The sequence below is a fragment of the Enterobacter cloacae complex sp. P38RS genome (assembly GCF_014930775.1).
GTDB classification, from domain to species: Bacteria; Pseudomonadota; Gammaproteobacteria; order Enterobacterales; family Enterobacteriaceae; genus Enterobacter; species Enterobacter bugandensis.
Genome location: NZ_JADBRS010000024.1, coordinates 1 through 49,324, shown reverse-complemented (window position 1 = coordinate 49,324; position 49,324 = coordinate 1). Strand labels below are relative to the sequence as shown.

The 49,324-nt window shown below is 56.4% G+C and carries 46 protein-coding genes, 4 tRNA genes and 1 other RNA gene; 23 read left to right on the top strand and 28 right to left on the bottom strand.

Annotation, left to right across the window (positions count from 1 at the left end; genetic code table 11):
• Positions 1–92: 92 nt before the first annotated feature.
• The 3 genes from IM303_RS21525 to IM303_RS21515 all read right to left on the bottom strand — a co-directional run bounded on the left by IM303_RS21525 (position 93) and on the right by IM303_RS21515 (position 2,689).
• Positions 93–2,282, bottom strand: coding sequence for an EAL domain-containing protein (locus tag IM303_RS21525; protein ID WP_045631031.1), 2,190 nt, complete (start codon positions 2,280–2,282; stop codon positions 93–95).
• Between the two features lie 214 nt (positions 2,283–2,496).
• A tRNA-Ala gene (locus IM303_RS21520) sits at positions 2,497–2,572 on the bottom strand.
• A gap of 41 nt (positions 2,573–2,613) precedes the next feature.
• Positions 2,614–2,689 (bottom strand) — tRNA-Ala (locus tag IM303_RS21515).
• Positions 2,690–2,906: 217 nt separating this feature from the next.
• Between IM303_RS21515 and IM303_RS21510 the strand changes: the two genes are divergently transcribed.
• Both IM303_RS21510 and IM303_RS21505 read left to right on the top strand, forming a co-directional pair.
• Positions 2,907–3,269 carry a YfeC-like transcriptional regulator gene (locus tag IM303_RS21510; RefSeq protein ID WP_047368054.1) on the top strand — a complete coding sequence of 121 codons (363 nt, stop codon included), beginning with the start codon at positions 2,907–2,909 and terminating at the stop codon, positions 3,267–3,269.
• A 1-nt stretch (position 3,270) separates the two neighbouring features.
• Positions 3,271–3,654 carry a YfeC-like transcriptional regulator gene (locus tag IM303_RS21505; RefSeq protein ID WP_032644902.1) on the top strand — a complete coding sequence of 128 codons (384 nt, stop codon included), beginning with the start codon at positions 3,271–3,273 and terminating at the stop codon, positions 3,652–3,654.
• A 52-nt stretch (positions 3,655–3,706) separates the two neighbouring features.
• On the opposite strand, the gene gltX is transcribed toward IM303_RS21505, so the two are convergent.
• Positions 3,707–5,122, bottom strand: a complete 1,416-nt coding sequence (gene gltX / locus IM303_RS21500; protein WP_045631029.1) for a glutamate--tRNA ligase — start codon at positions 5,120–5,122, stop codon at positions 3,707–3,709.
• A gap of 258 nt (positions 5,123–5,380) precedes the next feature.
• Here gltX and IM303_RS21495 point away from each other — a divergent pair.
• The 4 genes from IM303_RS21495 (at position 5,381) to IM303_RS21480 (ending at position 6,155) form a co-directional block, all read left to right on the top strand.
• Positions 5,381–5,456: transfer RNA gene (locus tag IM303_RS21495), tRNA-Val, on the top strand.
• A gap of 4 nt (positions 5,457–5,460) precedes the next feature.
• A tRNA-Lys gene (locus tag IM303_RS21490) sits at positions 5,461–5,536 on the top strand.
• A gap of 26 nt (positions 5,537–5,562) precedes the next feature.
• A non-coding RNA gene (locus IM303_RS21485) (RtT sRNA) lies at positions 5,563–5,691 on the top strand.
• A 125-nt stretch (positions 5,692–5,816) separates the two neighbouring features.
• The gene (locus tag IM303_RS21480) at positions 5,817–6,155 is read left to right on the top strand and encodes a FlxA-like family protein (RefSeq protein WP_045631028.1); all 339 of its coding nucleotides are present in this window, start codon (positions 5,817–5,819) and stop codon (positions 6,153–6,155) included.
• Here IM303_RS21480 and IM303_RS21475 read toward each other — a convergent pair.
• A complete protein-coding gene (locus tag IM303_RS21475; RefSeq protein WP_193360239.1) occupies positions 6,152–7,087 on the bottom strand; it encodes a LysR family transcriptional regulator in 936 nt (311 codons plus the stop codon). The genes IM303_RS21480 and IM303_RS21475 overlap by 4 nt on opposite strands.
• An 89-nt stretch (positions 7,088–7,176) precedes the next feature.
• On the opposite strand from IM303_RS21475, the gene IM303_RS21470 reads away from it, so the two are divergent.
• Positions 7,177–8,172 (top strand): bile acid:sodium symporter family protein, encoded by a 996-nt coding sequence (locus IM303_RS21470; RefSeq protein WP_041908807.1) that lies wholly within the window; start codon positions 7,177–7,179, stop codon positions 8,170–8,172.
• On the opposite strand, the gene IM303_RS21465 is transcribed toward IM303_RS21470, so the two are convergent.
• The 3 genes from IM303_RS21465 to zipA all read right to left on the bottom strand — a co-directional run bounded on the left by IM303_RS21465 (position 8,169) and on the right by zipA (position 11,448).
• The gene (locus IM303_RS21465) at positions 8,169–8,384 is read right to left on the bottom strand and encodes a DUF3820 family protein (RefSeq protein WP_003861328.1); all 216 of its coding nucleotides are present in this window, start codon (positions 8,382–8,384) and stop codon (positions 8,169–8,171) included. The two genes, IM303_RS21470 and IM303_RS21465, sit on opposite strands and share 4 nt — an antisense overlap.
• Before the next feature lies 1 nt (position 8,385).
• The gene (gene ligA, locus IM303_RS21460) at positions 8,386–10,401 is read right to left on the bottom strand and encodes an NAD-dependent DNA ligase LigA (protein ID WP_028013993.1); all 2,016 of its coding nucleotides are present in this window, start codon (positions 10,399–10,401) and stop codon (positions 8,386–8,388) included.
• A 69-nt stretch (positions 10,402–10,470) separates the two neighbouring features.
• The gene (zipA, locus tag IM303_RS21455) at positions 10,471–11,448 is read right to left on the bottom strand and encodes a cell division protein ZipA (RefSeq protein WP_193360238.1); all 978 of its coding nucleotides are present in this window, start codon (positions 11,446–11,448) and stop codon (positions 10,471–10,473) included.
• A 230-nt stretch (positions 11,449–11,678) separates the two neighbouring features.
• On the opposite strand from zipA, the gene cysZ reads away from it, so the two are divergent.
• The 5 genes from cysZ (at position 11,679) to crr (ending at position 16,472) form a co-directional block, all read left to right on the top strand.
• The gene (gene cysZ / locus IM303_RS21450) at positions 11,679–12,440 is read left to right on the top strand and encodes a sulfate transporter CysZ (protein ID WP_028013995.1); all 762 of its coding nucleotides are present in this window, start codon (positions 11,679–11,681) and stop codon (positions 12,438–12,440) included.
• 163 nt (positions 12,441–12,603) lie between these two features.
• A complete protein-coding gene (gene cysK / locus IM303_RS21445; protein ID WP_028013996.1) occupies positions 12,604–13,575 on the top strand; it encodes a cysteine synthase A in 972 nt (323 codons plus the stop codon).
• Between the two features lie 317 nt (positions 13,576–13,892).
• Positions 13,893–14,150 (top strand): phosphocarrier protein Hpr, encoded by a 258-nt coding sequence (gene ptsH / locus IM303_RS21440; RefSeq protein ID WP_000487600.1) that lies wholly within the window; start codon positions 13,893–13,895, stop codon positions 14,148–14,150.
• Positions 14,151–14,194: 44 nt separating this feature from the next.
• Positions 14,195–15,922 (top strand): phosphoenolpyruvate-protein phosphotransferase PtsI, encoded by a 1,728-nt coding sequence (ptsI, locus tag IM303_RS21435; protein WP_008501604.1) that lies wholly within the window; start codon positions 14,195–14,197, stop codon positions 15,920–15,922.
• A gap of 40 nt (positions 15,923–15,962) precedes the next feature.
• Positions 15,963–16,472, top strand: a complete 510-nt coding sequence (gene crr, locus IM303_RS21430) for a PTS glucose transporter subunit IIA (RefSeq protein WP_003861316.1) — start codon at positions 15,963–15,965, stop codon at positions 16,470–16,472.
• A gap of 44 nt (positions 16,473–16,516) precedes the next feature.
• Here crr and pdxK read toward each other — a convergent pair whose 3' ends face one another.
• The 10 genes from pdxK to IM303_RS21380 all read right to left on the bottom strand — a co-directional run bounded on the left by pdxK (position 16,517) and on the right by IM303_RS21380 (position 24,810).
• A complete protein-coding gene (gene pdxK, locus IM303_RS21425) occupies positions 16,517–17,353 on the bottom strand; it encodes a pyridoxine/pyridoxal/pyridoxamine kinase (RefSeq protein ID WP_028013997.1) in 837 nt (278 codons plus the stop codon).
• A 5-nt stretch (positions 17,354–17,358) separates the two neighbouring features.
• Complete coding sequence (gene cysM, locus IM303_RS21420) at positions 17,359–18,270, bottom strand: cysteine synthase CysM (RefSeq protein ID WP_041908803.1); 912 nt, start codon at positions 18,268–18,270, stop codon at positions 17,359–17,361.
• Positions 18,271–18,337: 67 nt separating this feature from the next.
• The gene (cysA, locus tag IM303_RS21415; RefSeq protein ID WP_008501607.1) at positions 18,338–19,432 is read right to left on the bottom strand and encodes a sulfate/thiosulfate ABC transporter ATP-binding protein CysA; all 1,095 of its coding nucleotides are present in this window, start codon (positions 19,430–19,432) and stop codon (positions 18,338–18,340) included.
• On the bottom strand, positions 19,422–20,297 hold the full coding sequence (gene cysW, locus IM303_RS21410; RefSeq protein WP_028014000.1) for a sulfate/thiosulfate ABC transporter permease CysW: 876 nt from the start codon (positions 20,295–20,297) through the stop codon (positions 19,422–19,424). Before cysW ends, cysA begins: the two co-directional genes overlap by 11 nt.
• On the bottom strand, positions 20,297–21,130 hold the full coding sequence (gene cysT / locus IM303_RS21405; protein WP_004123378.1) for a sulfate/thiosulfate ABC transporter permease CysT: 834 nt from the start codon (positions 21,128–21,130) through the stop codon (positions 20,297–20,299). Before cysT ends, cysW begins: the two co-directional genes overlap by 1 nt.
• Positions 21,130–22,143 carry a sulfate ABC transporter substrate-binding protein gene (locus IM303_RS21400; protein WP_047368059.1) on the bottom strand — a complete coding sequence of 338 codons (1,014 nt, stop codon included), beginning with the start codon at positions 22,141–22,143 and terminating at the stop codon, positions 21,130–21,132. The genes cysT and IM303_RS21400 overlap by 1 nt, the downstream gene beginning before the upstream one ends.
• 174 nt (positions 22,144–22,317) lie before the next feature.
• Complete coding sequence (locus IM303_RS21395) at positions 22,318–23,217, bottom strand: Dyp-type peroxidase (RefSeq protein WP_047368060.1); 900 nt, start codon at positions 23,215–23,217, stop codon at positions 22,318–22,320.
• A gap of 92 nt (positions 23,218–23,309) precedes the next feature.
• Complete coding sequence (locus tag IM303_RS21390; protein ID WP_048957147.1) at positions 23,310–23,885, bottom strand: RpoE-regulated lipoprotein; 576 nt, start codon at positions 23,883–23,885, stop codon at positions 23,310–23,312.
• A 63-nt stretch (positions 23,886–23,948) separates the two neighbouring features.
• Positions 23,949–24,398, bottom strand: a complete 450-nt coding sequence (locus IM303_RS21385) for a DUF2919 domain-containing protein (RefSeq protein WP_048999962.1) — start codon at positions 24,396–24,398, stop codon at positions 23,949–23,951.
• Positions 24,385–24,810, bottom strand: a complete 426-nt coding sequence (locus tag IM303_RS21380; protein ID WP_003861292.1) for a GNAT family acetyltransferase — start codon at positions 24,808–24,810, stop codon at positions 24,385–24,387. The genes IM303_RS21385 and IM303_RS21380 overlap by 14 nt, the downstream gene beginning before the upstream one ends.
• 212 nt (positions 24,811–25,022) lie before the next feature.
• Here IM303_RS21380 and amiA point away from each other — a divergent pair, with 212 nt between their 5' ends.
• Together amiA and hemF are read left to right on the top strand one after the other, a co-directional pair.
• A complete protein-coding gene (gene amiA / locus IM303_RS21375; RefSeq protein ID WP_028014006.1) occupies positions 25,023–25,898 on the top strand; it encodes an N-acetylmuramoyl-L-alanine amidase AmiA in 876 nt (291 codons plus the stop codon).
• Complete coding sequence (gene hemF, locus IM303_RS21370; RefSeq protein WP_045261157.1) at positions 25,898–26,797, top strand: oxygen-dependent coproporphyrinogen oxidase; 900 nt, start codon at positions 25,898–25,900, stop codon at positions 26,795–26,797. The genes amiA and hemF overlap by 1 nt, the downstream gene beginning before the upstream one ends.
• 64 nt (positions 26,798–26,861) lie before the next feature.
• On the opposite strand, the gene maeB is transcribed toward hemF, so the two are convergent.
• Positions 26,862–29,141, bottom strand: coding sequence for an NADP-dependent oxaloacetate-decarboxylating malate dehydrogenase (maeB, locus tag IM303_RS21365; protein WP_028014008.1), 2,280 nt, complete (start codon positions 29,139–29,141; stop codon positions 26,862–26,864).
• A 246-nt stretch (positions 29,142–29,387) separates the two neighbouring features.
• On the opposite strand from maeB, the gene tal reads away from it, so the two are divergent.
• The gene (gene tal / locus IM303_RS21360; protein WP_028014009.1) at positions 29,388–30,338 is read left to right on the top strand and encodes a transaldolase; all 951 of its coding nucleotides are present in this window, start codon (positions 29,388–29,390) and stop codon (positions 30,336–30,338) included.
• Positions 30,339–30,357: 19 nt separating this feature from the next.
• A complete protein-coding gene (gene tkt, locus IM303_RS21355) occupies positions 30,358–32,346 on the top strand; it encodes a transketolase (protein WP_048999960.1) in 1,989 nt (662 codons plus the stop codon).
• Positions 32,347–32,369: 23 nt separating this feature from the next.
• Here the strand turns inward: tkt and IM303_RS21350 are convergent, their stop codons facing one another.
• Positions 32,370–33,413, bottom strand: a complete 1,044-nt coding sequence (locus IM303_RS21350) for a DUF1176 domain-containing protein (protein ID WP_048999959.1) — start codon at positions 33,411–33,413, stop codon at positions 32,370–32,372.
• Between the two features lie 109 nt (positions 33,414–33,522).
• A complete protein-coding gene (gene nudK / locus IM303_RS21345; RefSeq protein WP_048999957.1) occupies positions 33,523–34,113 on the bottom strand; it encodes a GDP-mannose pyrophosphatase NudK in 591 nt (196 codons plus the stop codon).
• Positions 34,114–34,349: 236 nt separating this feature from the next.
• On the opposite strand from nudK, the gene narQ reads away from it, so the two are divergent.
• Together narQ and acrD are read left to right on the top strand one after the other, a co-directional pair.
• Complete coding sequence (narQ, locus tag IM303_RS21340) at positions 34,350–36,044, top strand: nitrate/nitrite two-component system sensor histidine kinase NarQ (protein ID WP_028014013.1); 1,695 nt, start codon at positions 34,350–34,352, stop codon at positions 36,042–36,044.
• A 142-nt stretch (positions 36,045–36,186) separates the two neighbouring features.
• Positions 36,187–39,300, top strand: coding sequence for a multidrug efflux RND transporter permease AcrD (gene acrD, locus IM303_RS21335; RefSeq protein ID WP_193360237.1), 3,114 nt, complete (start codon positions 36,187–36,189; stop codon positions 39,298–39,300).
• A 108-nt stretch (positions 39,301–39,408) separates the two neighbouring features.
• Here the strand turns inward: acrD and ypfM are convergent, their stop codons facing one another.
• Positions 39,409–39,468 (bottom strand): protein YpfM, encoded by a 60-nt coding sequence (ypfM, locus tag IM303_RS21330; RefSeq protein WP_015572204.1) that lies wholly within the window; start codon positions 39,466–39,468, stop codon positions 39,409–39,411.
• A gap of 387 nt (positions 39,469–39,855) precedes the next feature.
• On the opposite strand from ypfM, the gene IM303_RS21325 reads away from it, so the two are divergent.
• Genes IM303_RS21325 through IM303_RS21315 form a run of 3 tightly spaced genes read left to right on the top strand, consistent with a single transcriptional unit; the run spans position 39,856 to position 41,565 of the window.
• Positions 39,856–40,212 (top strand): ArsC family reductase, encoded by a 357-nt coding sequence (locus IM303_RS21325; protein ID WP_028014015.1) that lies wholly within the window; start codon positions 39,856–39,858, stop codon positions 40,210–40,212.
• Positions 40,213–40,215: 3 nt separating this feature from the next.
• Positions 40,216–41,343 carry a succinyl-diaminopimelate desuccinylase gene (gene dapE, locus IM303_RS21320; protein ID WP_028014016.1) on the top strand — a complete coding sequence of 376 codons (1,128 nt, stop codon included), beginning with the start codon at positions 40,216–40,218 and terminating at the stop codon, positions 41,341–41,343.
• A 24-nt stretch (positions 41,344–41,367) separates the two neighbouring features.
• Positions 41,368–41,565, top strand: coding sequence for a YpfN family protein (locus tag IM303_RS21315; protein WP_013098222.1), 198 nt, complete (start codon positions 41,368–41,370; stop codon positions 41,563–41,565).
• Positions 41,566–41,603: 38 nt separating this feature from the next.
• On the opposite strand, the gene ypfH is transcribed toward IM303_RS21315, so the two are convergent.
• From ypfH to dapA, 6 genes are all read right to left on the bottom strand, one after another.
• Entirely contained in the window at positions 41,604–42,299 is a 696-nt protein-coding gene (ypfH, locus tag IM303_RS21310; protein WP_028014017.1) for an esterase, read from the bottom strand.
• 73 nt (positions 42,300–42,372) lie between these two features.
• Positions 42,373–44,319 (bottom strand): tRNA(Met) cytidine acetyltransferase TmcA, encoded by a 1,947-nt coding sequence (locus IM303_RS21305; protein ID WP_048999952.1) that lies wholly within the window; start codon positions 44,317–44,319, stop codon positions 42,373–42,375.
• On the bottom strand, positions 44,319–45,185 hold the full coding sequence (locus IM303_RS21300; RefSeq protein WP_193360236.1) for a neutral zinc metallopeptidase: 867 nt from the start codon (positions 45,183–45,185) through the stop codon (positions 44,319–44,321). The genes IM303_RS21305 and IM303_RS21300 overlap by 1 nt, the downstream gene beginning before the upstream one ends.
• A gap of 120 nt (positions 45,186–45,305) precedes the next feature.
• Positions 45,306–46,019: a phosphoribosylaminoimidazolesuccinocarboxamide synthase gene (purC, locus tag IM303_RS21295; protein WP_023332985.1), complete on the bottom strand. Its 714-nt coding sequence runs from the start codon at positions 46,017–46,019 to the stop codon at positions 45,306–45,308.
• Positions 46,020–46,128: 109 nt separating this feature from the next.
• Positions 46,129–47,163: an outer membrane protein assembly factor BamC gene (gene bamC / locus IM303_RS21290; RefSeq protein WP_028014020.1), complete on the bottom strand. Its 1,035-nt coding sequence runs from the start codon at positions 47,161–47,163 to the stop codon at positions 46,129–46,131.
• Positions 47,164–47,179: 16 nt separating this feature from the next.
• Positions 47,180–48,058, bottom strand: coding sequence for a 4-hydroxy-tetrahydrodipicolinate synthase (gene dapA / locus IM303_RS21285; RefSeq protein WP_193360235.1), 879 nt, complete (start codon positions 48,056–48,058; stop codon positions 47,180–47,182).
• Positions 48,059–48,203: 145 nt separating this feature from the next.
• On the opposite strand from dapA, the gene IM303_RS21280 reads away from it, so the two are divergent.
• Positions 48,204–48,773, top strand: coding sequence for a glycine cleavage system transcriptional repressor (locus tag IM303_RS21280; protein WP_028014022.1), 570 nt, complete (start codon positions 48,204–48,206; stop codon positions 48,771–48,773).
• Positions 48,773–49,243 carry a thioredoxin-dependent thiol peroxidase gene (bcp, locus tag IM303_RS21275; protein WP_014171119.1) on the top strand — a complete coding sequence of 157 codons (471 nt, stop codon included), beginning with the start codon at positions 48,773–48,775 and terminating at the stop codon, positions 49,241–49,243. Before IM303_RS21280 ends, bcp begins: the two co-directional genes overlap by 1 nt.
• Positions 49,244–49,324 lie beyond the last annotated feature (81 nt).

The window sequence follows — 49,324 nt, the reverse complement described above, 5'->3', positions numbered from 1 at the left end:
AAACGGGTGAGCATTTCCGGATTCTTACACAGCCACTGGATCGGTCAACCGATCCTTAACTGATCGGCATTAGAGACTTGCTCCCGGTTTTTTTATGCCCGCAATTCTTCCAGCGGTTTGGGTTTGCCTATCAGGTAGCCCTGGAGATAGTCCACGCCGAAGCGTAACAGCATCTCCCGCTGCGCTGGCGTCTCAACATATTCGGCCACCACGCACAGTGATTTCGTCTTCGCCAGATTACATATCGACTGGACGATCATTGCGTCCATATCATCAGTACAAATATCTTTCACGAAGCAGCCGTCAATTTTAATGATGTCTGCCTGCAGGCGTCTCAGACGCTCGTAGTTGGCGTAGCCGGTACCAAAATCATCGATGGCAATCCTGAAACCGTAATCCCGCAGCTGCTGAATATTGTGGATGCTGCAGCCGGAATTGGAGAAGGCCTGCTCTTCGGTGATCTCAATCACGACAGCCTGAGGCGCAACGCCGTACCGTTCAAAGAGCGCACAAATCTCAGTCGCCACCTCATTTTGCATCAGCGTAAGCGGCATCAGATTGACAGAGAAACGGGCGCCAGCCTGCGTCGCTGGGTGATCGCGCAGCCACAGCAGTAATTTTTCCATGACGCACATATCAAACCGGTGGCTGAGGTTGAATTGGGCAATCAGCGGAATAAAGCGGTCAGGGGTGATGATCTCGCCCTCGCTCTCCATACGCGCCAGAATTTCGTAGTACCCGCTACCGTCCGCCTTCTGGATCGGCTGCGCATACAAATGGAACTGCCCCGCCTCCAGGGCGTGCTTAATCCGCGCCAGCATCAGGACACGCTCCGTTGTTTGTCCTGATGCAGCTTCCAGGCTATTCGTCAGCGCAAGAACGTTGTGCGCTCCGCAGGATTGCTCGGCCAGCCAGCTCAGTTGCCCCAGCGTGTGGTGCAGTTTCTCACCGTTTTCGACCATTCCCCAGGACGCGCCAAATTCGATATCCAGCCCGGTATTGTTCCAGAAAATCTTACGGCTGTTCAGCCGATCAACCATATGCTGGAGGCGCTCGGCCGTTCCCTGCCCAAGCAATACCAGCACCAGCTCGCTTCCCGGCAGCTGGAAAAGCGTCTCATCTTTTTGCAACAGCGGCTGGAGAGAGGACGTGATCATTCGTTTGCAGTGCACCCGCATGAGAATGCCGTAATGGCGGCTTAAAAACTCCAGATTATCCATTCTCAGGCAACACACTTTGGCATCCGGGTGGTCGAGGAGAAAATCTTCCAGCGCACGAATGTTGGGTAATCCGGTCAGCGGATCGGTGAGCGCTCTGTCCTGCCAGCCCTGCTTCAACCATTCGCTTCGCTGATAGATACGCGACATATAAAGCAGGCAGATAGCAAAAGAGATCAGTACCGACAGGATAAAGGAGAGCGAATGGCCCGACTCCACTCCGTTTAGAAAGTTGTAGTTGTAGGTCAACAGCAGAAGCGCAGAGGTGGCCCACAGCAGAGAGATAAGCGCGTAGCTCAGACGGCTAATCGCTAACGTAAAGAGAATGAAAATAATCGGCATCAAATAGCCCGCAATAACAGGCGACTCAAAAGGCGCACATAAAATTGCGATGATGGCGATTAACAGCATCAGCCAGACGAATATATATAATGATTTCTTGTGTAAAAACACGGGCTTCACACTTCGCCGCCAGAACTTGATGGCATAACGAGGATTAATAATCATTCTTAAAGGATAATAGAACATCATGGTAAAAATCATCGCCGCGCATATCAGGCTTTGAATATCAACAACGTTATAAATTACCGTTCCTTCGCCGAAGAAAGTTGAGATTGTGACCGGAAAATCAAAGAAATAGCCAGCGAGATACATCGACATTTTAATGCCTATCGGCACCATAAAGCCGAGCCAAAATATGCGTAACCCAATGTGCCTGTTGGGCATACAGTAGCGCCAGCGCCGGCCCAGCAGAAGGCGCAGAACACCGCAGGCAGCGAATACGGAGAAAGTCTGACAGAACAGTAATACTGAATATTGTAGCGGTGCTAAATTAACGTTAAATATATTAGCAACCATAAAACTTATCAGAATAGGCAGAATACCGCGGCGCCCCAATAACAGCATAATCGCCAGCATAACGCTTAACGGGAGCCACGCTAAATAAACGTCGTGTTCATTAACAATTGCACGCGGGGAGAGATAACGGGAAACGGGAACCGCAATCAGACAGATCGCCAGAGCAATTATAAATATCTTTACATTATTATACGATTTTCTATTCATTAAGCTGGGGAGATTATTATCCATTCATATCATTGACCGCATGGATAATAGGTTTATTAATTACGCGAATCAAGTTGAAGTCTATTTATAGACTGATTTATTGATTTCGGTTGAGGTGGGATATGGAAAAAAACCATTTTGGCAACAAAATACGTTTAGGGGTGTTACAAAAACATAAAAAAAACCCTCGTCTTTTGACGAGGGTTTAAAATTTTGGTGGAGCTAAGCGGGATCGAACCGCTGACCTCTTGCATGCCATGCAAGCGCTCTCCCAGCTGAGCTATAGCCCCACATGTTACTTTACTAACCGCACTCTGTTGGGTTCAGAGTTTGGTGGAGCTAAGCGGGATCGAACCGCTGACCTCCTGCATGCCATGCAGGCGCTCTCCCAGCTGAGCTATAGCCCCATCGTAAAGCTGTCATGTTGACGGGCGGCATAATATGAATTCCGCCGCGGAGTGTCAACGGCAAAATCAATAGCCGCGGTTCAATCGCCGAAAAATCATGCAAATGAATCACTTTGCGAGCCTGCTCGCAGTCATGAGTTAAGCCTGTCACGTTTTCACGTAAAACGGTGCTATAAAATGAGCCGTTAATTAACCCCACGAATATTCAGGAAATTGCATGATCAAGGAACGAATGACGCCGGAAGAGTTAGCCCTGCTCACTGGCTATAGCCGACAGACCATCAATAAATGGGTACGCAAAGAGGGTTGGATAACGTCGCCTAAGCCCGGTGTCCAGGGGGGTAAAGCGCGTCTGGTGCATGTGAACGAAAAGGTGCGTGACTTTATCCGCAGCGCACGCCGGGCAACGGAAACATCCGCTGTGCCTGACGGCATCAGCACTGACGGTTCACTTCATACCCTACTCCTGACGCTGGCCAATGAAATGACGCCGGAAGAGCAGAAGCAGTTGACATCGCTGCTATTGCGGGAAGGGATTACCGGTTTGTTGCAACGTTTAGGGATTCGCGACCAGAATTAATATGAAAAGACTACGTAGCAAAATGACCACGGAAGAGCTGGCGGAGAATTTGGGTGTTGCCAGACAAACGGTAAATCGCTGGATACGGCAGCAGGGGTGGAAAACCGAAGGACTCAATGGCGTAAAAGGCGGTCGGGCGCGGCTCATTCACGTTGATGCACGCGTGAAGGAACATATTATGAGCCTCCCGGCTATCCGTAACCGCCAGGCGGTTTATCATCTGGCTGAGGTGGCCTCATCCTACAATGAACAGCCTTCACGTCTGCGTCCGGGCATTATCGAAACGCTGGAGAGTATGACTGAGCTTGAACAGCAGCGTCTGGATACCTTACTGAAGCGCGAAGGCATACGCGGTTTTCTTGCTCGTCTGGGTATTGCCGAATAAAAGGCAAAAAAAACGGCAGGATACCCTGCCGTTTTTCTTATAGATGGCTTAATTACTGCTGATTTTCACGTTCTGCAATAAAATCCAGCGCCTTGTTGATGCGCGCCACGCTGCGTGACTTGCCGATGGCATGGACAGTCACATCCAGAGCCGGAGACTGACCCGCGCCGGTCACCGCAACGCGCAGCGGCATACCGACTTTGCCCATGCCCACTTCCAGTTCGTCTGCGGTCGCCTGAATGGCGTGATGCACATTTTCAGCGGTCCACTCGGTGAGCGCAGCAAGCTTGTCACGCACCACTTCCAGCGGCTGACGCGCAACCGGGCGGAGGTGCTTCTTCGCGGCGTCAGCGTCGAACTCATCAAACTCTTCATAGAAGTAGCGGCAGCTTTCGGCAATTTCTTTCAGCGTTTTGCAGCGCTCGCCGAGCAGTTTTACCAGGTCCGCCAGCTCAGGGCCAGTGCGGGTATCAATGTTTGCCTGCTCAATGTGCCACTGCAGGTAAGTCGCCACATATTCCGGCGGCATGGTATTGATGTAGTGATGGTTGAGCCACAGCAGCTTGTCGGTGTTGAATGCGCTGGCAGATTTGCTCACAGAGCTCAGAGAGAACAGTTCGATCATCTCTTCGCGGCTGAAGATCTCCTGGTCGCCGTGAGCCCAGCCCAGACGCACCAGATAGTTCAGCAGCGCTTCCGGCAGATAGCCGTCGTCGCGATACTGCATGACGCTGACCGCACCGTGACGTTTAGACAGCTTTTTACCGTCGTCGCCGTTGATCATGGAGACGTGCGCATAGACCGGAACAGGTGCATTCAGCGCTTTCAGGATGTTGATCTGGCGTGGGGTATTGTTGATATGGTCTTCACCACGGATAACGTGGGTAATTTCCATATCCCAGTCATCAACCACGACGCAGAAGTTATAGGTTGGGGAACCGTCGGTACGGCGTATGATCAGATCGTCCAGCTCCTGGTTGCTGAATTCGATCGGGCCACGGATCTGGTCGTCGAAAATCACCGAGCCATCCTGCGGGTTAGCAAAACGCACCACGCATGGCTCATCAGCGGCATGCTCGCTGTGGTCGTGGCGGCAGCGGCCGTCATAACGCGGTTTTTCACCGTTCGCCATCTGCTCTTCACGCAGCGCATCCAGACGCTCTTTGGAGCAGTAGCACTTATACGCCGTGCCCGCGACCAGCATCTCATCAATAACAGCGTTATAGCGGTCAAAACGTTTGGTCTGGAAATACGGGCCTTCGTCCCACTGCAGGTTCAGCCAGTTCATACCATCCATAATGGCTTCAATTGCTTCCGGCGTGGAGCGCTCAAGATCGGTATCTTCTATACGCAGCACGAACTCACCTTGGTTGTGGCGTGCAAAAAGCCAGGAATAGAGAGCAGTACGAGCACCACCGACGTGCAGATAGCCTGTCGGGCTCGGCGCGAAGCGAGTTTTGATTTTCATGAAATGGCCTTACGTTATAAAGATGCCGGCAATCGGCAAATCCCGGGGAAAAAACGATGGGCAATATTCTATCACTGTGGGGGGATTCCTCAATGTCGATCCCTTTATCGTGGCGGAGTTTGCTGTTTTTGTTTAGAAATCATGCGCCACCGCCCGTTTTGCGATCGTTTTGTTTAATTTTACGACGAACGAATAAAAACTTTAGAAAATGCGTTGACTCATTTTCAACTCTCCCTATAATGCGACTCCACACAGCGGGGGTGATTAGCTCAGTTGGTAGAGCATCTCCTTTACACGGAGGGGGTCGGCGGTTCGAGCCCGTCATCGCCCACCATTTCGGGTCGTTAGCTCAGTTGGTAGAGCAGTTGACTTTTAATCAATTGGTCGCAGGTTCGAATCCTGCACGACCCACCAATGTAAAAAAGCGCCCTAAAGGCGCTTTTTTGCTATCTGCGATCTGGATGATTCGAACCTGCAGCAGGTTCGAGCCGAACGCAGTGAGGCACCGGAGCCGTTTACGGCGACGGCCCGAAGGGCGAGCGAAGCGAGTCATCCTGCACGACCCACCAATGTAAAAAAGCGCCCTAAAGGCGCTTTTTTGCTATCTGCGATATAAAAATGTGAACCTGCCGCATTTTCCTCAAGCTAATCCCGTCGGTGCCGATACCTCTGTTTTATAACGCGAGGAAAAAGTATGACGACCATTCAGGCTTCAACCCAACAGATTCAAACCAGCGGCGCGAGTGGCTCTTCGAGCAGTAACGATATCTCTGCGCAAATCACCCGCATTCTCGACAAGATCAAAAAGCTGACCCAGCAGTTAAAAGAGCTGGCAAACAGCCCCGGCAGCGCAGATGAGAAGAAGAAGCAGCAGGAACTGATTCAGACCCAGATCAAAGTGCTGCAGGCACAGCTCGCCGCACTGCAGCGCCAGCAGGCCGAAGAAGCTCAGAAGAAGCAGGATCAAAAACTGGGCAAAGTAGAAGGCGTGAATAGCCCGTCAGACACTAATCAGATTGATATCTACATCTAATCGTCTGATGCGTTAAACAGTGGATCGCGTATGCGGGCCTCGGTTAATCGTTGTGCCTGGATACGCACCACTTCCCAGATGGCCTGCGCCGCACCCGAGAGCGAACGATTTTTTCGCCGCACCAGCATCAGCTTTCGTTCGACAACGGGCGTCAGCCGCTTCACCGCCAGCTGGCTTCCCTGCGGCAGGGGAAGCGCCAGAGCGGGCAACACGCTGATGCCAATTCCGGCTTCCACCATCGGAAACAGCGTGGCCGGATGACCAATCTCCTGCACGATCGTTGCCTTAACGCCCTGATTCACCAGCGCGGAATCAATCAGCGGGCGGCTGCCTGAGGCATAATCCTGTAAAACCAGGTTCGCCCCCTGCAGGGACTGCCAGCTGACCTCGAGCAACGTTGCCAGCGGGTCGTCGTCACGGCAGAGCAGCAAAAAAGGCTCAGAAAGAACGCTTTCGCATTCCAGATCGCTCACCTGGCCAGGATCGATCACAATACCAAAATCCACATCCCCCTGGCGGATGCTCTCCAGCACCCACTGCTGCGGTCTGTCATGCAGGACAAAATCAATATCAGGATAGCGATGGTTACCCTCAGCAATACATTGCGGGATAAGGTGCGCGGATATCGTCTGGCTGGCCGCAACCCGCACGGTGCCCGACAGCTGCTGCCCCAGCCTCCCCACGTCTCTGAGCGTGCTGTTCAGCTCATCAAGCAGCCGTTCAAGACGCAGGGCCAGCTGCTGCCCGGCTTCGGTCAGGACCACTTCGCGCGTGGTGCGGTCAAGCAATCTAACGCCGGTCTGGTTTTCCAGCTCCTTCACGCTGTGGCTGACCGCCGACTGGCTCAGGCCGATCATTTCACCTGCCCGGCTAAAGCTGCGGGCATGGGCGACGGTGACGAAAATGCGAAGCTGGCGTAGGGAATAATTCATCTGTTTAATTCATGAATGGATGCAATAAATCAATTTTATTTCTCAAATGGAAAAAAGCACAATAGCGACATCTGTTTTCAGGAGTCATTATGAAACTATTTCGTATTCTTGATCCGTTTACGCTCACCCTGGTGGCCACCGTTTTACTGGCCTCGTTCTTCCCTGCTCGCGGCGGTTTCGTCCCTTTTTTTGAGGGGCTGACGACGGCCGCCATCGCGCTGCTGTTCTTTATGCACGGCGCAAAGCTCTCCCGCGAAGCGATTATCGCTGGCGGTAGCCACTGGCGACTGCACCTCTGGGTGATGTGCAGCACGTTTATTCTGTTCCCGATCCTCGGGGTGCTGTTTGCCTGGTGGGCACCGGTTAACGTCGATCCGGCGCTCTACACCGGTTTCCTGTATCTCTGTATTCTCCCGGCCACCGTGCAGTCTGCCATTGCCTTTACCTCTCTTGCCGGAGGGAACGTTGCAGCCGCGGTCTGCTCCGCATCGGCATCCAGCCTGTTAGGGATTTTCGTCTCCCCGCTGCTGGTGGGCCTGCTGATGAACATGCACGGCGCGGAAGGTAACCTTGAGCAGGTCGGCAAAATCTGCCTGCAGCTGCTGCTGCCGTTTGTCCTGGGCCATCTCTCGCGTCCGTGGACCGGGGCGTTCGTGGCGAAGCATAAGAAATGGATCTCCAAAACCGACCAGTCGTCGATTCTGCTGGTGGTCTATTCCGCCTTCAGCGAAGCGGTCGTGAACGGGATCTGGCATAAGGTGGGCGCAGGCTCGCTGCTGTTTATCGTGGTGGTCAGCCTCGTTCTGCTGGCAATTGTCATTGCGGTGAACGTTTTTGTGGCGCGCAAATGCGGCTTCAGCAAAGCCGATGAGATCACCATCGTCTTCTGCGGCTCCAAAAAGAGCCTGGCGAACGGCATCCCGATGGCGAACATTCTGTTCCCCACCTCGGTGATCGGGATGATGGTGCTGCCGCTGATGATTTTCCATCAGATCCAGCTGATGGTCTGCGCGGTGCTGGCGCGTCGCTACAAGCGCCAGACGGAAAAGCTGGCGCAGGAAGAGACCCGCGCCGCGAAGGCTTAAGGACGCTTCAGGGGCTGCACCAGCTGGGTCAGCCCCTCGGTTTTGATCAGTAACGTGATAGCCATCAGCTCGCCCAGGCGCCCGGCGGGGAATTCGTCCTTGCGGGCGAACCACAGCAGGTACTCCTCCGGCAAATCGATCAGCCTGCGGCCCTTATATTTACCGAACGGCATTTCCGTATTGGCGATCTCAACGAGCTGCTCTTTCTCCACGTTACTCTCCTAACAGGCGCATCATTTCCGCTTCGTCGATAACCTCAATGCCGAGCTCCTGGGCTTTCGCCAGCTTCGAACCCGCAGCTTCGCCGGCAATCACCAGGTCGGTTTTCTTCGACACGCTGCCCGCCACTTTGGCCCCCAGCGCCACCAGACGCGCTTTTGCATCGTCACGTGAAAGCTGGCTAAGGCTACCGGTTAGCACCACGGTTTTACCGGCAAATGGGCTATCAATTTCTTCGGCGTTGACTACCACCGGCGCAGGCCATTTAATGCCCTCTTCCAGCAGCTTGCCGATGACCTCGCGGTTGCTCTCTTCGGCAAAGAAGTTAAAGACGTGCGTGGCGACGACGATGCCGACGTCCGGCACTTTCTGCAGCTCGTCGATGCTTGCCTTTTCCAGCGCCTCCAGCGTACCAAAGTACGCGGCTAAACCTGCCGCCGTCGCTTCGCCGACTTCACGAATGCCCAGCGCGTACAGGAAGCGGGCGAAGGTCGTCTCTTTCGCTGCTTCAAGCGCGTTAACCACGTTCTGGGCTGACTTCGGCCCCATGCGATCCAGACCGGTCAATTTGCCCGCCGTGAGCCTGAACAGATCTGCTGGCGTATGGACATACTCTTTCTCAACCAGCTGATCGATAATCTTGTCGCCCATGCCGTCAACGTCCATTGCGCGACGGGAAACAAAGTGCTTAAGCGACTCTTTACGCTGCGCGCCGCAGATCAGGCCGCCCGTACAGCGGGCCACCGCTTCGCCTTCCACACGCTCTACGTCAGAGCCGCATACCGGGCAGTGGGTCGGGAAAACGACCTCGCGCGTATCATCAGGACGTTCTGACTCAACAACGTTCACCACCTGCGGGATAACATCGCCCGCGCGGCGAATCACCACTTTGTCACCGATGCGCAGGCCGAGGCGTTCGATTTCATCGGCGTTGTGCAGCGTAGCGTTACTCACCAGCACGCCTGCGACCTGCACCGGCTCCAGTCGAGCGACCGGGGTAATAGCGCCCGTACGGCCCACCTGAAACTCCACGTCCCGGACAAAGGTCATCTGCTCCTGGGCAGGGAATTTAAACGCCACCGCCCAGCGCGGTGCACGCGCCACAAAGCCCAGCTGCTCCTGCAGCGCCAGCGAATTGACCTTGATGACAACGCCATCGATATCAAAGCCGAGCGTCGGACGGTCCTCTTCCACTTTGTGGTAGAACGCCAGCACCGCTTCAGGCGAGTCGCAGAGCTGAACGCGGTTGCTCACCGGCAGGCCCCAGGCTTTAAACTGCAGCAGACGCCCGAGGTGCGTATCCGGTAACTCACCACCTTCCAGAATACCGACGCCGTAGCAGAAGAAAGTAAGCGGTCGCTTCGCGGTGATGCGCGGGTCAAGCTGGCGCAGAGAGCCTGCCGCCGCGTTACGTGGGTTAGCAAACACTTTCCCGCCGGTGCGACGCGCCTCTTCGTTAATTTTCTCGAATCCCGCCTGCGGCAGGAACACCTCGCCGCGCACTTCCAGACGCGCGGGAATGTTGTCTCCCTGCAGCTTCAGCGGGATCGCGCGGATGGTTCGCACGTTAGTGGTGATGTCTTCACCCGTCGTACCGTCGCCACGCGTGGCGGCACGCACCAGCACGCCGTTTTCATAGAGAAGGCTGACCGCCAGGCCGTCGAGCTTCAGCTCGCAGCACCAGGTGAGGGAATCGCTGCTTTTCAGACGGTCCTGCACGCGCTTGTTAAACGCGAGGAAGCTCTCTTCATCAAAGACGTTGTCCAGCGACAGCATCGGCACTTCGTGACGCACCTGGCTGAAAGCCCCCAGCGGCTCGGCGCCGACGCGCTGGGTCGGAGAATCTGGCGTGATCAGTTCCGGGTGCTGCGCCTCCAGCTCGCGCAGCTCGCGCATCAGCCGGTCATACTCCGCATCCGGCACTTCCGGTGCGTCCATAACATGATAGAGATATTCATGATGGCGAAGCGTGGTTCGCAGTTCAGTGAGTTGTTGTTCGATTGAGTCCATATCGCACCATCAATGAGAAAAAACCCCCGACAGGCGGGGGTTGAGGAGGAGTTGAAGTAAACGCGACAATTACGCGTTGGCTTCCTTAACTTCGCGGATGCGGTCCTGATACTCGCGCAGCTTCTGCGGGGTCATCATTCGACGCTGATCGTCGAGCACCACACCACCCACTTCATCAGCGATGTGCTGAGCGGACTGCAGCATCAGCTTGAAGTTTTGCAGCTCGTCGCCGTAGGACGGCACCTGCATAAAGATAGTGACACCCGGCGTCACGAAATCACCGGTCATTTCCGGGTCAAAGGTGCCTGGGTTGACCATATTGGCCAGGCTAAACAGCGCCGGACCACTACCGTCAGGGCTCAGGTGGCGATGGAAAATATTCATATCGCCAAACTTGAAGCCTGCCTGTTGAATACTGTTGAGCAACACGTCACCGTTGAGATGGCTGCCGTGATGCGCGGCCACGTTCATGATGATCACCGCTTCCTTACGCTGCGGCTTTTCAACAACCGGTTCAGGCTCGGCGACCGGCTCTGGCTCAACGTGCGGAGCCGGAGCGGGCTGCGGCGCAGGCTGTACATGAACAGGCTGCTGCGGCTGCTGAGCAGGTTGCTGTTGCACGGGCTGCTGCACAGGTTGCTGTTGAACCGGCTGTGGCGCAGCGGGCTGCTGCTGTTGTACAGGCGGTTGCGGCGGCTGACGTACAGGTTCTTCCACTGGCTGCGGCGCTGGCTGGCGCGGCTGGGCAGAGGCATACGGCGGTTGATACTGGTGCTGCGGAGCGCGGGGGGCTTCATGCTCCCCATGAGCCGCGCCGGGCGCAGTATTGACCCGATGAACACGAACTTCACCCACGCCGTCGTCGTCGCTACCGGTGATGTCATCTTCAGTGTCATCATCATCACGACTGGACTTCATGCGCTTCAGTGGGCGATCGCGAAACATCGAGGAACGCTCTTTACGGCTGGTCCAGAAACCATGTACCAGTAAAGCGATTATGGCGATCGCGCCAACAATGATTAATATCAGACGCAAATCCTGCATCATTATATTCTCTGTTGTTCTAACACCTTGCCACCACGGCAAACATTTACTCACTAAGAGTATTTGCCGTTTACGTCAAGTGCAAGTGTGTGCAGAGCATTCGCAGCATAAAGATGAAGTAAATCGTGCTTTTTGCTGGTTTTTCGAACATTTCCGAACTAGTCATTGGTCCGCAAGTGGATAATATAGGCGGGCAATTCCACTGGTTGTGAAAAAAGGAGTACAGCCTGGTTATGGTTTCAACATCGTCTTCTCCCCCGCGCAGCGGCGTCTGGTATTTTTCTCAGGGCTGGAAGCTGGTCTCACTGCCAGGTATCCGTCGCTTCGTCATTCTGCCGCTGCTGATCAACATTATTCTGATGGGCGGCGCGTTCTGGTGGCTGTTCACAAAGCTCGAAAGCTGGATCCCGTCGCTGATGAGCTACGTGCCGGACTGGCTGCAGTGGCTTAACTACCTGCTCTGGCCGGTGGCGGTCATCTCCGTGCTGCTGGTATTCGGCTATTTATTCTCAACGATCGCGAACTGGATAGCCGCGCCGTTTAACGGCCTGCTGGCGGAACAGTTGGAGGCGCGGCTTACCGGCGCGACGCCACCGGACACGGGCGTGCTGGGGATCGTGAAAGATATCCCGCGCATTATGAAGCGCGAGTGGCAGAAGTTTGCCTGGTACCTCCCCCGCGCGGTTGTACTGCTTGCCCTCTACTTTGTCCCCGGCATTGGCCAGACGGTTGCCCCGGTGCTGTGGTTTCTGTTCAGCGCCTGGATGCTGGCCATCCAGTACTGCGACTATCCATTCGATAACCACAAGGTGCCGTTTAAAGCGATGCGCACCGCTCTGCGCACCCGGAAGGTCGCCAATATGCAGTTCGGCGCGCTGACCAGCCTTTTCACCATGATTCCCTTCCTTAACTTGTTCATCATGCCGGTTGCGGTTTGCGGCGCGACGGCGATGTGGGTGGACTGTTATCGTGCTAAGCACGCGTTATGGAAATAATGCAAAAATGTGTAAAGCAGGGGTGGCTTATGCCGCCCCTTATTCCATACTGATCCCCATTATTTCCTTGCAGTATATAGATATGCGAATTCCTTACTTCCCCCTACCTGCTTAGCAGGTATGCTGGGTCGGTATCCCAATTTCATACAGTTAAGGACAGGCCATGAGTAAGATTTATGAAGACAACTCGCTGACTATCGGTCATACGCCCCTGGTTCGACTGAACCGTATCGGTAATGGACGCATTCTGGCGAAGGTCGAATCACGCAACCCGAGCTTCAGCGTAAAATGCCGCATCGGTGCAAACATGATTTGGGATGCTGAAAAACGCGGCGTGCTGAAGCCAGGCGTTGAGCTGGTGGAACCGACCAGCGGTAACACCGGTATCGCTCTGGCCTATGTTGCTGCCGCACGCGGCTACAAGCTGACCCTGACCATGCCGGAAACCATGAGCATCGAACGTCGCAAACTGCTCAAAGCGCTGGGGGCGAACCTGGTCCTGACCGAAGGCGCGAAGGGCATGAAAGGTGCCATTCAGAAAGCGGAAGAGATCGTGGCCAGCGATCCGGCGAAATATCTTCTGCTGCAGCAGTTCAGCAACCCGGCTAACCCTGAAATTCACGAGAAGACCACCGGTCCGGAAATCTGGGAAGATACTGACGGCCAGGTTGACGTATTTATCTCCGGCGTCGGCACCGGCGGCACACTGACCGGCGTGTCTCGCTATATTAAAGGCACAAAAGGTAAAAAAGAGCTGATTACCGTTGCCGTTGAACCTACCGACTCCCCGGTTATCGCTCAGGCGCTGGCGGGTGAAGAGCTTAAGCCTGGCCCGCATAAAATTCAGGGCATCGGCGCGGGCTTCATTCCGGGTAACCTGGATCTGAAGCTGATCGATAAAGTCGTTGCCATCACGAACGAAGAAGCCATCTCTACCGCACGTCGTCTGATGGATGAAGAAGGCATTCTGGCGGGTATCTCTTCCGGTGCGGCCGTTGCGGCAGCGCTCAAACTTCAGGAAGATGAAGCCTTTACCAATAAGAATATTGTGGTTATCCTTCCTTCCTCGGGTGAGCGTTACCTGAGCACCGCACTGTTTGCCGATCTGTTCACGGAAAAAGAGCTGCAACAGTAGTGCCAGTATGTTAATAACGCGTAAAAAAGCACCTTTTCGGGTGCTTTTTTGTGACCTGCTTCAGACTTTTGCCCCTCCTGGCATTGCTTCACCCCGATGTGTCTGGTATTTAAACCAGCAATTATTTTGAAGCGTGAAATTAATCAGTGAACGAAATACCCTTGCTGAATCGATTTTATGATTTGGTTCAAGTCTTCCTTTCGCTGCATAATGTTTAATGACGATTGAAACGTCAGCGCTAACAATACAGGCTAAAGTTAAGCCGCCAGGCTAGACTTTAGTTCCACAACACTAAACCTATAAGTTGGGGAAATACAATGTTCCAGCAAGAAGTTACCATTACCGCTCCGAACGGTCTGCACACCCGCCCTGCTGCTCAGTTTGTTAAAGAAGCGAAAGGCTTCACTTCTGAAATCACTGTAACTTCCAACGGCAAAAGCGCTAGCGCAAAAAGCCTGTTCAAACTGCAGACTCTGGGCCTGACTCAGGGCACCGTTGTTACCATCTCTGCTGAAGGTGAAGACGAGCAGAAAGCAGTTGAGCATCTGGTTAAACTGATGGCTGAGCTCGAGTAAGTTTCCGGGTTCTTTTAAATATCAGTCACAAGTAAGGTAGGGTTATGATTTCAGGCATTTTAGCATCCCCGGGTATCGCTTTCGGCAAAGCACTGCTGCTGAAAGAAGACGAGATCGTCATCGACCGGAAAAAAATTTCTGCCGACAAGGTTGATCAGGAAGTTGAACGTTTTCTGAGCGGTCGTGCCAAGGCATCTGCGCAACTGGAAGCGATCAAAACTAAAGCTGGCGAAACTTTCGGTGAAGAAAAAGAAGCCATCTTCGAAGGGCATATCATGCTGCTCGAAGATGAGGAGCTGGAGCAGGAAATCATAGCCCTGATTAAAGATAAAGGCATGACGGCCGACGCGGCTGCGCATGAAGTTATCGAAGGTCAGGCAACTGCCCTGGAAGAGCTGGATGATGAATACCTGAAAGAGCGTGCGGCTGACGTACGTGACATCGGTAAGCGCCTGCTGCGCAACATCCTGGGCCTGGCCATTATCGACCTGAGCGCGATTCAGGATGAAGTGATCCTGGTTGCCGCTGACCTCACCCCGTCTGAAACCGCACAGCTGAACCTGAAAAAGGTCCTTGGTTTCATCACCGACGCGGGTGGCCGTACCTCCCACACCTCAATCATGGCGCGTTCTCTGGAACTGCCTGCCATCGTGGGCACCGGTAGCGTCACCTCTCAGGTGAAAAACGGCGACTATCTGATTCTGGATGCCGTAAACAATCTGGTTTACGTCAACCCAACTAACGAAGAGATCGAAAAACTGCGCGCGGTTCAGGAGCAGGTTGCGACTGAAAAAGCGGAACTCGCTAAGCTGAAAGACCTGCCAGCCATCACCCTGGACGGCCATCAGGTAGAAGTGTGCGCAAACATCGGTACCGTACGCGACGTTGATGGCGCTGAGCGCAACGGTGCGGAAGGTGTTGGTCTCTATCGTACAGAATTCCTGTTCATGGACCGCGACGCGCTGCCAACGGAAGAAGAGCAGTTTGCTGCGTATAAAGCCGTCGCAGAAGCGTGTGGCTCACAGGCGGTTATCGTCCGTACCATGGACATCGGTGGCGACAAAGAGCTGCCGTACATGAACTTCCCGAAAGAAGAGAACCCGTTCCTGGGCTGGCGTGCCGTGCGTATCGCGATGGATCGTAAAGAGATCCTGCGTGACCAGGTTCGCGCTATCCTGCGTGCCTCCGCTTTCGGTAAGCTGCGCATCATGTTCCCGATGATCATCTCTGTTGAAGAAGTGCGTGCACTGAAGAAAGAGATCGAAATCTACAAACAGGAACTGCGCGACGAAGGTAAAGCATTTGACGAGTCAATTGAGATCGGCGTGATGGTGGAAACACCAGCAGCGGCGACCATTGCGCGTCATTTAGCCAAAGAAGTTGATTTCTTTAGTATCGGTACCAATGATTTAACGCAGTACACCCTGGCAGTTGACCGTGGTAATGATATGATTTCACATCTCTACCAGCCAATGTCACCGTCCGTACTGAACTTGATCAAGCAAGTTATTGATGCTTCTCATGCAGAAGGTAAATGGACTGGCATGTGTGGTGAGCTTGCAGGCGACGAACGTGCTACACTTCTGTTGCTGGGTATGGGTCTGGACGAATTCTCTATGAGCGCCATTTCCATCCCGCGCATTAAGAAGATTATCCGTAACACGAACTTCGAAGATGCGAAGGTGTTAGCAGAGCAGGCTCTTGCTCAACCGACAACGGACGAGTTAATGACGCTGGTTAACAAGTTCATTGAAGAAAAAACAATCTGCTAATCCACGAGATGCGGCCCAAATTACTGCTTAGGAGAAGATCATGGGTTTGTTCGATAAACTGAAATCTCTGGTTTCTGATGATAAGAAAGACTCCGGAACTATTGAGATTGTTGCTCCGCTCTCCGGCGAGATCGTCAACATCGAAGACGTGCCGGATGTAGTGTTTGCTGAGAAAATCGTTGGTGATGGCATTGCTATCAAACCAACTGGCAACAAAATGGTTGCTCCAGTTGATGGCACCATCGGTAAAATTTTTGAAACCAACCATGCGTTCTCTATCGAATCTGATAGCGGTATCGAACTGTTCGTTCACTTCGGTATCGACACCGTTGAACTGAAAGGCGAAGGCTTCAAGCGTATCGCGGAAGAAGGCCAGCGTGTTAAAGTTGGCGACCCGGTGATTGAATTCGATCTGCCACTGCTGGAAGAAAAAGCCAAGTCTACCCTGACGCCGGTTGTTATCTCCAACATGGACGAAATCAAAGAACTGATCAAACTGTCTGGCAGCGTCACCGTGGGCGAAACCCCGGTTATCCGCATCAAGAAGTAATTCTTGCCGCACAGAAAAATGGCGCCTTCGGGCGCCATTTTTGTTTATGCAGGGAGGATAAGCTCGTCGTAGCCTTTCGACTGGGTATAAAGCATCACGTCAGTCACCCGATCGCCGGCCATGCGAATGGCGTCGGCAACGGTTTTCCCCTCAACAATTCCGCTCACCAGTTCTGAACAGAACAGATCCCCCGTCCCTTTCAGATCGGTTTCTACGCGCGGATGCGCGCTGACGGTCACGCCCTCACGCGTCACCAGCACCACGTGGATGTTTTGCGGGTCATCGGCCACCGGCGCGCTGGTGATCGCCACCCATTTCAGAGTGTCAGAAAGCAACCCCTGCGCGGCGGCAATAGCGCTTTCCGGCGTCCGGCACGGCTTACCGCTTAACACTTCCAGTTCATAGACGTTTGGCGTAATCCCCTGCGCCAGCGGCAGCAGGTGTTCCCGGTACGCTTCCGGGATATCCGGCTTCACGTACATTCCGCTGTCGATATCGCCGATAACCGGGTCGACCAGCACCAGCAGGTCAGGATGCTGCGCTTTGACCGCCCTCAGCCACTGCGCCAGCAGCGCGATCTGGCTGGCGCTGCCCATATAGCCGGTAGTGACCGCTTTAAGCTCGCGCAGGATCTCGCGCTCTTCCAGCGCCTTCAGGTAGCCGCTGAACCACTCGTCGGGGATCACCCCGCCGTAGAAGGTGTCGTAGTGCGGCGTGTTGCTAAACAGCACCGTCGGCACGGCGGTCACGTTCAGCCTGTGGGTTCGAATGTTCGGCACAGCAATGCTGTTCCCCACGCTGCCGTAAACCACCTGCGACTGCACCGCGACAATGTCGGTTTGCTGCGCCCGGGTGTTATCCCGGAATAGAATCATCTCCATGACGCTTAAATCCCCGCCCCCTGCGAATAACTCTCTTCACCAAAGACGCCGGTAGACAAATAGCGATCGCCGCGATCGCAGATAATCGCCACCACGACCGCACCGGGATTTGCCTGCGCCACGCGCAACGCCCCCGCTACCGCGCCCCCCGAGCTGACCCCGCAGAAGATGCCTTCACGCACGGCCAGTTCACGCATGGTATTCTCCGCCTCGCGCTGATGAATATCCAGCACCCGATCCACCAGCTGCGCATTAAAGATGCCTGGCATATACTCCGCGGGCCAGCGGCGAATGCCCGGAATACTGCTCCCCTCTTCCGGCTGCAGACCAACAATGGTGACCGGTTTCTCCTGCTCGCGCAAAAAACGCGACACGCCGGTAATGGTGCCGGTGGTGCCCATGCTGGAGACAAAATGGGTGATGCGCCCGCCGGTTTGCTGCCAGATTTCCGGCCCGGTGGTGGTGTAGTGCGCGTACGGGTTGTCTGGGTTATTGAACTGATCGAGCAGTTTACCTTCGCCGCGCTGGGCCATTGCTAACGCTAAGTCTCGCGCTCCTTCCATCCCCTGCTCTTTGGTTACCAGAATCAGCTCGGCCCCGTAGGCGCGCATCGCGGCGCGGCGCTCCTGGCTCATGTTGTCCGGCATCAGCAGCTTCATGCGGTAGCCTTTCAGCGCCGCAATCATTGCCAGCGCGATACCGGTGTTGCCGCTGGTGGCTTCAATCAGCACATCGCCTGGCTTAATTTCACCGCGTTTCTCAGCCTGGACAATCATCGACAGCGCCGCGCGGTCTTTCACCGACCCTGCCGGGTTGTTGCCTTCGAGTTTGACCCAGATTTCGCTGCCGTTGGCACATCCCATGCGCTGAAGCTTGACCAGAGGGGTGTTGCCGATGGTGTGTTCGAGTGTATTCACGATTTTTACTCAATAAAAAGCCCGGTAAGCATCACGCCACCGGGCGAAAAACATACTCAATAACCTATCAGGCTGACTCCGCCAGAGCAATATCCTCGCGCGTCTCAATCCGCTCCTTACCGTGATAGATGCGCGCATGCTGCAGCCCGACAAACAGGCGCTCACCCCGGTGCGGCGGAACGTCGTCGCGCATGACCACGGTCAGCGGCTCGGTATACCAGCCCAGCGGCTGTACCACCAATTGGGTGTAGTGTCCTTTAGGGCTAGCTTCCAGGACCTGCACCGGCAGCGGGGAATCCAGGCTGGTGCGGCGGCTGACGTCCACTTCCCACGGGCGCAGGAACAGATCGACCGGCCCCTGATGCGCCGAGGTGTAGCCCAGCGGCCAGCGGTGCGCGCCCACGTGGAACTGACCGCCGCGAATGGTGCCCTGCAGTCGGTTCACCTCGCCCATAAACTCCAGCACGAAGCGGGTCGCCGGCTCGCGCCAGAGCTGTTCCGGCTCGTCAACCTGCTCGATGTTGCCCTGGCTCATGACCACCACGCGGTCCGCGACTTCCATCGCCTCTTCCTGATCGTGGGTCACGAAGACGCTGGTGAATTTCAGCTCTTCATGCAGCTGGCGCAGCCAGCGACGCAGCTCTTTGCGCACCTGCGCATCCAGTGCGCCGAAGGGTTCATCCAGCAGCAGTATTTGCGGCTCAACGGCCAGCGCGCGCGCCAGCGCCACGCGCTGCTTCTGCCCGCCGGAAAGCTGCGCCGGGAAACGGTCCGCCAGATGCGCCAACTGCACCATCTCCAGCAGTTTGGTTACTTTCGCCTTAATGGTTGCTGCATCCGGGCGTTCACGACGCGGCAGCACCGTCAGGCCAAAGGCGATATTGTCGAAAACGGTCATGTGGCGGAACAGCGCGTAATGCTGGAAGACAAAACCCACTTTACGATCGCGGGCGTGCAGGCGGCTCACGTCGGTGCCGTGGAAGCGGATGTGCCCGCTGGTCTGATGCTCAAGCCCGGCGATGATCCGCAGCAGCGTCGTCTTGCCCGAGCCAGACGGCCCCAGCAGCGCCACCATTTGTCCGGAAGGGATATCCAGCGAGATATCATTCAGCACCTGGGTGCGACCAAAAGACTTCTTAATATTGGCAATCTCAATGCTCATGATTTCCCTCCTGATGCTGACGTTTTTCCTGATTCTCTAAACGCCACTGCACCACACTCTTCAAAAACAGGGTCAAAATGGCCATCAGCGTCAGCAACGCTGCGGCAGTAAAGGAACCGACGGTGTTGTAGTCCTGTTCCAGTAATTCAATCTGTAGCGGCAGTGACAGCGTTTCACCGCGAATCGAGCCGGAAACCACCGACACCGCACCAAACTCACCGATGGCGCGGGCGTTGGTCAGCACCACGCCGTAAAGCAGCGCCCAGCGGATGTTCGGCAGCGTCACGCGGCGGAACATCTGCCAGCCGGATGCGCCAAGCAGCACCGCCGCTTCGTCTTCGTTGCTCCCCTGGCTTAACATCACCGGCACCAGCTCACGTACCACAAATGGGCAGGTCACGAAGATCGTCACCAGCACCATGCCCGGCCAGGCGAACATGATCTGCAGGTTATGTTCATCCAGCCAGCCGCCCAGCGGGCCGTTGGAGCCGTAAAAGAGCAGGTAAACCAGACCGGCAACAACAGGCGACACGGCAAACGGAATATCCAGCAGGGTCAGCAGCAGCTGACGTCCCGGGAAGTTAAAGCGCGTCACCAGCCAGGCCAGCAGCGTACCGAAGACCAGGTTCACCGGCACGGTGATCAGCGCAATCAGCACCGTCAGCCAGATGGCGTGCAGCATGTCCGGGTTCGCCAGGTTCTCCAGCGCGGGCATCAGCCCCTTGCTGAACGCCTGGACGAAGATATAAATCGTCGGCACGACGAGAATGAGGGCGGACACCAGCACGCCCACGCCAATCAGAAACCATTTACCCCAGTTGATGCGGGGCGCATCGTATCGCTTCAATTGCGTAACTTCCGCCATCAGTGACCTACCACACGTCGACCAAAGCGACTTTGCAGAGTGTTTATCGAATACAGCAGCAGCAGCGAGGCCGCCAGGATCACCGAGGCAATCGCGCTCGCCGCCGGATAATCAAACTCCTGCAGGCGGATGAAAATCATCAGCGAGGTGACTTCCGTTTTCCAGGCGATGTTCCCGGCGATAAAAATCACCGCGCCAAACTCACCCAGGCTGCGGGTAAAGGACAGCGCGACGCCCGCCATCAGCGCCGGAGAGAGCTCCGGCAGAACCACTTTGCGGAAGCTCTGCCAGCGCGTGGCGCCCAGCGTTTCCGCCGCTTCTTCGTATTCCGGACCCAGCTCTTCCAGTACCGGCTGCACGGTACGCACCACAAACGGGATACTGGTAAAGGCCATCGCCACCGCGATCCCGAGCCAGGTATAGGTCACCTTGATGTCAAATTTCGCCAGCCACTCGCCGTACAGCCCGTTCACGGAGAAGAGCGACGCGAGGGTTAAGCCCGCAACCGCCGTCGGCAGCGCAAACGGCAGATCCATCAGGGCATCAAGCAGCGTACGGCCCGGGAAGCGATAGCGGGTTAAGATCCACGCCATCAGCAGGCCAAACACGCCGTTAAAAATGGAGGCAACAAACGCCGACAGCAGCGTCACCTTATAGGCCGCCACCACCTGCGGGTTGGTGACTACGTCCCAGTACTGCGCCCAGCTCATCTGAGCAAGCTGCATCACCAGCGCGCTGAGCGGCAACAGCAGGATCAGGCAGACGAACAGCAGGCTGGTCCCGAGGCTTAAGGTAAAGCCCGGCAGCACGCGTTTAGTCGAGACTGCAAACATTACTTACGCCCCGCCGCCAGCAGTTTGTCTAACTCACCGCCGCTGGCAAAGTGCGTTTTCATCACCTCAGGCCAGGAGCCGAAATGATCTTCCACGCGGAACAGCGCGGTCTGCGGGAATTTATCTTTCAGCTTGTTCATCACGTCCGGATTGTTCACGCGGTAGTAGTAGTCGGTGATGATGGCCTGCGCCTGCGGGCTGTACAGGTAGTTGAGATAGGCTTTTGCCGCTTTCTCGGTGCCGTTCGCCTGCACGTTTTTATCCACCCACGCCACCGGGAACTCGGCCAGGATGTTGGTTTTCGGAATAACCACCTCGAAGCCCTGCGCTTCGTACTGCTTGCGAATGTTGTTCACTTCGGATTCAAAGCTGATCAGCACGTCGCCCAGACCACGCTCGGCGAAGGTCGTGGTCGCCCCGCGGCCGCCGGTATCAAACACTTCGACGTTTTTCAGGAACTGGGTCATGAACTGCTCGGTCTTCGCTTTATCCTTACCGTCAGCCTTGTCTGCCGCGCCCCACGCGGCTAAATAGGTGTAGCGCGCGTTACCTGAAGTTTTTGGGTTCGGGAAAATCAGCTTCACGTCGGAACGCACCAGGTCGCTCCAGTCGTGGATGTTCTTCGGGTTGCCCTTACGCACCAGGAAGCCCATGGTGGAGTAGAACGGCGAGCTATTGTTTGGCAAGCGGCTCTGCCAGTCAGCCGGGAGCAGTTTGCCCTTGTCGTGCAGGATCTGCACGTCAGTCACCTGGTTGTAGGTCACGACATCTGCTTTCAGCCCCTGCAAAATCGCCAGCGCCTGCTTGGATGAACCGGCGTGGGACTGCTTGATGGTCAGCTTATCGCCATTGTTTTCTTTCGCCCACTGCTGCTCGAACGGTGGGTTAAGGGCGGCAAACAGCTCGCGGGAGACATCATACGAGCTGTTCAGCAGCTCGGTCGCCTGCGCCTGGGCCACCAGCAGTAAACCTGCCAGCGCCAGAGTTCCTTTTTTCAGTACAGTAACGGCCATTGCGCACCCTTATAAATGTGATGACTATCTTATAGTCATAATATTTATAACGGGGATGAAAGGAGTAACGGTTTTATATACCGTTTGGTGATTTACAAGCAGAAAAGAGAATAAGGGTCGGGGAAAATTGCCGGGTGGCGCTAACGCTTACCCGGCCTACGTATGGGGAGCGTTTTACAGCGCCAGCAGGCGCTCAACGGACGGCGCAAAATAGTAGCCGCCGGTTACCGGGCGGGTGAAGCGCAGCATGGCGTCACGCTTGCCGTCAGTGTCACCGAACATGCTCAGCAGCTGCTGCTCAATATTGTGCAGCCGCGCGCAGTAGGCGCAGAAGTAGAGGCCGTGCGTGCCGCTTGCCGTGCCGTACGGCAGGCTCTGACGAACAATTTTGAGCCCCTTGCCGTCTTCCTTAAGGTCAACGCGGGACAGGTGCGAGGTCACCGGGCGCGCATCGCCGTCGATCTCTTCGTTGGCTTCTTTGGTGCGGCCAATCATCATCTCCTGGTCGTGCACGCTCATGCGGTTAAGCTGCTTGAGGTTGTGCTCCCAGCGCTGAACGAACACGTAGCTGCCGCCCGCGTCCACGCCGTCTTTGATGACCGCCACGTCGCGACGAACCTCTTCACCCGCCGGGTTTTCGGTGCCGTCAACGAAGCCGCTCAGATCGCGCTCTTCCACCCAGCGGAAGCCGTGAACCTCTTCCTGCACGTCGATGCTGTCGCCAAACGCTTCAACCGCCGCCTGAGCAACGGAGAAGTTCACGTCGTGGCGCAGAGAGAGGATGTGGATCAGCACGTCGTATTGGGTGGCTGGCGCCAGGCCTTTGCCATAAGGGATAAAATCCTTCAGTTCTTCCGCGCCTTCGCCGCCGCTCAGCTGACGCCAGACGTTATTGCCGAAAGCGACAACGGCACCCAGATGGGCGTCCGGGAATTTGGCCTGGAAGGTGGCCAGTTTATCAACGAAAACTTTGCTGGCCGCGCGCAGGGCATCCACGTCCCCTTTAACATTGGCTTCAATCCAAATCGCCGCGCGGCAATGTTCTGGCAAAATGCCACTCTGAACCTGAGACATCGCTCCTCCTGAAATAAAGATGCCACGTCAGCGTGGCATTGATGGCGGCTATTATACCCGGATTTCAGCGAGGCGGTTTGTTCAGGCGCAAATTACTGCTTCCAGAGTATTTTGCTCACTTTCCAGCTCTTCAGCGTGTCGTCAGAGGGCATCAATCCTTCCGGACCGCTCCAGGTTCCGGTGAAGACATAGCTGATGTGCTGGCTGCCTTCCGCCTTACATTCCACCGCCACGCCATCGTCTGAAGGGGCGCTGCTGCAGTTGCCAAAGGCCTGTTTATAAAGATCGCTAAATGGGGTGCCCACCTTTACGCCGCTGGCGGTCGGAATATCTTCGTCCAGCACGGCAATGCGGTTCACCGTCCCTTTATCACCGTTAATCACCAGCGCCAGCTTGTCGCCCTTCAACGCTTCAAAGTAACGTACAATGTTGCCATTCTCGGTTTTCATCCCGCTACGCAGGCGATAGTCACTGCTCAGGGCATCCTGAATAGCGTCCTGATCGAGCGCGGTCGACGCGGTAATTTTTCCTACGCCCTGCTCGGTCACTTCGGTGGAAGAGCCAAACCAGTTCCACGGATACGCGGCGGACCAGTTAATGGAGGAGAGCGTCGAACAGCCGGTTAACGCCAGCGGGAGAGCGCATAAAAGTAAACGCAGCGATTTCATTGAAACGTCCTTTCTAATTAAATCAACGCTTGTTGGAGTGCGGCATCGGCAAAAAGTGCCGCGCTAATCTGACTCTTGCGTAAAACAGGCGCGTAAGCGGGGATTCGTCAGCAGCCACATCAGCGCCACAATATCCGCCACCACCAGCGCGATGCCGATACCGGAAAGCGGTTCACCCAGCCACCAGAGCACGGGTTGCCAGAACAGCAGCGCAATCTGGGCGAGGATCAGCAGCCAGCGAAGCGCACGCCACAGACGCGGGATTATATGCCGTCGACCGCTGCACAAAAAAGCCACCACCGCCGGTACGCCCGGCAGTAAGCCGAGCCAGAAGGCATCGTGGTCGGGATAAAAGAGATTCAGCAGCGTATCGCCCTGCCCGCGCGACGCACCGGCCATCACAAACAGTACCCAGGTACGGGCCTGGAGGAGCAAAACGCACCAGAATAAAAACGGCAGCCTGACGCGGCCCTGCGCGTCATAGTCAGCCGGGTGGATCTCAGTACTCTTCATCTTCGATCAGGCGCTTACCCAGCGTCAGCACGTCGGCGTGCTCGTAGCCCAGACGCTCATACATGCCCAGCACCACGTCGTTATCTTCCCGCACCATGATCTGGATTTTCGGGCAGCCGCGGGCGATGAGTTTCTTTTCCAGACGATTGAGCAGCGCGTTGGCGATGCCGCGCGCCCGGTATTCCGGGTGGACGCCCAGATAATAGGCCGAGCCGCGGTGGCCGTCATACCCACCCATTACCGTCCCGACCACCTCGCCGTTCACTTCCGCGACCAGAAACAGGCTAACGTCGTGATTCACCTTACGTTCGATATCCATTTCCGGATCGTTCCACGGACGCAGCAGATCGCAGCGCTCCCAAAGGGTGATCACCTCTTCGAAATCTTCCTGGCGAAAAACGCGTATCTCCATGGTATTAACCGCCTTTTCGGGTTTAAAAACAGTGATTATGGCGTGAACGGGGCGTTTAGCCAATAACCGGGGAAAATCTCGCCAAAATTTGGCATAATGTCACTTTGTCACGTATTGAAATGAAAAGTAAAACAATTCTCAATAAGGACTGTCGTAACGGGAAACACGATACGATATAACACCAGGACCCCATTTTTCAGTATTCAGGCCGCATGAGCACATTCAAACCATTAAAAGCACTCACATCGCGTCGTCAGGTTCTCAAAGCGGGGCTGGCGGCCTTAACGTTAACGGGCATCGCTAAGCAGGCTCAGGCAAAAGACGAGAGCACGCTCAAAACCAGTAACGGACACAGCAAACCGAAAACCAAAAAGCCGGGCGCAAAGCGTCTGGTGATGCTCGATCCGGGCCACGGCGGTATTGATACCGGCGCCATCGGCAGAAACGGTTCGAAAGAAAAACACGTCGTGCTGGCAATTGCAAAAAATGTGCGATCGATTTTACGCAGCAACGGCATTGACGCCCGCCTGACGCGTACGGGCGACACGTTCATTCCGCTGTATGACCGCGTGGAAATTGCCCACAAGCACGGCGCCGACCTGTTTATGTCCATTCACGCGGATGGCTTCACAAACCCTTCCGCCGCGGGCGCGTCGGTGTTTGCCCTCTCCAACCGCGGCGCCAGTAGCGCCATGGCGAAATACCTTTCCGATCGCGAAAACCGGGCGGATGAAGTGGCCGGGAAGAAGGCCACGGATAAAGATCATCTCTTGCAGCAGGTGCTGTTCGATCTCGTGCAAACGGACACTATCAAAAACAGCCTGACGCTCGGCTCGCATATCCTCAAGCGGATTAAGCCGGTGCACCGTCTGCACAGTAAAAGCACCGAACAGGCGGCATTTGTGGTGCTGAAGTCACCGTCCATCCCGTCCGTGCTGGTGGAAACGTCCTTTATTACCAATCCGGAAGAAGAGCGCCTGCTCGGCACCACGGCGTTTCGCCAGAAGATAGCCAACGCCATCGCCTCCGGCATTATCAGTTACTTCAACTGGTTCGATAACCAGAAAGCGCACTCCAGGAAACGCTGATGAAACCTAATGCACAGCTGGTCAAAACGTTCCTGCTGCAGCTGCAGGATGAGATTTGCCAGAAACTGGCCGCCGCAGACGGCGGTGAATTCCAGGAAGATAGCTGGCAGCGTGAAGCGGGCGGCGGCGGGCGCAGCCGCGTGCTGCGTAACGGCGGCATCTTCGAACAGGCGGGCGTGAATTTTTCCCACGTTCACGGCGACGCCATGCCCGCGTCCGCTACCGCGCACCGCCCTGAGCTGGCGGGCCGCAGCTTCGAAGCGATGGGCGTCTCGCTGGTGATCCACCCGCATAACCCGTTTGTTCCGACCAGCCACGCCAACGTGCGCTTTTTCATCGCGGAGAAGCCAGGAGCCGATCCGGTCTGGTGGTTTGGCGGCGGTTTCGACATGACGCCCTACTACGGCTTCGAAGAGGATGCCGTGCACTGGCATACCACCGCGCGGGACCTTTGCCTGCCGTTTGGCGAGGACGTCTACCCGAAATTTAAAAAGTGGTGCGACGATTATTTTTACCTGAAGCACCGCGACGAGCAGCGCGGCATCGGCGGGCTGTTCTTTGACGATCTCAACACGCCGGATTTTGATACGGCATTTAGCTTTATGCGCGCGGTGGGCGAAGGGTTCACCGACGCGTACCTGCCGATTGTCGAACGCCGTAAAAACACCGACTACGGCGTGCGCGAGCGTGAGTTCCAGCTTTATCGTCGCGGGCGGTACGTGGAGTTCAACCTGGTGTGGGATCGCGGGACGCTGTTCGGCCTGCAGACCGGCGGACGCACGGAGTCGATTCTGATGTCGATGCCGCCGCTGGTGCGCTGGGAGTACAGCTACGAGCCAAAAGAAGGCAGCCCGGAGGCTGCCTTGAGTGAGTTCCTTAAAGTACGCGACTGGATTTAACTGCCGGATGGCGCTGCGCTTATCCGGCCTACTCAATCCCCAGGTCGGGTAAGCACACGCGCCCTTACAGCGGCTGCGTCTGCGCCTCAACCACCGCCAGCGCCACCATGTTCACGATACGACGCACGGAGGCAATCGGCGTTAACACGTGCACCGGTTTTGCCACGCCCATCAGCACCGGTCCTACGGTCACCCCTTCAGAGCTGGAGACGCGCAGCAGGTTGTAGCTGATACGCGCCGCTTCCACGTTCGGCATAATCAGGATGTTCGCCGATCCCTTCAGCGGGCTGTCCGGCATACGTTCGTTGCGGATGCTCTCCACCAGCGCGGCATCACCATGCATTTCCCCGTCAATCATCAGCTCCGGCGCACGCTCGCGCACCAGTTCCAGAGTCTGGCGCATTTTGCACGCCGCCGCGGATTTGGACGAACCAAAGTTTGAGTGCGACAGCAGCGCCACCTTAGGCTCGATACCAAAGCGACGCACGGTCTCGGCGGCCATCACGGTGATCTCCGCCAGCTCGTCCGGGGTTGGATCGTCGTTCACGTAGGTATCGGCAATAAAGGTGTTGCCGCTCGGCAGCAGCAGCGCGTTCATCGCCCCGGCGGTGTGCACGCCGTCGCGATAGCCGAAGATCTCCTGCACCACGCTGAAATGCTCGTGGTAATCGCCGATGGTGCCGCAGATCAGCGCATCCGCCTCGCCGCGATGGACCATGATCGCGCCGATGACCGTAGTATTGCTGATCACCGCCCGCTGCGCCTGCTCCTGGGTGATCCCGCGACGCTTCATGATCGCGTAATATTCGTTCCAGTACTCCTTGAAGCGCGGATCGGATTCGTTGTTAACGATCTCAAAGTCGACGCCCGGCTTAATTTGCAGGCCCAGCTTCTGAATGCGCATCTCGATCACGCTCGGACGACCAATCAGGATCGGCTTCGCCAGCCCTAAGGTGATCAGCTCCTGCGTGGCGTGCAGCACGCGCGCCTCTTCCCCTTCCGCCAGCACCACGCGCTTCGCGTCTGCGCGAGCCTGAGAGAAGATCGGCTTCATAAACAGGTTAGTTTTGTAGACGAACTCGGTGAGCTTATCGACGTACGCGTCGAAATCCTGAATCGGACGCGTCGCCACGCCGGAGTCCATCGCCGCTTTGGCAACGGCTGGCGCAATTTTGACAATCAGACGCGGGTCGAACGGTTTTGGAATGATGTAGTCCGGGCCAAAGCTCAGATCCTGATCCCCGTACGCGGAGGCGACCACTTCGCTCTGCTCAGCGTGCGCCAGCTCGGCGATGGCGTGAACGGCGGCAAGCTTCATCTCTTCGTTGATCGCCGTCGCGCCAACGTCCAGCGCCCCGCGGAAGATGAACGGGAAGCAGAGCACGTTGTTCACCTGGTTCGGGTAGTCCGAACGGCCGGTACAGATAATGGCGTCTTCACGCACCGCTTTCGCCAGCGGCGGCAGGATTTCCGGTTCCGGGTTCGCCAGCGCCAGGATCATCGGCGCGCGCGCCATTTTCTGCACCATTTCCTGGGTCAGCACTTTCGGGCCTGAACAGCCGAGGAAGATATCCGCGCCGTCAATCACGTCCTCAAGCGTGCGCTTGCCGTCATCTTCCACGGCATACGCCGCTTTGGTTTCCGCCATGTTCGGCTCGCGGTCTTTGTAGATAACACCCTTAGAGTCGCAGACCACGATGTTGTGTTTCTGCATCCCCAGCGCCACCAGCAGGTTCATACAGGCGATGGCCGCCGCGCCCGCGCCGGAGACCACCATGCGCACGTCGGAGAGATTTTTCTCCACCACGCGCAGGCCGTTGAGAATGGCAGCGGTGCTGATAATCGCCGTGCCGTGCTGGTCGTCATGGAACACGGGAATGTTCATACGCTCGCGCAACTTCTGCTCGATATAGAAACATTCCGGCGCTTTGATGTCTTCCAGGTTGATCCCGCCGAAGGTCGGCTCCAGCGCGGCCACCACGTTGATGAACTTATCGGGATCGAGTTCGTCCACTTCGATATCGAACACGTCGATACCGGCAAATTTCTTAAACAGAACGCCCTTCCCTTCCATCACCGGTTTACCGGCTAGGGCACCAATGTTGCCCAGGCCCAGCACCGCCGTACCGTTAGAGATAACGGCGACAAGGTTGCCGCGCGCGGTGTATTTGTAGGCCGCCAGCGGATCTTTTTCGATCTCCAGACATGGCGCAGCCACGCCCGGCGAGTAGGCCAGCGCCAGATCGCGCTGGGTCGCCAGCGGCTTGGTTGGGGAGACCTGAATTTTACCGGGGACAGGGAACTCGTGAAAATCGAGGGCACTCTGTTTTAACTGATCGTCCATCTTGTTATTCCTTTTACGTATCGGTCAGATAGTATCGCCGCTGAGCAGCGCATAAACTTTGAAGGCTGCCAAACTCTCACCATCACACATTAAAAATTGTTATCAATTTATAACAGCCATGTTACCCGTCTCAAAAGCAATGCCTGCCCCGTCTGCTATGCTTTTTTGTTAAGTCCATCATGATTTTCTCAGAAGTGTGAACTAACGCACTCATCTAACTCTTTTATTTCCAAGGAGTAATTATTTATGAACCAGCTAGACGGCATCAAACAATTCACCACCGTGGTTGCGGACAGCGGCGATATCGAGTCGATTCGCCACTATCAGCCAGAGGACGCGACCACCAACCCTTCGCTGCTTCTGAAAGCGGCGGGGCTTGCCCATTTTAGCCATCTGATTGACGACGCGATTGCCTACGGTAAACAGCGCGGGAAAACGCAGGAGCAGCAGGTTGCTGAAGCCAGCGACAAGCTGGCGGTTAATTTTGGTGCGGAAATTCTGAAAAGCATTCCGGGGCGCGTGTCGACCGAAGTAGATGCCCGCCTCTCATTCGATCAGGAAAAGAGTATTAACAAAGCGCGCCGCCTGGTGGAGCTCTACCAGGAACAGGGGATCGATAAGTCACGCATTCTGATCAAGCTCGCGTCCACATGGGAAGGCATCCGCGCGGCAGAGGTTCTGGAAAAAGAGGGGATCCACTGCAACCTGACGCTGCTGTTCTCCTTTGCCCAGGCGCGCGCCTGTGCCGAAGCGGGCGTGTTCCTGATCTCGCCGTTTGTCGGGCGCATCTACGACTGGTATCAGGCGAAACAGCCGATGGACCCGTACGTGGTAGAGGAAGACCCTGGCGTGAAGTCGGTGCGTAATATCTACGACTATTACAAGCAACACCGCTACGAGACCATTGTGATGGGGGCCAGCTTCCGCCGCACCGAGCAGATCCTGGCGCTCGCAGGGTGTGACCGTCTGACCATCTCCCCTGACCTGCTGAAAAAGCTGCAGGAGAGCGACGAAACGGTGATCCGCAAGCTGGTGCCGACCTCTACCGTACTGCCAAAACCGAAAGCCATGACCGAAGCGGAGTTCCGCTGGGAGCATAATCAGGACCCTATGGCCGTGGAAAAACTGGCGGACGGCATCCGCCAGTTCGCCGTCGACCAGCGCAAACTCGAAGATCTTCTCGCCGCCAAACTTTAACCTTGCCACGGAGTGAACTATGTCCCGTAAAGAGCTCGCCAACGCCATTCGCGCCCTCAGCATGGATGCCGTACAAAAAGCCAATTCCGGCCACCCTGGCGCCCCGATGGGGATGGCCGATATTGCCGAAGTGCTGTGGAACGACTTCCTGAAGCACAACCCCACTGACCCAACCTGGTACGACCGCGACCGTTTTATTCTCTCCAACGGCCACGCCTCGATGCTGCTCTACAGCCTGCTGCACCTTTCCGGCTACGACCTGCCGCTTGAGGAGTTAAAAAACTTCCGCCAGCTGCACTCCAAAACGCCGGGCCACCCGGAGATCGGCTATACGCCGGGCGTGGAAACGACCACCGGCCCGCTGGGCCAGGGGCTGGCGAATGCCGTCGGCCTGGCAATTGCCGAGCGTACGCTGGCCGCGCAGTTCAACCAGCCCGACCACGAGATTGTCGATCACTACACCTACGTGTTTATGGGCGACGGCTGCCTGATGGAAGGGATCTCCCACGAGGTCTGCTCGCTGGCGGGCACGCTGGGGCTCGGCAAGCTGATTGGCTTCTATGACCACAACGGCATCTCCATCGACGGCGAAACCGAGGGCTGGTTTACCGACGACACGGCAAAACGCTTCGAGGCCTATCACTGGCACGTGGTGCACGAGATTGACGGCCACGATCCGGAAGCGGTAAAAAAAGCGATTCAGGAAGCGCAGAGCGTGAAGGACAAACCGTCCCTGATTATCTGCCGTACCACCATTGGCTTCGGCTCGCCGAACAAAGCGGGCAAAGAAGAGGCGCACGGCGCGGCGCTGGGCGAAGAGGAAGTGGCGCTGACCCGCCAGAAACTGGGCTGGAAATATCCGCCGTTTGAGATCCCGAAAGAGATCTACAGAGCATGGGACGCGCGCGAAGCGGGTGAAAAAGCGCAGCAGGCCTGGAACGAAAAATTTGCCGCCTACAAAAAAGCGCACCCGGAGCTGGCCGCCGAGTTTTCCCGCCGCATGAGCGGTGGCCTGCCGGAAGACTGGGACGATAAAACCCAGGCGCTGATAGAAAATCTGCATTCCAACCCGGCGAAAATCGCTACCCGTAAGGCATCGCAAAACACCCTGAACGCGATTGGCCCTCTCCTGCCTGAGCTGCTCGGCGGCTCGGCGGATCTGGCGCCAAGCAACCTGACCATCTGGTCAGGCTCTAAATCCCTGAAGGAAGACATTGCCGGGAACTACATCCACTACGGCGTGCGCGAGTTCGGGATGACCGCGATTGCTAACGGCATCGCCCATCACGGCGGCTTCATACCCTACACCGCCACCTTCCTGATGTTCGTCGAGTACGCCCGAAACGCGGCGCGTATGGCGGCGCTGATGAAGGCCCGGCAGATCATGGTCTACACCCACGACTCCATCGGGCTGGGGGAAGATGGCCCAACGCACCAGGCGGTAGAGCAGCTGGCAAGCCTGCGCCTGACGCCAAACTTCAGCACCTGGCGTCCGTGCGATCAGGTCGAAGCCGCGGTGGGCTGGAAGCTGGCCGTTGAGCGTCATAACGGACCTACGGCGCTGATCCTGTCGCGCCAGAACCTGGCGCAGATCGAGCGCACGCCGGAGCAGGTAAAAAACATCGCCCGCGGCGGCTATATTCTCAAGGACAGCGGCGGTAAGCCGGACGTGATCCTGATTGCCACCGGTTCCGAGGTGGAAATCACGGTGAAAGCGGCGGAGAAGCTGATCGCCGAAGGTCACGCGGTGCGCGTGGTATCTCTGCCTTCAACGGATATTTTTGACGCCCAGGACGAGGCGTATCGGGAATCGGTGCTGCCTTCCAGCGTTGCGGCGCGCGTGGCGGTGGAAGCGGGTATTGCCGACTACTGGTATAAGTACGTGGGGCTGAAAGGGGCAATTGTGGGCATGCGGGGTTACGGTGAATCCGCTCCTGCCGACAAACTGTTCCCGTATTTCGGCTTTACCGTTGAGAACGTGGTGGAGAAAGCGCTGAGCGTGTTGTAGTGCGACAGCGCTATCCGGCAAAACTAGCGAGTGATCCACAGCGTGGGCCAGGCGTCTGGCCCATTCCAGCTATCGCAGCTTGGCTCTTCCGCATAGCGCACCAGGCGGAAGCGCTGGCCGTCAAAACGCCAGCGCGTCTGGATCCCGCAGTCTCCAATACCGCGTCCCAGCGCCAGCGTCGTCAGCTCGCGCGTTTTCTCATCGAAGCGGGCGTTCATCAGCTCCATGTCGCTGCTCTGGCTGGAGGGGGTGAACGGCAGACGTAACCTGACGCTACGGGCGGCGAACGGTTTTTTACGTGAGACCTGCCACGCCAGATCGACCGTGTTATAGGCCCCCGCTTCACAGCTGACAATCAACAGCGCTTTGTCATCCGTTAATGCAGTGACGCGTACTTCACGACGGTTAGGATCCAGCGAGCACTGGCTATTGTTCATCCGCCACGTCCCATAATCCAGCAGATCGTTCAGCTCGCTATGCGTCAGCGGCGTCGGCGTCGGGTTCACCACGGCCACCTTTTTTAATGCCGGTGCAGGAGGCACGCTCAGCGGCGGGCTATCTCCTTTTTTAATCCATGCCGTTTCGCTGCCAACGCGCTTCTGCTGGGCGTCGATAAACAGCAGCGCCGCCTTCAGACCGACCAGCGAGATCGTCTGCTTCCCCCCGCGCAGGGTCAGCGCCTGCCCTTCCTGAATGGTTTTCAGAAACGTGGTGATGGTACCCGCATCGTCAGTTTTGAGATGCCAGGGGGTTAACTGCCAGTGCTGCGAATTGAGCTTTAACGGAACGTTGTCGAGCAGCAGGCGCGGGGCAATGTCAGGCTCTTTAACCGGCGGGGCCGAAAGCCCGCCGAGATCGATGCGCAGGCTGGCGTCCGTTTTCGCGCCTGCGCTACGGCTCAGCGTCATGACCAGACCGCGATGCTCGCCGGTATTCCGGGCAACACAAAAATTCTGGTTATTGCAGGTAACCTGCCAGTCTGAAAAAGACTGCTGCGCGGGCGCAGCCCACACCAGAGGTGCGGGTAGCACGCAGAAAAAGAAGAAAAGCAAAACGCAGTAGCGCATGAATGGCACAGCCCCGGAAACGAAAAGGTCAATCTGGGGCGTATCTTCGTGCCCAGGGCGGGCGGGCTCAATCGGATTTATCGGATAGATTTATCTGAAATACACCTTATCACGACATCGGTTTAGGGTTCATTACGCCGCTGGTTTGCAGATACTGTAACAGGATCACCGCTTTACCGTCGCGGATCTCGCCGCTTTTCACCATCTCAACGGCCTGGGTGAAAGGCATTTCCAGCACTTCAATGTCTTCATCCTCCACGCCGCCGCCGCGATGCGTGCGCTGGGCATCGGTGTATTCCGCAATGAAGAAATGGACCAGCTCGGTCACCCCGCCAGGGGACATGAAAAGCTCAAAGACTTTTTGCACCTCGCCCACTTCAAAACCGGTCTCCTCAACGGCCTCCTTGCGGATGCAGACTTCCGGCTCATCGTCATCAAGCAGGCCGGCGCAGGTTTCAATCAGGCGCCCGTCCGCATTGCCGTTGACCCAGGTCGCGACCCGAAACTGGCGAATCAGCACTACGCTTTGCTTTTCACGGTTATACAGCAGAATGGTTGCGCCATTGCCCCGGTCGTAGACTTCGCGTTTGTGGCGAATCACGTCACCGTTCTTACGGGTTAAATCGTAAGTGATGTTACGCAGGACAAAGTAATTTTCAGAAAGGATTTTGTCTTTGATAACGGTAATGTTCAGGGACATACGGGCTCCACGGCTAAATGAGTCTGTTTATACTACCCCGTGAAGCCCGCTTTGTCGTCCGTCGGCTCAGGCGGCGCGTTACTTCTCGCCAGATTTCAGGTTAATGCCCAAAGCGGCTTTTGGATCAATAACCTTATCTTTAGTATGAATAAGCTATTTGCTCGCCACCGCGTTATCAGGCAATGTACAACTGCCCATGACCTGTGGCTGAGCCATTTTATGCAGAGATCCGTTCCGTGACCGTTAAACGCCCCGTTTCCGGAAGCCTTGCCTGGGCTTTCTTTTCGATCATTGCCCTGTCCGTGCTGACCAGCACCGTCGCGCTGCTGACGCTTGCCAGCAGCCAGCGTGACGCCGAAGCTATCAACATTGCGGGATCGCTGCGCATGCAGAGCTACCGCCTCGGCTACGAGATGCAGCGCAACAGCCCCTCCCTTATGGCGCATCGTGAGAACTGGCAGCGAACGTTAAGCGCGCCTTCCCTGGAGAAGCTGAACCGCTGGTACGTCCCGGACAACGTCAAGGCGCGCTATCAGCAGCTGCATGTGGCCTGGCTGGACATGGACAAGCACATCGCCCGCGGCGACAGCGCATGGTATGACGCTCACATTGAGGATTTTGTCGGCCGTATTGATGCCTTTGTGCTCGCCCTCCAGCACTACACCGAAAATAAAATCCAGACGGTGACGCTCCTCTCTCTGGCTGGCGCGCTCGGGATCCTGCTGCTGACGCTGTTTACCCTGCGGCGCATCCGTCGCCAGGTGGTGTTGCCGCTGAACAACCTGGTGGCCGCCAGCGAACGCATTGAGCGAGGGGAATTTACCACCCCGGCGCCGGACACCGCGCTCCCCAACGAGCTGGGCCAGCTCTCCCGCGCCTTCAACCATATGTCGGGCGAGCTACATACTCTCTATCGGTCGCTCGAAGCCTCCGTCGCGGAAAAGACGCGGCATTTGCATGAAGCCCACCAGCAGCTCGACATGCTGTTCAAATGCTCCCAGGCGCTGAATACCGGGCAGATAGACAGCCTGTGCTTCCGGCATATTTTGCAGATTGTGCATGAATACACGCAGATGAATTACCTGGAGCTACGCACCAGCGACGACTGGCGGCTGTGTGAAGGAACAGAGGTGAGCGGCATTTCTCTGCAAACCCTGCCGGTGCTGATGCAGGATACCCTCTACGGCGAGCTGCGCTGGCAAAGCGAGACGGGCAGCGTTCCTCTTCCGCTGATGAGAAGCGTGGCGACCATGCTCGGGCGTGGGCTGTACTTTAACCAGGCGCAGAAGCATTACCAGCAGCTGCTGCTGATGGAGGAGCGCGCCACCATCGCCCGCGAGCTGCATGATTCGCTGGCGCAGGTACTCTCCTATTTGCGGATCCAGCTCACGCTGCTTAAACACGCCGTGCCGGCGGAAAATGCCTCCGCGCAGACGATCATCACCGACTTCTCCCGCGAGCTGAACAACGCCTGGCAGCAGCTGCGCGAGCTGCTGACCACCTTCCGCCTGACGCTAAACCATGCGAATTTACCCGCGGCGCTGCAGGAGTCTCTCGATGCCCTGCAGAGCCAGACGCAGGCGAAGCTGCACCTCGACTGCCGCCTCTCCACCCTGGCGCTTGACGCGCAGAAGCAAGTGCATTTGCTGCAGATCGTGCGGGAGGCCGTCCTGAATGCAATTAAGCACGCGCAGGCCAGCGAGATCACCGTCAGTTGCGTGACCGCCGTGGACGGCACGCACAGCGTCAGCATTCGCGACAACGGCATCGGGATTGGCGAGGCCAGCGAGCCGCCGGGACACTACGGGCTGAACATTATGCGAGAACGCGCGCAACGGCTCGGCGGAATGCTGCACTTCTCGCAGCCGCAAAACGGCGGCACGCAGGTCAGCGTGACGTTCCCCGCACCCGCGCCGTTAACAGGTAAATAACGGTAAAGGGTGAAGCGCCGGGAAAAGCGCATGATAATTTACATTATCTCCTTTATTTCTCCACGTTTGGCCTGGGCCTTACCGCTAAAGTGATGCGGGCAATAAACAATAATGACGTGCAGCAAAACGAGGTCACACTTTCATGGCGAATTTTTTCATCGATCGCCCCATTTTTGCCTGGGTGCTTGCCATCCTGTTGTGTCTGACAGGTGTCCTGGCGATTACTTCTCTTCCCGTTGAGCAATATCCCGATCTGGCACCGCCGAACGTGCGTGTCACAGCAAACTACCCCGGCGCGTCCGCACAAACGCTGGAAAATACCGTGACGCAGGTTATCGAGCAGAACATGACGGGTCTGGATAATCTGATGTACATGTCCTCCCAAAGCAGCGCCACGGGACAGGCTACGGTTACCCTGAGCTTTGAGGCGGGCACCGACCCGGACGAAGCGGTGCAGCAGGTACAAAACCAGCTGCAGTCGGCCATGCGTAAACTGCCCCAGGCCGTGCAGAACCAGGGCGTCACCGTGCGTAAAACCGGTGATACCAACATTCTGACCATCGCGTTTGTCTCCACCGATGGCTCAATGGATAAACAGGACATTGCGGACTACGTCGCCAGTAATATTCAGGACCCGCTCAGCCGTATTAACGGCGTGGGGGATATCGACGCCTATGGCTCACAGTACTCGATGCGTATCTGGCTCGATCCCAACAAGCTGAACAGCTATCAGATGACGGCGACCGACGTGACGGACGCCATCAAAGCACAGAACGCCCAAATTGCCGTGGGGCAACTGGGAGGCACGCCTTCCGTCGATAAACAGGCCCTGAACGCCACCATTAATTCGCAATCTCTGCTTCAGACCCCGGACCAGTTCCGCAACATCACCCTGCGCGTGAATCAGGATGGTTCAGAAGTGCGTCTGGGCGACGTTGCTAAGGTGGAAATGGGTGCGGAGAAATACGATTACCTGAGCCGCTTTAACGGCAACCCGGCCTCTGGACTGGGAATTAAGCTGGCCTCCGGCGCAAACGAAATGGCGACGGCGAAGCTGGTATTGGACCGTCTGGATGAGCTGTCGCAGTATTTCCCGCACGGGCTGGAGTACAAGGTCGCCTATGAAACCACCTCCTTCGTTAAAGCCTCGATTGAGGACGTAGTCAAAACCCTGCTGGAAGCGATCGCCCTGGTGTTCCTGGTCATGTACCTGTTCCTGCAAAACTTCCGCGCAACGCTGATCCCCACCATTGCCGTCCCGGTGGTGCTGCTGGGCACCTTTGCGGTGCTTTACGCGTTCGGCTACAGCATCAACACCCTGACGATGTTTGCCATGGTGCTGGCGATTGGCCTGCTGGTGGACGATGCTATCGTGGTGGTCGAAAACGTCGAGCGCATCATGAGCGAAGAGGGGCTTTCCCCGCGTCAGGCGACGCGTAAATCGATGGGACAAATTCAGGGGGCGTTGGTCGGTATCGCGATGGTGCTGTCGGCGGTCTTTATCCCGATGGCCTTCTTTGGCGGTACAACCGGGGCGATTTACCGTCAGTTCTCAATCACCATCGTCTCGGCGATGGTGCTCTCCGTACTGGTGGCGCTGATCCTCACTCCCGCGCTCTGCGCCACCCTCCTTAAGCCGCTGCACAAAGGGGAACATCACGGCCAGAAAGGGTTCTTCGGCTGGTTTAACCGCATGTTCAACCGCAACGCCGAGCGGTATGAATCTGCCGTCGGCAAAGTGCTACACCGCAGCCTGCGCTGGATGATGATTTACGTTGTGCTGCTGGGCGGCATGGTGTGGCTGTTCCTGCATCTTCCCACCTCGTTCCTGCCGCAGGAAGACCGGGGGATGTTCATCACCTCGGTGCAGCTCCCGAGCGGATCCACCCAGCAGCAGACGCTGAAGGTGGTTCAGAACGTTGAGCAGTACTTCTTCACCAAAGAGAAAAATAACGTTGTTTCGGTCTTCTCTACCGTCGGCTCCGGCCCGGGCGGGAACGGGCAGAACGTCGCCCGCATGTTTGTCCGCCTGAAAGACTGGGACGAACGCGATGCCAGAACGGGAACCTCGTTCGCCATCATTGAACGCGCAACCAAAGCGTTTGCCCGTATTAAAGAGGCGCGCGTCTTTGCCAGCAGCCCGCCCGCGATTAGCGGCCTGGGCAGTTCCGCCGGGTTTGATATGGAGCTACAGGATCACGCCGGCGCGGGCCACTCGGCCCTGATGGCCGCACGCGATAAGCTGCTAGAACTAGCAGGGAAAGATCCCGACCTGACCCGCGTTCGCCACAACGGTCTTGACGACAGCCCGCAGCTTCAGGTGGATATCGACCAGCGTAAGGCGCAGGCGCTGGGCGTGTCGATCGACGATATCAACGACACCCTGCAAACCGCATGGGGCTCAAGCTACGTAAATGACTTTATGGATCGCGGCCGCGTGAAAAAAGTGTATGTCCAGGCAGCCGCGCCGTTCCGCATGTTGCCGGATGATATTAACCGCTGGTTTGTACGCAATAATTCTGGCGGAATGGTGCCCTTCTCGGCCTTTGCCACCTCGCGCTGGGAGAGCGGTTCGCCGCGTCTGGAGCGCTATAACGGCTATTCCGCGGTTGAGATCGTCGGGGAAGCCGCGCCGGGCGTCAGCACCGGTACCGCCATGGACACCATGGAAAAACTGGTGCAGCAGTTGCCTGCCGGTTTTGGTCTGGAATGGACGGCCATGTCTTACCAGGAACGCCTCTCCGGAGCGCAGGCCCCTGCCCTCTATGCGCTTTCTTTGCTGGTGGTCTTCCTCTGCCTTGCCGCGCTGTATGAGAGCTGGTCGGTTCCGTTCTCAGTCATGCTGGTGGTGCCGCTTGGGGTTATCGGTGCGCTGCTGGCGACCTGGATGCGCGGCCTGGAGAACGACGTTTACTTCCAGGTGGGGCTACTTACGGTGATCGGCTTGTCGGCGAAAAACGCCATTCTGATCGTTGAGTTTGCCAACGAGATGAATGCCAAAGGCCACGAGTTGATGGCCGCCACGCTGCACGCCTGCCGCCAGCGCCTACGTCCGATCCTGATGACCTCACTGGCGTTTATTTTTGGCGTACTGCCGATGGCAACCAGCACGGGTGCAGGCTCAAGCAGCCAGCATGCGGTGGGTACCGGCGTCATGGGGGGGATGATTTCGGCCACCATCCTGGCGATTTATTTTGTGCCGCTGTTCTTTGTGCTGGTGCGTCGTCGCTTCCCGCTCCGGGAGCGACAGGAATAATCCGCAGTCATAAAAAAGGCGGCTTAATCGGCCGCCTTTTTATTGTGTGATTAATTCACACTATGGTTATTTTACTTATTTTAGTGCTCTTGCAATTCTTACTGAATGTCATTTACGAAGCATGCCTTCGATAAAATCTTTCCAGTTCCCCAGTTCACGTTCAATCATAACAACCTCTCTTATTATTATGCGCATTCTACGAAAACGTATCATCATTGTGAAGACTGTTTAACCAATCGCTGTGATTGTACCCCGCCACCGTTGGGGATTTATGATAAATATGAACGGAGGAGTTTAAATTTTGTGTGACGGCCAGCAATATTTTGAAATAACCCTACGAACGGGTGAGTTTTATTTTAGGCGCTGAGTTTATTCAGAATTTAAACACGGTGGACATCTATGCTTAAATGGTGAAAGTATATTCAGCGTACAAGTGTGAGTTGAATTAAGAAGAAGTGTAAATCCAGAGCATTCCTGAGTGTGTTATATTCCACTTAAAGATATATCTTCGAATTTACTGAACGTTTAATCGCCATAAGAGCAAAAGGATTCAACATGGTTGTGATGTACGGCATTAAAAATTGCGACACCATCAAAAAAGCACGCCGCTGGCTGGAAACTAATAACGTCGAGTACCGCTTCCACGATTATCGTGCCGACGGGCTTGATGCAGAATTTCTGCATACCGCCATTAACGAACTGGGATGGGAAGCGCTGCTGAACACCCGCGGCACCACCTGGCGTAAGCTGGACGAATCCGTGCGCGCCAGCATCAAAGACGCCGACAGCGCGGCAAAGTTGATGCTCGACATGCCGGCAATTATCAAACGCCCATTGCTCTGCAAGCCAGGTCAGCCTATGCTGCTGGGTTTCAGTGAAACCCTTTATTCTGACTTTTTCGTAGAGGTGTAGTGTATGTCATGCCCGGTCATTGAGCTGACTCAACAGCTTATTCGCCGTCCCTCCCTTAGCCCGGACGACGCAGGTTGTCAGGCATTAATGATTGAGCGCCTGCGCGCCATCGGTTTTACCGTTGAGCGCATGGATTTTGGCGACACCCAGAACTTCTGGGCGTGGCGCGGCCAGGGCGAAACGCTGGCCTTTGCCGGGCACACTGACGTCGTTCCCGCGGGTGACGCCGATCGCTGGATTAATCCGCCGTTTGAGCCGACCATCCGCGATGGCATGCTCTTCGGCCGCGGCGCGGCAGACATGAAAGGTTCGCTGGCGGCAATGGTTGTGGCGGCAGAGCGCTTTGTGGCTCAGCATCCGAACCACAAAAACCGTCTCGCGTTCTTGATCACCTCCGATGAAGAAGCCAGCGCCCATAACGGTACCGTGAAGGTCGTTGAGGCGCTGATGGCGCGCAATGAACGTCTTGACTACTGTCTGGTCGGCGAGCCGTCCAGTACCGAAGTGGTGGGTGATGTCGTCAAAAATGGTCGCCGCGGCTCGCTGACCTGTAACCTGACCATACATGGGGTTCAGGGGCATGTGGCCTACCCGCATCTGGCCGATAACCCGGTCCACCGTGCCGCGCCAATGCTGAACGAACTGGTAGGCATCGAGTGGGATAAAGGCAACGAGTTCTTCCCGCCGACCAGCATGCAGATCGCCAACGTCAAGGCCGGAACCGGCAGCAACAACGTCATCCCGGGAGATTTCTTCGTCCAGTTCAACTTTCGCTTCAGTACCGAACTGACCGACGAGACGATCAAAGCGCGCGTTGTCGCTCTGCTGGAAAAATACAACCTGCGCTACACCGTTGACTGGTGGCTCTCCGGCCAGCCGTTCCTGACGCAGCGCGGCAAGCTGGTGGATGCGGTGGTGAACGCCATTGAGCACTATAATGAAATTAAGCCGCAGCTGCTGACGACGGGCGGCACCTCAGACGGACGCTTTATCGCCCGCATGGGTGCACAGGTTGTCGAACTGGGTCCGGTTAACGCGACGATTCACAAAATCAATGAGTGTGTGAACGCAGCCGATTTACAACTGCTGGCCCGCATGTATCAACGTATTATGGAGCAACTCGTCGCCTGACGAGCGCTCAGAGAGGAATAGCGAATGGATTGGCTTGCAAAGTACTGGTGGATTCTGGTGCTGGTGTTTCTGGTCGGCGTACTGCTGAACGTGATTAAAGACCTTAAGCGTGTTGACCACAAAAAGTTTCTCGCGAATAAGCCGGATCTCCCGCCGCACCGTGATTTTAACGACAAGTGGGACGATGACGACGACTGGCCGAAGAAAGACCAGAAGAAGTAATCGGTCTGTATCCCCTCTCCTGTGGAGAGGGGATAACCTCACATAAATTCAACAATATCATCATCATTCGGCTTACCGCCGCTGAGCGCTTCATCAAAGTAGTGCTTCGGCACGGTATAGCGCAGATGGTCGAGCGCAAACTGCATGCTGCGATCGTCGATCGCGTGGCCCAGATCGTCAACAATATCCAGCGTCACATCCCCGCCCTCGCGCACCAGCGCTTCCTGGGCAGCTACCGCATGCGAAAGCTCAATCACCCGATCTTCACCACCGTGAATGAGATGGATGGTGGTCTGCGTGGTCGCGCTTGTCGGTAGCGTTGCATAACGCCCGTTAAAGGCGATGACGCGTGAAGCCAGACCGGGCTGCGCTTTTACGCTTTCCAGCGACATGATTGACCCCTGCGAGAAGCCAATCAGCGCCGTTGCGTCAGCGCCTACGCCGCTCTGCTGCTGCCAGTAGCGCACGATGTCGATAAACGTGGGCATGATCGCATCAATGCGCGCCTGACGGTTCTCCTCCGTCACTCCCTGAACCGGGAACCACTGCCGTCCGTCTGGACCGCACGGCTCCACGCCGCCGATGCTGACGATCAATGCTTCCGGAAAAACGGGCGCAAACCAGCGGCCAATCTGTCCCATATTGACGGCATTATCGCCCACGCCATGAAACAGGAGCAGTAACTGTTTAGCCGGTTTGTCAGGGCTTTGAACAACAAAATGGTCGTGTTTCATGGCGGTCTCCTTAATTGATGAGCAGGATTTTACGCCTCTGCGGGGTAATGACCATGCCACTTTACTGAAGAAGTCATTGAAAAAATTGCCATTGCAAAATGTCGGCTTTCACCTGCTGGCAGCGGGAATAATCAAGGCTCTCAAGCGCTTGCGCGGTTTCACTCCGCAGTTTAGCCAGCAGCGCTTTTCGCCCCATCTCCTCCGTCTTACCCTCTATTTTCCCGCGCAGCGCCGGGAGCGGCATGTCTGTGGCTAACACCAGCCGCGTCAGGGCAGCAACCGAGGTTGAAAATGCCCGGTGCGCAAAAGCAAACCCCGCCAGCTCCAGCCAGTCGTCACTATTAAGGGTAGCTTCCCAGGCATCGGTCACCGGGATCTTTTCGCCGTTCCAGGCCGAAAGAACGCGCATATCGCGACACAGGCGCTGGTGCTCCTGCGCGCACAGGCGGTGCCCGGCCTCGCTCAGCGCGAGTAAGGCCATCGCCGTGTAGCACCCGCTGCTGGCTTCCCGATGGCTGCCCATGCGCACCAGCACAAACCCGCACTGCCGCCAGAAACGCCACAGCTCGTCGGTATAGCCAAAGCTTACCGAGAGATAATCTTCACCGCTGACGCTGCGAATAAGCCGCTGGCCGATGCCTTCCCGTTGACGGTGGGGATGCACCGCAATGCGGCTAATCCGCCGCCCCTTCAGCGTCGCCGCGAGAGGCGACCCGCCGTGCGCCGCCAGTGACTGCGCCACAAGGTTCCCGCGAGGACGACGAAAGCCCGCCCACACCGCGCGGCTCAGATCGGAGGGCAATCCCCCCTCTTCCACCAGCCAGAGCGCGCCCGCCATATCCGCACCCGCGTGTGCAACCGCAAAGTGCTGGCCGGGGGCATCCATCATCCGGCGTAAATCGAGCGGGGACGTCCGGTAGTGCGCGGCACACAGCAGTTCATACACGCTTGCCACGCGCGCCGGGTCGCTCTCCCACATCTGCGGCTCTAGCGACCGTAAACGCACGTCACCTTCCGGTTTGCGTTCGATAAGCGCGTCGTCAAACAGCAGCGTATTCGCCACTATCCGCTCAAGCGGACACCCGGCCGCCCAGCGAATGGGGGTGGTTAAGGTATAGCGCCGCAGCCCGCTGAACCGGGCGCAGAACTTAAGCAGAAACCCCCTGCCCGTGCCTTCATAACCCTGGACCGTGGTGGTCAGCAACACGCGGGGAAAGCGCGACACCAGCTTGTCCAGCAGCGGGCCGGGGATGGCTGCGGCTTCATCAACAATCAGCCAGTCGGCTTCTGTCGTGGAGGCCAGCAGCGCATCCGGGGCCATAAAGTGAAAACGCTCGCCAGCGAAGCGCGCAATGACATCCGTTGCCCCTTTGGCCGGTGCAGTGACCACCGCACTCCCCTGAATGCTGTTGAGCAGCATCCCCGCCAGGGCTGACTTTCCGCGCCCCCGCGGCGCCGTCACGGCAGCGACGCCCGCAGGCATGGTCAGAAGCGCGTCGAGGATCTCCGCCTGCTCGCGCTGCGGCTCGCCGCTGGCTGGCTGCCAGGCGGGCGAATCCGGCGCAGCGGGAAGAGAGAGAGGACGATGCTGTTGCCAGACGATCGCATCCGCATCGGCGGCAAGGGTCCGGCAAAAATGGTGAACGAAGCGCGGGGTGGCGATGGGTTCCGCGCTGTCGCTCCAGCGCACGGAATCGCCGTCGGGCTTGTCGGCCCAGTCAGCGAGAGGCGGCACCAGCAGCACCAGCAGGCTTCCGGCGCGCAGCGTCCCGCTGAGTGCGGCAAAGGCTGAAACATCAAACCCGGCATGCGCGTCAAAAACGGCGTGCAGGTATTCGCGTCCCAGCAGCCCGCTAACGGCTTTTGAGGGATTCTCCTCCAGCCACAGCCAGTCTCCCGGCAAGGCATCACGCAGGCCAGCCGCCTGGCTCAACGTCCATTGTTCATCGCCAGTGAGCACCACCAGACGGCGGTGCCCGGTACGCTCAAGCTCGCGCGTCAGATGTTCAAACGACACCATCACATGGCTTTGCCGAAGGTATTACACTGGGCCGGATTGCCGCTGTCAAAGCCGCGCTTGAACCAGCTGTAGCGCTGCTGTGACGTACCGTGAGTGAAACTGTCCGGCACGACATGGCCCTGGCTCTGCTGCTGCAAACGGTCATCGCCGATGGCCTCAGCCGCGTTTAATGCCTCTTCAAGATCCCCGGATTCCAGCACGCCCTGCTGCTGCATGCTGTGGCCCCAGACGCCCGCGAAGCAGTCCGCCTGCAGTTCCATTTTGACGGAAAGGCGGTTCACTTCGGCCTGAGACGCGTTCTGCTGAAGCTGGCGCACTTTGGGCTCAATCCCCAGCAGCTTTTGCACGTGATGGCCGACTTCATGCGCGATAACGTAGCCCTGAGCAAAATCACCGTCAGCGCCAAGCTTGCGTTTCATGTCATCGTAAAAAGAGAGATCGATATAGACGGTGCCGTCTGCCGGGCAATAGAACGGCCCCATAACAGATTGCCCGGTACCGCATCCGGTGCGGGTTGCGCCCCGGTACATCACCAGCTTCGGCTGCTGGTAGGTGCGCCCCATCTTCTCGAACTGCTGACTCCAGGTGTCTTCAGTTGTGGCGAGAATAACGGAGGTAAATTTGGCCGCTTCATCTTCGTTCGGGCTGATGGAGTGCTGAGACTGTTGCTGCTGCAGCGGTTGACCGGTCATCAGACCGGTGAGGTCGACCCCGTAGTAACCTGCGACCAGCACCACAATCAGCAGGATGATACCGCCCTTGCCGCTGGGTAAGCGGAAGCCGGGCCCGCCCATTGAAGGACCGCCGCCACCATCACTGCGTCTGTCTTCTACATTGTCACTTTCACGACGCCCTTGCCAGCGCATAACCACCTCGAACTATTCCATTAATAATAGCTATGATCGTAGGCGGTTAACGGCAAGATTACCATAGGAAACAAAGGTAAGACGCCAAAGGATGCGAACATCCTTTGGCAACTGAGGAACTTAGTCGAGCTTAACGCCTAAACGGTGAGCTACCGCCTCGTACGCTTCAATCAGGCCACCCAGGCTCTGACGGAAACGGTCTTTGTCCATTTTATCCAGGGTTTCTTTATCCCACAGGCGGCTGCCGTCCGGGGAGAACTCGTCGCCAAGCACCACTTCACCTTTGAACAGACCAAACTCCAGCTTGAAGTCGACGAGGATCAGGCCCGCGTCATCAAACAGCTTTTTCAGCACGTCGTTGGCTTTGTAGGTCAGTTCCTGCATGCGCGCCAGGTTCTCTTTGCTCACCCAGCCGAAGGTTTCGCAGTAGGATTCGTTGACCATCGGGTCGTGCATGGCATCGTTTTTCAGGAACAGGTCGAACAGCGGTGGATTCAGCTCGATACCTTCTTCAATGCCCAGACGCTTCACCAGGGAGCCTGCCGCACGGTTACGAATCACGCACTCAACCGGAACCATATCCAGTTTTTTCACCAGACATTCCGTATCGGACAGCAACGCTTCCATCTGGGTCGGGATACCCGCTTCGGCCAGTTTGGTCATAATGAAGTGGTTGAACTTGTTGTTCACCATGCCTTTACGATCGAACTGCTCAATGCGGGCGCCATCCCCTGCTGACGTATCATTGCGGAACTCGAGCACCAACAGATCCGGGTTCTCCGTGCTGTATACGGTCTTCGCTTTGCCACGATACAACTCAGCTTGCTTCTGCATCTTCATTACTCCTGGTGTGATAATTTGCGTTCAAAACGGGGTATATTATGCCACGCACACGTTTGCGTAGCACGAAAATAAAAAGGGCGGGATTAACCCGCCCTCGTATTTATTTGCTGAATGCTGCCTGGAAGACAGCGACCAGCGCATCGTTCTGCGCCTGGGTCAGCGTGTGACCTTTTGGATCGATAAACTGCAGGCTGCTGCGGTTATCGAGATCACCTACCTGAATCTTGTAATCACCGGAGGCAAGCTGAGGATCTTTGGCGCCCAGCTCCTGCCACGCGCTGTCGGACAGCGGCTTATAGGTCGCCGTCATGCTGCCGGTTGAACGGGTGCTGTCGGTCACTTTCATGCCCACTTTTTCCAGCGTCGCTGGCAGGCGCTGCCAGGTCTGGTTAAACGGTGCACGCACCACCAGCATTGGCAGGCCGGTGTCATCCGCGCCGCTCTGAACGTCGTAAGTGACGCCGTTACGGTTCTGCGCGGCGTTGGCGGCATCGGTAGCAGTCTTATCCAGACCTGCGGCGATCACGTTCAGCATTTCAGTGCTGTAACGCTGCATAGAGGCGGCATCCGCAACCGGTTTACCCGCCTGCTCCAGGTTCAACAGCTTAACGTTAACTGCCTGCTGGTAACCCTGTGGTTTCACGGAGACCTGATAGCGTCCACGGTACTGCTGATCTTCATCAAGACGGTTCCACTCGATCCAGTCGGTGGTTAACGTCTGGCTGGCGTCATCGCGCTTATCAATGGTGTAATTCTTCGCCTGAATAACGCTGACGACCTGTGGCCACAGATTGCTTCCACGCGCGCTTTCAACCAGCAGAGACGCCGTATCACCGGTGAACTGGGTACGCGCCCCGCTTACCAGCGCCAGAGGCTGTGCTGGCGGACGAATATCAAGCGCTTTACCAACCAGGCCGCTGCCGTTGGTCACGGGAATATTATAATCGCCGTTTTGAATCGGCAGGATCATACCAGCCGGTGCATGAAGTTCAGCAAGCGGGGTCGCATCCAGATAGGATTCATCACCGCTCACCTGGCGCTTGTAGCGCGAGTCTGAACTACAGGCAGCGAGCAGCATAACAAGCGAAACACTCGCAACCTTCGCCAGGCGCGACTTCTGTACTGAATAAGCCATCAAATCTCCCTAAACTTTACAGCAAACCGGCATGCTTCAGCGCAGCCCTGACGATGTCGCGACCGTGGTCGGTAATCGGTGTCATTGGCAAACGCAGCGTATCGGATGCTACAAGCCCCAACTCCTTACACGCCCATTTCACTGGGATCGGATTGGGTTCGACAAATAATTTATTGTGCAACGGCATCAGACGCTGATTAATGACACGCGCTTCATTATAGTGACCGGCTTCGGCCAGTTTGCACATTTCAGCCATATCGCGCGCCGCAACGTTCGCCGTTACGGAGATCACGCCATGACCACCAAGCTGCATAAAGTCCAGCGAGGTCGCATCATCACCACTCAACAGGATAAAGTCGTCTGAAACCAGCTCTTTGATCTGATGAACGCGGCTTAAGTTCCCTGTCGCCTCTTTAATACCGATAATATTTTTTACTTCCGAGAGACGACCAACGGTTTCCGGCAGCATATCGCAGCCGGTACGGGACGGCACATTATACAGAATTTGTGGCAAGTCAGTATGTTCAGCGATGGCTTTGAAGTGCTGGAACAAACCTTCCTGAGTAGGACGGTTGTAGTAAGGGGTGACCGTCAGACAGCCTACGATGCCGCTGTCGTTAAAACGTTTGGTCAGGCTGATCGCTTCTGCGGTCGCATTAGCACCTGTCCCCGCAATGACCGGAATACGTCCGTCAGCCAGTTCCAGGGTCAGCATAACCACATCGCCGTGCTCTTCGTGGCTCAGCGTTGCAGATTCACCGGTAGTCCCTACCGAAACGATCGCCGAGGTTCCATTGGCGACATGGTAATCAATCAGCTTTTTCATGCTGGACCGGCAGACATTACCTTTTTCATCCATCGGTGTAACAAGCGCGACAATACTTCCCGTGAACATGAGCCATCCTCTGTGCGAACAAGAGCCTCAATGGTACGTTTGGAACTGTAATAAAAGCAAGCGACCTGAGGCCCTCTGGCGGTTGTATGCACGTTTTTTTTATGCTTTCCTTAGGAAGACTTAACCATGCAAAGGAAGAACAGGTTTGACAACCTCATCACAACATTACCTGGTTATCACCGCGCTGGGTGCCGACAGGCCGGGTATCGTGAACACCATCACCCGTCACGTGAGCAGCTGCGGCTGTAACATCGAAGACAGCCGCCTGGCGATGCTCGGCGAAGAGTTCACGTTTATCATGCTGCTGTCCGGAACATGGAATGCCATTACCCTTATTGAATCCACCCTGCCGCTGAAAGGCGCGGAGCTGGATTTGCTGATCGTCATGAAGCGCACCACCGCGCGCCCGCGTCCGGCCATGCCCGCGACCGTCTGGGTGCAGGTTGAAGTCCCTGATTCTCCGCATCTGATTGAGCGCTTTACCGCGCTGTTCGACAGCCATCAGATGAACATTGCCGAACTCGTCTCCCGCACGCAGCCGGGCGACGAAAGCACCGTTCCCACGCTCTTTATTCAAATTACCGCACACAGCCCTGCCTCGCAGGATGCGTCAAATATCGAGCAAGCGTTCAAAGCCCTCTGTACAGAATTAAACGCGCAGGGCAGTATAAGCGTCGTCAATTATTCGCAGCACGAACAGGATGGAGTTGAGTAATGAATCCACTGAAAGCCGGTGACATCGCACCGAAATTTAGCTTACCGGATCAAGACGGTGAGCAAGTAAATTTGACCGACTTCCAGGGACAGCGTGTTCTGGTCTATTTCTACCCGAAAGCCATGACCCCCGGCTGCACCGTACAGGCCTGCGGCTTACGCGACAACATGGACGAGTTGAAGAAAGTCGGCGTGGAAGTGCTGGGAATCAGCACGGATAAACCAGAAAAGCTGTCACGATTTGCGGAAAAAGAGCTGCTGAACTTCACGCTGCTTTCCGACGAAGACCACCAGGTCTGCGAGCAGTTCGGCGTCTGGGGTGAAAAGACCTTTATGGGTAAAACCTACGACGGCATTCACCGCATCAGCTTCCTGATTGACGCTGACGGTAAAGTTGAACATGTGTTTGACGACTTCAAAACCAGCAACCACCACGACGTGGTGTTGAACTGGCTGAAACAAAGCGCCTGATAAACAGCAAAACGGCAACCCAGGTTGTAATGCCGATCAGTTAAGGATCGGTTGACCGATCCAGTGGCTGTGTAAGAATCC

What these genes read in the sequence shown, in the direction of transcription:
- amiA (WP_028014006.1), top strand. Translation starts at nt 25,023, where the DNA reads ATGAGCACATTCAAACCATTAAAAGCACTCACATCGCGTCGTCAGGTT.
- cysK (WP_028013996.1), top strand. Translation starts at nt 12,604, where the DNA reads ATGAGTAAGATTTATGAAGACAACTCGCTGACTATCGGTCATACGCCC.
- IM303_RS21475 (WP_193360239.1), bottom strand. Translation starts at nt 7,087, where the DNA reads ATGAATTATTCCCTACGCCAGCTTCGCATTTTCGTCACCGTCGCCCAT.
- IM303_RS21400 (WP_047368059.1), bottom strand. Translation starts at nt 22,143, where the DNA reads ATGGCCGTTACTGTACTGAAAAAAGGAACTCTGGCGCTGGCAGGTTTA.
- cysT (WP_004123378.1), bottom strand. Translation starts at nt 21,130, where the DNA reads ATGTTTGCAGTCTCGACTAAACGCGTGCTGCCGGGCTTTACCTTAAGC.
- IM303_RS21395 (WP_047368060.1), bottom strand. Translation starts at nt 23,217, where the DNA reads ATGTCTCAGGTTCAGAGTGGCATTTTGCCAGAACATTGCCGCGCGGCG.
- tal (WP_028014009.1), top strand. Translation starts at nt 29,388, where the DNA reads ATGAACCAGCTAGACGGCATCAAACAATTCACCACCGTGGTTGCGGAC.
- purC (WP_023332985.1), bottom strand. Translation starts at nt 46,019, where the DNA reads ATGCAGAAGCAAGCTGAGTTGTATCGTGGCAAAGCGAAGACCGTATAC.
- cysZ (WP_028013995.1), top strand. Translation starts at nt 11,679, where the DNA reads ATGGTTTCAACATCGTCTTCTCCCCCGCGCAGCGGCGTCTGGTATTTT.
- ptsH (WP_000487600.1), top strand. Translation starts at nt 13,893, where the DNA reads ATGTTCCAGCAAGAAGTTACCATTACCGCTCCGAACGGTCTGCACACC.
- tkt (WP_048999960.1), top strand. Translation starts at nt 30,358, where the DNA reads ATGTCCCGTAAAGAGCTCGCCAACGCCATTCGCGCCCTCAGCATGGAT.
- IM303_RS21505 (WP_032644902.1), top strand. Translation starts at nt 3,271, where the DNA reads ATGAAAAGACTACGTAGCAAAATGACCACGGAAGAGCTGGCGGAGAAT.
- dapE (WP_028014016.1), top strand. Translation starts at nt 40,216, where the DNA reads ATGTCATGCCCGGTCATTGAGCTGACTCAACAGCTTATTCGCCGTCCC.
- bcp (WP_014171119.1), top strand. Translation starts at nt 48,773, where the DNA reads ATGAATCCACTGAAAGCCGGTGACATCGCACCGAAATTTAGCTTACCG.
- IM303_RS21480 (WP_045631028.1), top strand. Translation starts at nt 5,817, where the DNA reads ATGACGACCATTCAGGCTTCAACCCAACAGATTCAAACCAGCGGCGCG.
- IM303_RS21315 (WP_013098222.1), top strand. Translation starts at nt 41,368, where the DNA reads ATGGATTGGCTTGCAAAGTACTGGTGGATTCTGGTGCTGGTGTTTCTG.
- acrD (WP_193360237.1), top strand. Translation starts at nt 36,187, where the DNA reads ATGGCGAATTTTTTCATCGATCGCCCCATTTTTGCCTGGGTGCTTGCC.
- dapA (WP_193360235.1), bottom strand. Translation starts at nt 48,058, where the DNA reads ATGTTCACGGGAAGTATTGTCGCGCTTGTTACACCGATGGATGAAAAA.
- IM303_RS21350 (WP_048999959.1), bottom strand. Translation starts at nt 33,413, where the DNA reads ATGCGCTACTGCGTTTTGCTTTTCTTCTTTTTCTGCGTGCTACCCGCA.
- ypfH (WP_028014017.1), bottom strand. Translation starts at nt 42,299, where the DNA reads ATGAAACACGACCATTTTGTTGTTCAAAGCCCTGACAAACCGGCTAAA.
- IM303_RS21525 (WP_045631031.1), bottom strand. Translation starts at nt 2,282, where the DNA reads ATGAATAGAAAATCGTATAATAATGTAAAGATATTTATAATTGCTCTG.
- cysW (WP_028014000.1), bottom strand. Translation starts at nt 20,297, where the DNA reads ATGGCGGAAGTTACGCAATTGAAGCGATACGATGCGCCCCGCATCAAC.
- cysA (WP_008501607.1), bottom strand. Translation starts at nt 19,432, where the DNA reads ATGAGCATTGAGATTGCCAATATTAAGAAGTCTTTTGGTCGCACCCAG.
- IM303_RS21300 (WP_193360236.1), bottom strand. Translation starts at nt 45,185, where the DNA reads ATGCGCTGGCAAGGGCGTCGTGAAAGTGACAATGTAGAAGACAGACGC.
- IM303_RS21385 (WP_048999962.1), bottom strand. Translation starts at nt 24,398, where the DNA reads ATGAAGAGTACTGAGATCCACCCGGCTGACTATGACGCGCAGGGCCGC.
- gltX (WP_045631029.1), bottom strand. Translation starts at nt 5,122, where the DNA reads ATGAAAATCAAAACTCGCTTCGCGCCGAGCCCGACAGGCTATCTGCAC.
- IM303_RS21390 (WP_048957147.1), bottom strand. Translation starts at nt 23,885, where the DNA reads ATGAAATCGCTGCGTTTACTTTTATGCGCTCTCCCGCTGGCGTTAACC.
- ligA (WP_028013993.1), bottom strand. Translation starts at nt 10,401, where the DNA reads ATGGACTCAATCGAACAACAACTCACTGAACTGCGAACCACGCTTCGC.
- maeB (WP_028014008.1), bottom strand. Translation starts at nt 29,141, where the DNA reads ATGGACGATCAGTTAAAACAGAGTGCCCTCGATTTTCACGAGTTCCCT.
- nudK (WP_048999957.1), bottom strand. Translation starts at nt 34,113, where the DNA reads ATGTCCCTGAACATTACCGTTATCAAAGACAAAATCCTTTCTGAAAAT.
- pdxK (WP_028013997.1), bottom strand. Translation starts at nt 17,353, where the DNA reads ATGGAGATGATTCTATTCCGGGATAACACCCGGGCGCAGCAAACCGAC.
- IM303_RS21510 (WP_047368054.1), top strand. Translation starts at nt 2,907, where the DNA reads ATGATCAAGGAACGAATGACGCCGGAAGAGTTAGCCCTGCTCACTGGC.
- ptsI (WP_008501604.1), top strand. Translation starts at nt 14,195, where the DNA reads ATGATTTCAGGCATTTTAGCATCCCCGGGTATCGCTTTCGGCAAAGCA.
- IM303_RS21470 (WP_041908807.1), top strand. Translation starts at nt 7,177, where the DNA reads ATGAAACTATTTCGTATTCTTGATCCGTTTACGCTCACCCTGGTGGCC.
- IM303_RS21325 (WP_028014015.1), top strand. Translation starts at nt 39,856, where the DNA reads ATGGTTGTGATGTACGGCATTAAAAATTGCGACACCATCAAAAAAGCA.
- zipA (WP_193360238.1), bottom strand. Translation starts at nt 11,448, where the DNA reads ATGATGCAGGATTTGCGTCTGATATTAATCATTGTTGGCGCGATCGCC.
- IM303_RS21380 (WP_003861292.1), bottom strand. Translation starts at nt 24,810, where the DNA reads ATGGAGATACGCGTTTTTCGCCAGGAAGATTTCGAAGAGGTGATCACC.
- hemF (WP_045261157.1), top strand. Translation starts at nt 25,898, where the DNA reads ATGAAACCTAATGCACAGCTGGTCAAAACGTTCCTGCTGCAGCTGCAG.
- crr (WP_003861316.1), top strand. Translation starts at nt 15,963, where the DNA reads ATGGGTTTGTTCGATAAACTGAAATCTCTGGTTTCTGATGATAAGAAA.
- bamC (WP_028014020.1), bottom strand. Translation starts at nt 47,163, where the DNA reads ATGGCTTATTCAGTACAGAAGTCGCGCCTGGCGAAGGTTGCGAGTGTT.
- IM303_RS21305 (WP_048999952.1), bottom strand. Translation starts at nt 44,319, where the DNA reads ATGGTGTCGTTTGAACATCTGACGCGCGAGCTTGAGCGTACCGGGCAC.